Below are 55,551 nucleotides of genomic sequence, written 5' to 3' on the forward strand. Positions count from 1 at the left end.
GGGCGGCTACAGCGCAGCGGGCTACGGCGCGAACAAGCGCTCCGACGTGGGCTACGGCACGGGTGGTTTCGGCGGTGGCCGTTACTGAGCCCCGCCGCACTCCGCGAAAAGCCGGCCCTCCTGGGCCGGTTTTTTTTCGCCCGGCCGCCCGGCATGCCGCCCCCTCTGCACGCGCCGCAGCGCGAGGGGGCACCCAATCTGGCAAAGGGCGTGAGGCCATTGCGGGTGCCGCCCGCGTGACGGCCTACACTGCCCGCATGCCCTTCCCCCTCTCCGGCCCCCACCACGCCACCCTCGCCGCACTGCCCCGCGCAGCGGCCGGCGCGCACGCGGCCGCCAAGAGAGCGCATCGGCCGGTGCCCCCCGCACCTTTCTGAGCCCGGCGGTCCGCTACCCTCCCTTCTTCTTTCAGCGCAACCCTCCGCCGCCGGGCCCCCGCCTCGCGCGGCCGCGGGCGCCCCCTCTTTCGGGCGGTGCCCGCATGGATTCGATGGAGTGTGTCGATGCATGCAACGATTCACGGCGAGCGCACGCTCACCGAACTGGATTTCGCCCGCCTGAGCAAACTGCCCGGGCGCGAGCTTCCCCCCGCCCTGGCCGCGCTGCTGGCCAGCGCCGAGGTGACCGGCTCGCGCGCCGTGCCTGGCGATGTCGTGACGATGTACTCGCGCGTGGAACTGGTCGATGTGCAGACCGCCCGGCGCCAGACGCTCACGGTCTGCTATCCGCGGGATGCCGAGCCCACGGCCGGCTTCATCTCCGTGCTCTCGCCGGTGGGCAGCAGCCTGCTGGGCCTGAAGGTCGGGGACGTCGCGAAGTGGCTCACGCCGAACGGCGACGCCTGCGCGGCGCAGGTGGTCGCCATCCTCTTTCAGCCCGAGGCCAGCGGCGACTACCAGACGTAGCGCGGGCGGTGGCCTGCCGCACCGTATGCTCCTGCCATGGGTGAATTCGATCTGATCCGCCGTTTCTTCCAGCGCCCCGTGCGCCGTGCCGCGCTGGGCGTGGGCGACGACTGCGCGCTGCTCGCGCCCGCGCCGGGCATGCACCTGGCCGTCTCCAGCGACATGCTGGTGGAGGGCCGCCATTTCTTCGCCGACGTCGACCCCGAGGCGCTCGGCCACAAGGCGCTGGCGGTCAACCTGAGCGATCTGGCCGCGTGCGGCGCCCGGCCGCTGGCCTTCACGCTCGCCCTGTCGCTGCCGCGGGCCGACAGCGACTGGCTGGAGCGCTTTTCGCGCGGGCTGCTGGCGCTGGCCGATGCGCACGGTTGCGAGCTGGTGGGCGGCGACACCACGGGCGGGCCGCTCAACATCTGCATCACCGTGTTCGGCGAAGTGCCCGCCGGCCAGGCCCTGCTGCGCAGCGGCGCACGCGCGGGCGACGACCTGTGGGTGAGCGGCACGCTCGGGGACGCGCGGCTGGCGCTGGAGGCGCTGCGCGGCGAGCGCACCCTGCCCGCGCCCTGGCTGGCCCAGGCCCGCGAGCGGCTGGAGCGCCCCACGCCGCGTGTGGCATTGGGGCAGGCCCTGCGCGGGCTGGCCCGCAGCGCCATCGACGTGAGCGACGGGCTGGTGGGCGACCTGGGCCACATCCTGCAGGCCTCGGGCGTGGGGGCACGCATCGACACCCAGAACGCTATTGAATTAATAGCAACAGGAGCAATTAGTACTAAGGCATCAGGGGCTTTTGACCACGAAACCCTGCTGCGCTGCGCCCTGGCCGGCGGCGACGACTACGAACTGCTGTTCACCGCCGCGCCCGAGCACCGCGCCGAGGTCCAGGCCGCCGGGCAGGCCACGGCCACGCCCGTGGCCCGCATCGGCACCATCGAGGCCGCGCCCGGCCTGCGGCTGGTGGATGCACAGGGCCAGTCCCTCCACCAGCAATACTCGTCATACGACCACTTTCGCTGATCGGCAGCGCAATCACTTACGGGACATCACCGTCCCTGCAAAGCGGCAGTTGTCGTACCACTTTGTGACGAAATGCCACCGAAACCACGCTTGCGGCCATCCCGACGTTGGCAAACGATACCGACTGCGCAATCGTTTTCGCCTAAGTAGGTACTAACTCGAAGCGCCTTACCAAAGACTTACGCACCCTCTGGAGCGTGGCAGACCGGGTAAACACGCATCGCCTCCTCTCCCCTGCCTCCCACAATCGCCGCCAAGTTGTACGACATCCTTCAAGATGATCTGCACACCAAGACAGCCGGGATCCCCAGGCTGCGATCGCCGCGCCGACGGCGCGTGCATTCCTTGCATCGAAGACGAGAGGAGACATTCCATGAAACGCAGAGATTTCGCGCTGACGGCGCTCGCGCCGCTGTGGCTCACCGCCTGTGGCGGCGGTTCGGGCGGCGCATCCGGCCCGCAGGGCGAGGCGGCCACCGCGCTGCGGCGCGCCGCCGACTACATGGACGAGGTGGTCTCGTACCGCGGCGGCTACGTGTGGTCGTATTCGCCCGACCTGAAGCAGACCTTCGGCGAGATGGAGGCCTACCGCACCATGTGCTGGATCCAGCCGCCGGGCACGCCCTCGGTCGGCCACGTGTACCTGGACGCCTACCACGCCACCGGCGACGAACGCTTCCTGCAGGCCGCCGAGCGCACCACGCTGGCCATCGTCGCGGCGCAGCACGCCTCTGGCGGCTGGAACTACATCCACGACTTCGCGGGCGAGGCGTCGCTGCGCCAGTGGTACGACACCATCGGCAAGAACGGCTGGCGGCTCGAGGAATTTCAGCACTACTACGGCAACGCCACGTTCGACGACGCGGGCACGGCCGTGGCCTCGCAACTGCTGCTGCGCATGTATGTGGAAAAGCGCGACGTGCGCTTTCTCGCGCCGCTGCAAAAGGCCATCGACTTCGTGCTGAACGCGCAGTTCGGCCCCGAATACGGCGTGGCGAACGGCGGCTGGCCGCAGCGGTTCCCGCACTTTCCCGGCGCGGTCGGCGCCATGCCCTCGCCCCACCCCGAGCAGGTGCCCGCGGGCGCCCATTCGGGCATGGAGGACGGCGACTACACGCTGCACGTGACCTTCAACGACGACGTGATGGGCGAGAACATCAAGTTCCTCACGATGTGCGTGATGGCGCTGGGCGAGACGCGCCTGCTGGGGCCCATCGCGCGCGCCATGGAGTGCATGCGCCTCATGCAGCAAAGCGGCCCGCAGGCCGGTTGGAGCCTGCAGCACCTGTCGCGCCCGATGGCCGGCCGCCCGGCCGGCGCCCCGGCCGGCGCGCGCAGCTACGAGCCCCGCTCGCTGGCCACGCACACCACGCAGACCAACATCCGCCAGCTGTTCAACTACTTCCAGCTCACGGGCGAGCGCCGCTATCTCGCGCGCATCCCCGAGGCCATCGCCTGGCTCAAGACCTGCCCGCTGCCGGCGGCGGCCATCGCGGGCAGCCCGCTGCTGGGCGGCGGCCGCACCCACCCCACGTTCGTGGAGCTGGACACCAATGCACCGCTGTACGTGCACCGCTACGGCTCCAACATCCACAACGGCGGCTACTACGCCGACAAGGACTGGGCCAACACCGTCAGCCACTACTCGGCGGGCCGCGCCATCGACATCGCGGGGCTGGAGTCCACCTACCGGCAGCTCGATGGCATGAGCGATGCGGCCGTGGCCGCCATGGCGGCGCGCTCGCCCCTCAAGGCCGGCACGGCCACGCGCGCGCTGCCCCGGTATTTCTCGATCCGAGAAGTGGACTTCCCCGACCTGTTCGCGGGCGCCACCATGGCCACGCCCAAGGTGCCCGACAGCGAGGCGCGGACGCTGGTGGACGAGCTGGGCGCCAAGGGCTACTGGACCTCGCCCGTGCCCGAGGTCGTCAATCCCTACCAGGGCGACGGGCCCTCGGCCGCCTACACCGGCACCGCCTACCGCAGCAAGCACGTGGGCGATGCCTGGGACACGTCGCCCTATCCGGCCGACAACCCGCCGGAGGTCCCGCCCTACGTGAAGCGCGACAAGCCGCAGTTCATCGTCACCTCGGAGTGGATCCGCCGCATGGGGCGGCTCATCGCCTACGTCGCACCGCAGGCGTGATGCAGCGCGGGCATTGACGTTTTCGCGCCCCGGCGTCCCACGCCGTGGCCACCTGCCGCAGCCTGCCGGCCCGGGAGCGGACACCGGGCCGGCAGGCTGCCGGTCATTGGGCCGCACCCCATGGGTTGGCGCACGAAATATCATATTTATCAAATAGAAAAAACGGGCAAGAAGGTCCCAAAACGACGCAGCTCTCTTTCCAAGGGTCGAAATTTCCAGAATTCAGATATTTTTTGATATACATTTTTTGGTTTCAAATATATCATTTTTGCGAAATATTGCATTTCCATCTTCCCAGCCAGACCAGAGAGGAATGACATGACCCCGCGCAGCACCCTGACCGTTTCCCGGCGACTTTTGATCGCTTTCGGTACCGTCATCGGTATCTTCCTGGCGGTCGCCGCCACCTCCCTGTACAGCAGCGCCAAGCTGGCCGAGGCGGAGAAATGGGACATTCACACCTACCAGGTGCTGAACCGCTCCAACACGCTGCTCAACAGCATGGTCAACATGGAAACCGGCACGCGCGGCTTTCTGCTCAGCGGCGAAGACCGGTTCCTGGAGCCCTGGAAAGCCGGCACCCAGGCGTTCGACCAGGCCTGGACGGAGGTCAAGAAGCTGACCGCGGACAACCCCGCGCAGCAGCAGCGCCTGGACGGAATGAAGGCCCGCAACACCGAATTCACCGCCGTGGTGATCGCCTTGATGCAGGCACGGCGCGACGTGGCGGCAGGCACCAGGACCATGCAGGACTTCCTCGCGCAGTTCGGCCAGGGCAAGGACAAGGCGGCCATGGACGGCTTTCGCGCGCTGCAGGGCGAACTCGACAAGGCCGAGAGCGACCTGCTGGCCCGCCGCTCCGCGCAGGCCGAGCAGCTGCGCGCCTTCAATGTCAACGCCGTCGTGGCCGGCTCCCTGCTCGCCATCGGGCTGGCCTGTGCGCTGGGCGTGTGGGTGACGCGGTCCATCACGCGGCAGCTCGGCGGCGAGCCGGACTACGCCTCCGAGGTGGTGCGCCAGATCGCCGCGGGCAACCTCGCCGTGGACGTGAGCACCCGCGCAGGCGACCAGGCCAGCCTGCTGGTGGGCATGAAGGCCATGCGCGACAGCCTGGCGCAGGTGGTGGGCCAGGTCCGCCAGAGCAGCGACTCGATCGCCACCGGCAGCACGCAGATCGCCACCGGCAACGCCGACCTGAGCCAGCGCACGGAAGAGCAGGCCTCCAACCTGCAGCAGACCGCCGCCTCGATGGAAGAGATCACGGCCACCGTCAAGAACAACGGCGATACCGCCCGCCAGGCCACGCAGCTGGCCGACTCCGCCAGCGCCGTGGCGCAGCGCGGCGGCGTGGTGGTGGGCCAGGTCGTGGACACCATGGAGGCCATCACCGCCTCCAGCAAGAAGATCGTGGACATCATCGGCGTGATCGACGGCATCGCCTTCCAGACCAACATCCTGGCGCTCAACGCCGCCGTGGAGGCCGCCCGCGCCGGCGAGCAGGGCCGGGGCTTCGCCGTGGTGGCCAGCGAAGTGCGCAGCCTCGCGCAGCGCAGCGCCGACGCCGCCAAGGAGATCAAGGGCCTCATCACCGACAGCGTGCAGAAGGTGGACGCGGGCAGCCAGCAGGTGGAGGAGGCCGGCCGCACCATGGCCGACATCGTGGCGCAGGTCAAGCGCGTGAACGACCTCATCAGCGAGATCAGCGCCGCCACGCAGGAGCAGACGCTGGGCATCGGCCAGGTGAGCGACGCCGTGAGCCAGCTCGACCAGGTGACGCAGCAGAACGCCGCGCTCGTCGAGGAAAGCGCTGCGGCGGCGGACAGCCTGCGGGCCCAGGCGAGCAGGCTGGTGCAGGCGGTGAGCGTGTTCCGGCTGGACCACGAAGCCCCCAGCCTGCACGCGGTGGCGGCCCCCGCACCGGCCCGCGCCGCAGCGACCAAACCCGCCCCGCTGCGCGCGGCCATGGCACCGCACGCGCCGGCCCGCATGGCAGCTGCGCCCAAGAAGGCCGCCGCGCCCCGCCCGAGCCAGCCGTCGCTGGCCCTGGCCGGCGGCGGCAGCGAAGACGACTGGCAGAACTTCTGACACGCCCCCGCGCCCCGTCGTCCATGGCCCATCGTCCCGCCCCGGTACGATGGGCCACCGGACGCCGCCGGGACCCCTTTTCTTCCTCCATTGCCTGCAAGAGATCCGCCATGGCCCTTTCTTCACTGCCCACCGACCCCAACAACGCCACCGCCGCCAATGCCGTCAGCAAGGGCGGCGAATTCCTCTCGTTCCGCCTGGGCGACGAGGAATACGGCATCGGCATCCTCCAGGTGCAGGAAATCCGCTCCTACGAGCCGCCGACGCGGCTGGCCGGCGCGCCCGACTTCATCAAGGGGGTGGTCAATCTGCGCGGCATCATCATTCCCATCGTGGACCTGCGCCTTCGGCTGCATTGCGCCAGCGCCGAATACAACCACTCCACCGTGGTGATCGTGCTCAATGTCGGCCAGTACACCGTGGGCGCGGTGGTGGACGCCGTCTCCGACGTGGTGGAACTCAAGGCCGAGATGATCCGCCCCGCGCCCCAGCTGTCCTCCAGCGTGGACGCCCAATTCATCCTGGGCCTGGGCAGCGTGAACGACCGCATGCTGATCCTCGTGGACATCGAAGGCCTGGTCGGCAGCGAGACGCTGGGCCGCATGCGGCCGACCCACATGAGGCCCGCCGCCGCAGCCGCGTCGGCCTTCGCCGACTGATCACCGAGCGCCTGCGGCCGCGGCTGCGGTGGGCAGGGGTGAATAATCGCCGGGCGCGGTATCCTGCCGCCCGCCCCACGATTGCATCCGCCAGCCCATCCAGGAGCCGCACTTGATCCATTCCCTGCCCTCCCTGCGGCCTGCGCCCGCCGCACGGCCGACCCCCTCCCTGGCCGCGCTGCTGGCCGCTCTGTCCAGCGCCACGGCACTGCTGGGCACCGGCGCCGCCCTGGCGCAGGACAGCGTGGCCTCGCGAATCACGCAGGTCACCGTCTCGCCCGGCAGCGCCACCGTGGAGCGCACCGCGCGCGTGGCAGCCGGTGCCCGCAGCGCCGTGTTCCGCTGCCTGCCCGCCTCCATCGACACCGCCAGCCTGCAGATCGCCGCCGGCACCGGGGTGCGCGTGGGCGAATTCAAGATCACCACCGAAGACCGCGACGTGGCCGCCGGCTGCGCCAGCCCGCTGGACGGCCGCATCCAGGACCTGGAAGACCAGCTGGCCGCCGTGCGTGCCGAGACCGCCTCGCTGCAGTTGGTGAACCGTTACCTGCAGGGCGTGGCCGGCAACGCCGGTAGCGCGGCCGACACGCCGCAGCCCGACCGCCGCCCGGCCGCGGGCCCCGCCGCCGCGGTAAGCCCGGGCCAGATCGGCGCCACGGCCGATGCGCTGCGCAAGACCTCGCTCGACGCCCTCACCCGCTCGAACACACTCAAGCGCCGGCAAGAAGCACTGGAACTGGCCCTCAAACCCCTGGTGGCCGAGCGCAACCGCAATGCGGGCGGGCCCCGGGCGCGCGCCGTGTCGGTCGCCGTCAATCTGGCGGCCGAGCGCGAGGGCGAACTGCGTCTGACCTACCAGGTGCGCGGCCCCGGCTGGCAGCCCACCTACCGCGCGGTGCTCAACAGCGACACCGGCGCCGTGGTGCTGGAGCGCCTGGCGCTCGTCGCGCAAAACAGCGGCGAGGACTGGACCGACGTGCGGCTCACCCTATCCACGCAAGCCGCCACCCGCGCCACGCGCGGCCCGGCGCCCGGCGCATGGACCCTCGATGTGGCGCCGCCCCCGCAGCCGCAGATGGCCATGGCCCGGCTGCCCGCCCCGGCGGCACCCGCCGCGATGGCCGCGCCCGCCAGCCTGGCCGAGGAAGCCGAGCCGCCCAGCTTCGACGTCACCGCGTTCGCCGGCACCTACGCCACGCAGTTCGCGGTGCCCCAGCGCATCACCGTGCCCTCCAACGGCCAGCGCACCACGCTGGCCCCGGGCACGCACAACGCGGCTGCCACGCTGCTCACGCGCGCCGTGCCCGCCCGGCAGGAGACGGCCTACCTCGTGGCCGAGATCGCGCCGCCGCTGGGCGCCTGGCCCGCGGGGCCCGTGGGGCTGTACCGCGACGGCGCCTTCATCGGCAACGACACGCTGAATTTCGCGCAGGACTCCACGGCCGGCGGCAGGGCCACCCTGTGGTTCGGAGCCGACGACCAGGTGATCGTGAAGGCCGAGCCGCCGCAGGAGACCACCGGCAGCGCCGGCTTCACGGGCGGGCGCACCGAGCGCCGCACCGAGCGCGCCTTCCGCATCGAGAACCGCCACGCCCGGGCCATCGCGCTGCAGGTGCTGGATGCGGCGCCGGTCTCGCGCAACGAGAAGATCGAGGTCGAATCCCGCTACACGCCCGCGCCGCAGGACACGGCCTGGAACCGCACGCCCGGCACCATCGCCTGGCAGCAGCCGCTGGCCGCCGGCGCCACCGCGCGCTTCACGGCCACGCACACCGTGCGCTACCCGAAAGAGATCGCGCTGAGGGAGCGGGAATGAACGCCGCCCCCTTCGGCCCTGCCACGCCCGCCGCCGCACCGCGCCGCGCGACCGCCGCCTTCATGCGGTCGCACCCGGCGCACTGGATCGCCCTGGGCTTCGGCGCGGGCCTGTCACCCAAGGCACCCGGCACCGTCGGCACGCTGTGGGCGTGGCTGGCCTACCTGGTACTGCAGCAGTGGCTCGCACCCCTGCATTTCGGCGTGCTGATCCTGGCCGGCACGCTCGTCGGCTGGTGGGCCTGCACCACCACCGCGCGCCACATGGGCGTGGCCGACCCCGGCAGCATCGTGTGGGACGAGGTCATCGCCTTCTGGCTCGTGCTGTGGCTGTCCATGCCCATGGGCTTTTGGGGGCAGTGCGCGGCGTTCGCGCTGTTCCGCTTTTTCGACGCCGCCAAGCCCGGCCCCGTGGCCTGGGCCGACAGTTTGTTCAAGGGCTTCGGCTGGCGCGGCGGCTGGGGCATCGTGTTCGACGACCTGGTGGCGGCCTTCTGCACGCTGGTGGTGATCGCGCTCTGGAGGCATCTGTGGTGACACCGGACGATTCGCTATCAAAATCAGAGCATGATGCCCTAGGAAATATTGCACTGGAGGCCCATTTGGCCTACATCGCCGAGGCGCTCGTGGCGCGCGGCGCGATGCTGGCCACCGCCGAAAGCTGCACGGGCGGGCTGATCGCCGCAGCCTGCACCGACCTGGCCGGGTCGAGCCGCTGGTTCGAGCGCGGCTTCGTCACTTACTCCAACGCAGCCAAGACCGACCTGCTGGGCGTGCCCGCCGCCCTCATCGAAGCGCACGGCGCCGTGAGCGAACCCGTGGCGCGCGCCATGGCCGAGGGCGCCGTGGCGCGCTCCCTGGCGCAGGTGAGCGTGGCCGTCACGGGCGTGGCCGGGCCCGGGGGCGGGAGCGCGGACAAGCCGGTGGGGACGGTGTGGTTCGGCTGGTCGGTCGCGGGGCAAATCCACAGCGAAGTGATGCGCTTCGCGGGCGACCGGGCGGCCGTGCGTGCGGCCACCGTGCGGCATGCGCTGGCGCGGCTGGCCGATCTTCTGCACTGAACACCCACGCCTCGCGGCCGTCGGCCTCATGCGCGTGGAGTGGCGGTCTCCCTCGGTCCGGCGGATTCGATGCGGGCGGCATCCCAGCGCTTCAGTTCAACGGACTTCGCGAGCATGCCCAAGGTGATGGGCACCTTCCTCTGTCGATCCCGATAGCGGCGCAAAGGCATCCAAAACAACTGCAATGGATTGAACCCTTCGTTGTGGAAATACCGTCCGAAATCGAACCCGCTGGAATCGACGCCGAACTCCGCGAAGAAGGTCTCCATGAACTCCACCGCATCGTCGCCCGTGATGCTGAGATCGTCCTCGATCGTTGTCTCTGAGTGAAGATTTCGGCTTGGCAGAACACCAGACTCCTTTCTGGCGAATGCCTCGACCGCTGCAATGAAGCTCATGACCGGATGCTCTCGATCTTTCCGCCGGGTAGTTTGACGGCTAGATTCTGCTAGCGTCGTTGATCTTTTGGCACTCATACGGATCGAGCGTGCCACGCCGATATTTACAATACTCCATAAATCTAGCCTTATCCTCTGCCCTCAGCAGGTCATAGCGTTCGTATTCAAGGCCATCCTGCGATGGATCTTGAAAAAAAATAATCCAAGATGGCTGAGCCTTAATGAAAGGACTCCAACTCACCCCCATCTCATGGTCCCCGGTGTATTTATCCAGACCCAGAAATAGCCAGGCCAACAAAATCATTAAAAAACACAATACGAAATAACGAAAATTCTGTTTTTTAAACATATTAAGGCTCCGACAACCCCAATTTTTTCCTGAGCTGATCGGCAATGATCATTCCATAGATCCCTGGACATGCGCGACTGGTTTGAACAGTTTTTGCAAAATCCCTGTGTCCGCCCAATCGACGGATTGGGAAAAAATCCTTCAGTGCACCTACCAACGCCTCCGTTCTAGATATCTGCTGCTCCGTACCTTCGTCGTGCAACACCTTTAATCGATCAGCTTGCACACTCAGAAACTCATTGATAGCAGCCTGGGCACCCTTGGCCTTGGCGACATTCATGACGCCGGGTCCGTATTTAGCGCCCTCCCCTCTTACGCTCAGATCTGCCAATAACACAATCCCAATGACTCCCGTATTCATCGCCTCCACATGAGCCCCTTTGTGACGGATATCAAGTGCCTCGTAGATGGTACCGTCGCAGGCTACCGCATAGTGATAGCTAACTCTCCCGAATTTCTTGATGTCTATCTTCTCTACTTGACGAATGGACTCCATGCCAGGGGCCGCACAACCGAATGTGTTTCCTGCGTGATGAATGGCAATCGAGTGATAGTTCCAATCGTTGGGCGGAATCATCGCTGGATTTTGAGCCTTCCAACTGAGGCGATCAACTATCGATAACCTATCAATCAGGGCTTGACGTATTTTTTCCTGATTTGCAATCCAGCAGGCGGCGGTGGGATTTAAGATTCTGATGCTAGGTTTATCAAGGGCTTGATGGGTCGGTCCTCCTGGGAAAACAGTCGAATCCACAGGAAGAATTCCAACCATTTCCTGAAATGCTCGAATCGCGTCTAATGTTCTGGCATTGATATAACCATCTTCTTTGACAGGCAAATAACCCATTTTGCACTTCATGTGACGGTTGAGCGATGCCTGAACCGCCAAAACATCATTTCTTTTATTCCCTGAAGTCTTACCCACGGGTGAAGTTATTTTCATAGAAGATACTTCTTAAAAAATTCTTAACCCATGAATTTACCCTTAAATAGACAACTCACTAAATAATGAAATTTATAGTTATCTGAACAAAATCTAATGCAGGATATTTCCCTCACAGCGATGGCCGACCTATGCATTACATAGCGGAGTCCGCGCCGCCCCCCAGCCGCCCCACCAGCCCCGCACTGGCCTCGTTCAGCCCCACCACCTCCACCACCGCCCCGTGGTGCCGCAGCCGCTGCACCACCGTCTCCAGCGCGGCCACGGCCGTCACGTCCCAGAAATGCGCGCGGGACACGTCGATGCGCACGGGGCGCCCTTCGGCCGCGAGGATGTCGAACGCCTCGATGAACGCGTCGGCCGAGGCGAAGAACACCTGGCCCGACACGTGCCAGGTGCGCAGGCCGGTGGCGGCATCGTCCTCGGCCCGCACGCCGAGCAGACGCGCGACCTTGAACGCGAAGAACACGCCGCTCAGCACCACCCCCACGCCCACCCCGGCCGCGAGGTTGTGCGTGGCGAGCGTCACGGCCACGGTGGCGAGCATCACGGCGCTGGACAGGCGCGGGTGGCGCACCACGGCGCCCAGCGACTTCCAGTCGAACGTCGAGGCCGACACCATCACCATGATGGCCACCAGCGCGATCACCGGCACGCGCGACACCCAGTCCTTCAGCGCCACCATCAGGATGAGCAGGAACACGCCGGCGAACAGCGTGGACAGGCGCCCGCGCCCGCCGTATTTCACGTTGCCCACGGCCTGGCCGATCATTCCGCAGCCGGCGATGCCGCCGAAGCAGCTGGCCGCGATGTTGGCCAGGCCCAGGCCCGCGCACTCGCGGTTCTTGTCGCTGGGTGTGTCGGTCATTTCGTCCACCACGGCGGCGGTGAGCACCGATTCGAGCAGCCCCACCATGGCGATGGCCAGCGCCGGCAGCGCGATGGCGCGCAGCGTCTCCAGCGACACCGGCACCGCGGGCAGGCCGAACAGCGGCAGCGCATCGGGCAACCGGCCCAGGTCCGCCACGGTGGGCAGGTGCAGCCCCGTGGCGGAGGCAATGAGCGTGAGCGCCACCACGCAGATCAGCGGCGACGGAATGGCGGTGAGCGCCCGCACCCGCAGCCGCTGGCCCAGCCACGGCAGGCCGTAGATGAGGGCCAGCCCCAGCGCCAGCATGCCCCAGGTGGCGGCGCCCGCGCCGCGCAGGTGCGGCAGCTGCGCCGAGAAGATCAGCACCGCCAGCGCGTTGACGAAGCCCGTGCGCACCGAGCTGGAGACGAAGCGCACCAGCACGCCCATGCGCAGCAGCCCAAACGCCACCTGCACCACGCCCGCCAGCAGCCCCGCCGCCAGAAGGTGGCCCAGCCCGTGCGACTGCACCAGCGGCGCCGCCACGAGCGCCACCGAACCGGCGGCTGCCGACACCATGGCCGGGCGCCCGCCCGCGAAGGCGATCACGATGCTGATGACGAACGAGGCGAACAGCCCCACGGAGGGATCGACACCCGCCACGAACGAAAACGCGATCACCTCGGGAATCAGCGCGAACGTGGCGACGGCACCCGCGAGCAGTTCGCGCGGAATGCTGGGCGCCCATTCGGCACGCAGGCGGGCCAGGAAAGCAGGGGTCATGGAACGGCAACGCGCGCCGGAGCGCGCGTAAAAGCAAAAGGAAAGGGGAAGAAGAAGCGCCCGGTCAGGCCGCGCCGGCGTCCGTCAGGCGCCGCAGCACTTCTTGTATTTCTTGCCGCTGCCGCAGCTGCACGGGTCGTTGCGGCCGGGGGTGTCGGCGCGGCGCACGGCCTCCACGCGCGGGCCGATGCTCTTCCAGAGCTGGCGCAGGTCGTACACGGCCCAGACGGCTTCGCTGAACGACTCCAGGCGGGCCTCGCTCACGCTGGCCGGGCCGTCCTCGGCATACAGGTTGTGCTCGGGCTTGCCGGTGTCGTCCTCGGTCAGCACCACGATGTTTTCCAGCGCGCCGTCCAGCCACTGCGCGGCGTCCTTGTCGCGCGGGGCGGCCCATTCCTCGGGCCAGTTCTCCACCGCGAACATGAAGCCGAGCGCCCACACCTGGCCGAACGAGGGAATGTCCTGGCCGGCCATCTCGGCGCGTTCTTCCTCGGGCAGGCAGGCCACGGCGCCGCGCATGTCCATCACCTCGGGCTGGAAGGCGCGGTCGTCCTCCAGCGATTCCACCTCGGTCGCCAGCTGGCGGCTGACCTCGTCGAACCGCAGCGTCCACAGCTCCATGAACCGCGCCTGCTGGGCTTCGTCCTTGAAGGCCGGCAGCAGCGGCAGCGGGGCGCCCGCACCCTCGGTCACATCGATGGGGCCACCGTCGTCCAGCAGCATGGGCAGGTATTCGGCGGCGGGAATGGCGCGGCGCGTGCAGGCCAGCGCGGTCAGGAAACCGTCGCAGAACTCCCACTGCGGGATTTCTTCGGCACGGCTGCGCAGGTCGTCCAGCAGCGTGTCCAGCTCGTCGAGCGCATCGTTGTCGAGGGCGGGTTCGGTGCCGGCGGCAGCGGCGGTGTCGTGGGAGGATTCGGTCATGGGGCGGCTCCAGGGCGCGGCGGGGGGAGAAAAAGGCTTCGTTATGATGCCGCAGCCCGCGCAAAGCGGCGAACCGGGGCGGGCGCAGGCATGGCGCTGGAGGCAGGTGCAGACAGCCCCGCCCAGGGCCACGGCCGGGCCGCAGGCGGCGATTTTATCCGCCCGGCCCCGGCCGGCCCCTGCCGGCCTCGGTTCGCACCCTGTTCGCAGCCCCGGGCCCGGCCCGTTCCCCTCTTTCGCACCGACCCCATGCCGACCCACGCCGATCCTGCAGCGCCCGCCGCCGCCGTCCCCACCGACCCCGCGGCCTTCCTGCGCGAGCATGCGGCCACCCAGGCGCCCAACGTGCAGAGCTACCGCCTGCCCGGCGAGCAGTGGTGGCTCAAGCGCGCGGGCGCCAGCCACGGCGCCGGGCGCTACCGCGCCATGGCGGTGCTGGCACGCCTGCTGGGCCTGGCGGTGCTGCGCCCGGTGCCGACACCAGGCGGGCCCGCGGCCATCGCCATCGAGGTGCGGCGCCTGCAGGACTTCGCCGCGCGCGGCCTGCGCGCGCCCGAGGTGCTGGCGGTGCAGCACGATGCCTTCCTGATGCGGCACTTGGGCGCCCCCGACGAGGAAACCCATTCCCTGGGCAACGAGATCGACCACGCCGTGGCCGAAGGCCCAGAGGCCGTGCTGGCCCTGTGGCGCCAGGGCCTGGACGCCATCGCCCGGGTGCACGCCAGCGGCACCTGCCTGAGCCAGGCGTTCGCCCGCAATCTCGTGCGCTGCCCCGACGGCGTGGTGGGCTACGTGGATTTCGAGGACGACCCCGCCACCGCGCTGCCGCTGGCCGTGTGCCACGCGCGCGATGCGCTGTGCTACGCCCAGTCCACCGCGCTCTACCTGCGCCAGGCGGGCGCGCTGGACGCGGCCCGCACGCTGTGGGCGGCCTGGCTGGGCGCCCAGGGCCCGGACATGCGCGCGGTGCTGGCCACCACGGTGCGCCGCCTGCGCTGGCTGCGCCACCTGCCGCCGAGCCGGCGCCTGGGCCGCGACCTGCAGCGCGTGCGCGCCGCCTACGACCTGCTGGCGCCCTGACCGCCCCCACCCAGGCGCAGAGGGCGCCTGGGCGCGGTCACTCCTCGCTCGTCCACTCCACCTGCACGCCCAGGCTGCGCAGGTTCTCCACGAAGCGCGGGTGTGCGCGCCGGATGGGCGTGGCGTTGCGGATCTCCGAGCGCCCGTCGATGCTGGCGGCCACCATGAACAGGGCGATGGCCACGCGGATGATGTAGGGGCTCTCCACCACGGCGGGCGTGAGCGCATTGCCGCCGAAGGTCACGATGCGGTGCGGATCGGACGAGAACACGTGCGCGCCGAACTTGGACAGTTCGCCCGTCCAGCCCAGCGCCCCGTCGTACACCTTGTTCCAGAACATCGCGTTGCCCTGCGCCCGCACGCCCAGCGCGATGAAGATGGGCAGCAGGTCCACGGGAAAGTAGGGCCAGGGCGCGGCCTCCACCTTGGTCAGCACGTTGCTGGTGAAGGGCGTCTGCACGGTGAGTGGCCCCTCGCGGTGCGCGCGCGACCAGCCGTCCGCATGCTCGATGCGCACGCCGAACTTGGCGAAGGTGCGGTCGATCAGCGGGAAGTTCTCCGGCGCGCTGTTGCGCACCACCACGTCGCCGCCCGTGATGGCCCCGAGGGCCAGGAAGGTGGTGATCTCGTGGAAGTCCTCGTCGAAGCGGAACTCGCCACCGCCCAGCGCCGCGCCGCCGTGCACCGTGAGGCGCGACGTGCCGATGCCGTCGATGCGCACGCCCAGCATGGTCATGAAGCGGCAGAACTCCTGCACGTGCGGCTCCGACGCGGCGTTGTTGAGCGTGGACACGCCGCTGGCCGAGGCCGCGCACAGCACGAAGTTCTCGGTCGTGGTGACCGAGGCGTAGTCGAGCCAGTGGTGGGTGGCGTGCAGCGGCCCGGCGCAGCGCACGAGCAGCGAGCCCTGCGCGCGCTCCACCGCGCCGCCGAAGCTGCGGAACACCTCCACGTGCGGATCGATCTCGCGCACGCCGAGCGTGCAGCCCTTCACGTTGTCTTCGAGCCGCGCCACGCCGAAGCGCGCCAGCAGCGGCGGCACCAGCATGATGGACGATCGCATCTCCTCGGGCAGGCGGTGGGCGGCGGCGTCGAACGCGGTGTCCTTGTGGTGCAGTTCCAGCGTGCCGCTGGCGTGGTCCATGCGCACGTCGCTGCCCAGGGTGCGGAAGATGTCCAGGATCTTGCGCACGTCGGTGATGTCGGGCACGCCGTGCAAGGTGAGCGGCGCCTGGGTCAGCAGCGTGGCGCACAGCACGGGCAGCACGGCGTTCTTGTTGGCGGAGGGCGTGATGCGGCCACGCAGCGGCGTGCCTCCGTGCACGATGAGATTGGACATGGGCGGGATGCGGGGGAAACCCGAAAAGAAAACAGCCGGCACTGTAACCCCCTCCCCCCTGTGGCGCCCGAGCGGCCGCGCTCCCCCGGGTCGCGTGCGTTTCCGTAGCCGGCCGTGGGCCGCGTCCGACAGGCCCCCGCCTGCGCGCAGCCTATCTTCGCCGCAGCGCTCCCGCCTTTCCTTTCCTACCGCCTGCATGTCTTCCTCTGCTTCTGCCGCTGCGCACCCCGCGGCAGCCACCGCGGCACCCGCCCCCGCCGCCCCCCTCGCCGCTTCCCGGCGCGCTCCCACTTTTTCCGCGGCCGCCTGGCGCCAGTTCATGAGCGTGGCCAAGCCGTACTGGCTCGGCGACAAGAAGGTCGCGGCCTGGTCCCTGCTCGGCCTGCTGGTGCTGCTGATGCTGTGCGAGACGCAGCTGGCCGTGATGCTGATCGACCGCACCGGCGAGATGACCTCGGCCCTGGCCGCCAAGGACCGCGACCGCTTCTGGGACGCGGTGCGCACCTGCCTGCTGGTGCTGGGCTTCGCCGTGCCGGTGTACGCCTTCTACTACTACATGCGCGATGCGTTCTCCAACCACTGGCGGCGCTGGCTCACGCACCGCTTCCTGGACGGCTACCTGGGCGGCCGGCGCTACTACGAGCTGAACACGCAGGGCGGCATCGACAACCCCGACCAGCGCATCAGCGAGGACATCAACACCTTCACCGGCCGCTCCACGCACTTCCTGCTGATCTTCGTCGGCGCGGGCATGCAGCTGGTGGCCTTCAGCACCGTGCTGTGGTCGATCTCCAAGGTGCTCGTGGCCTTTCTGGCGGTGTACGCCCTGCTGGGCACGGTGGTGGCGCTGTGGGTGTTCGGCGCGCCGCTCATCCGCCTGAACTTCTGGCAGCTGCGGCGCGAGGCGGACTTCCGCTTCGGGCTGATGCGGCTGCGCGAGAACGCCGAGTCGATCGCGTTCTACCGCGGCGAGTCGCAGGAGCGCGCGCAACTGGACCACAGCTTCCAGGCGGTGTTCACCAACTACGCGCGGCTCATCAAGCGCCAGCGCTCGCTCAACCTGTTCCAGCGCGCGTTCAGCCAGCTCACGGTGGTGATTCCCGCCATCATCCTGGCCGATGCGGTGCTCTCCGGCGACATGGAGGTGGGCCGCGCCATCCAGGCGGCCGGCGCGTTCGCGGCGGTGCTGGCCGCCGTCTCGCTGATCGTTGACAACTTCGAGAGCCTGAGCCGCTTCGTGGCCGGCATCGGCCGGCTGGACACGCTGGCCCAGGCCCTGCTGGGTGCGCCGGCCCGGCGCGAGGAGCCGGCGGCGCCCGAGGCCGTGTCCGCCGCACGCAAGCTGCGCCGCCAGCAAAAGCGCGAGTCGCGCCGCCAGCGCGGCACCCCGTCGGCCGCCCCGGCAGCCCAGGCCACGCCCCCCGCGCCCGCCGCCAAGGCACCGGCCCCGGACACCTCCCGCGAGATCCAGGCGCGGGAAGGCGAACGCCTGGCCATCGACGGGCTCACGCTCTACACCCCGAAATTCGGCCGCCTGCTGGTGAAGGACCTCACGCTGGAGCTGCAGCCGGGCGATGCGCTGCTCATCACCGGGGCCAGCGGCTGCGGCAAGAGCTCGCTGCTGCGCGCCATCGCCGGACTGTGGCGCACGGGCGACGGCGTGGTGCAGCACCCGCCGCTGGACGAGGTGTTCTTCCTGCCCCAGCGCCCCTACATGCAGCCCGGCACGCTGCGCAGCCAGATGATCTACCCGGCGCGCACGACCGCGCTGGACGATGCGCAGTTGCTTCAGATCCTGAACGACGTGCACCTTCCCGAACTGGCCGACCGCGTGGGCGGGCTCGACGCCACGCGCGACTGGGAAAAGCAGCTGTCGGTCGGCGAGCAGCAGCGCCTGGCCTTCGCCCGCGTGCTGGTGCGCCAGCCGCGCACCGTGATCCTGGACGAAGCCACCAGCGCGCTGGACGGCGCCAACGAAGCGGCCCTCTACGAGCGGCTGCGCGCCAGCGGCGCCTCCATCATCAGCATCGCCCACCGGCCGGCGGTGCTGGCGCACCACACGCACGTGCTGCAGTTGCTGGGCGAAGGCCGCTGGGCCCTGCACCCGGCCGAGGGCTTTCAGTTCGAGGCGTGAGGAGGGTTGGAGGCGCCGCGTGCGCGGCGGGTGGCGTGGGCGGGCCGGGTCAAGCGGCGCACGCCGCGGGTTCCAGCACCAGCACGGTCGCCACGTGCGCGTCCTGCGCCAGCAGGCGCTTGCGCATGCAGACCACGGCCTTGTCCTTGGACAGCAGGATGGCGCGGTGCGCCACGGCCAGATCGATGAACTTCTGGTCGTCCGCATCCTTGCACACCGAGGGCACGCGCGCCGCCTCGGGCACCACGCGCACCCGGGCGTCGAAGGCGCCCAGCACGGCCGCGGCATCCAGGCCGTAGAACGCCAGGCGCGGCACGATCTGCGGGTAGGCCAGCACACGCTCCAGTTCGTCGCGCATGGCCTGCGTGGCCACCCACTGCAGCCGCCCCTGGGCGAGCAGCTCGCGCAGCGGCGCCACGGCGGGGTCGGCGAACACCAGCAGGTCCAGCACGATGTTGGTGTCCACCACCACCGCGCGGGGGACCTCGCCGGCCGCGGCCTGCGCCGGCAGGCGCAGCTCAACCCGCATCGGGCGGGCTTTCCACGGGCCGGGGGGGACGCTCGCGCGCCGAGCCGCGCACCATGTCGAAGCGGAACAGGCGGCACTCGATGGGGCCGTTCCACATGGGCACGCGGCGCGACTCCTTCAGGCGCATCTTGCCGGGCAGCTTGAGGTCGGGCGTGAGCATCCAGCCCTGCCAGCCGGAGAAGTTCTTCTTCCAGTGCGTGGCGAGCTGGCTGAAGAACTCGCCGCCGTCCTCGGTCTGCGCCGTCTCGCGGCCCGCGCGCTCCACGTGGCCGGCGCGCTCGGACGCACTGCGCCCGGCCGTGCCCGCGGCGACGATGCGCTCGCCGTAGGGCGGGTTCAGCAGCATCACGCCGGGCTGGGCGGTGGGCGGCATGCGCTGCAGCGCGTCGCCGCCGCGCAGCTCGATGGCCTGGGCCACGCCCGCGCGCTCGGCGTTGCGCTGGGCGAAGTCCACCATGCGGTGCGACACGTCCGAGCCGAAGATGCCCACTGCCGGCGGTTTGATTGCCTGTTCTGCTTCATTTTTGATAGCAGACCAGACATGGGCCTGGAACGGCAGCAGCTTCTCGAAGGCGAACCGCCGCTGCATGCCGGCGGGGATGTGGCAGGCCATCTGCGCCGCCTCGATCAGCACGGTGCCGCTGCCGCAGCAGGGGTCGTACAGCGGCACGTCGCCCTGCGGGTCCCAGCCGGTGGCCGCGATCATGGCGGCGGCCAGGGTTTCCTTGAGCGGGGCGTCGCCCTTGTCCTCGCGCCAGCCGCGCTTGAACAGCGGCTCGCCCGAGGTGTCGATGTACACCGTGGCCTCGTCGGTGGTCAGGTGCAGGTGGATGCGCACGTCGGGCCACTGGGTGTCCACGTCCGGGCGCACGCCGGTCTTGGCGCGGAAGCGGTCGGCCACCGCGTCCTTCACGCGCAGCGCGGCGAAGTTCAGGCTGGTGAGCGGGCTGTGCTGGGCGGTGACGTCGATCTTGAAGCTCTGGCGCGGGGTGAACCAGATCTCCCAGGCGACCTCGCTCGCGGCGGCGTACAGGTCGTTCTCGGAGCGGTACGGCCGGTGGCCGAGCTGCACCAGCACGCGCTGCGCGAGGCGGCTGTGCAGGTTGAGCATCAGCGCGTCGCGCCAGGAGGCCCGCAGCAGCACGCCGCCCCGGCCGGTGAGCAGGTCCTGGCCGGTCAGGCCGGTGATGCCGTGCACCTCGTCGGCCAGAAAGCCCTCGACGCCAGCGGCGCAGGGCAGGAAAAGTTGCAGTTGGTTCATAGACGGCCCCGAGGATACGCGCTGGCAGCCCCGCTGCGCGGCCGAGGGGCCGTACGCACCTGCCCGCGGGGGTGCAGGCGTGCCGAAGACCGAGCCATCCGAGGCATTCGGGTTTCCACCTAGCAGAACCCCAGAGTTGTCATTTGCCCTGGGTCAACCAATTGTCAGAATGAACCCTTGTGTGTATCCATTTGCAAAGGTACTTCATGTTCAAAAGCCTGCGTGCACGCCTCATCGGCATCTGCGTCGCCATCACCGTGCTGTCGCTGCTGGCCCTGGCGCTGGTCACTTTCTTCGTGGTGCGCAAGGACACGCTGGCGCAGCTGGACGAGAACGTGGGCGGGCTCACCCGCCTGCATGCCGACGAAGTGGCTGAATGGGTGCGCGAAAAGCAACGGATCACCTCGTCCCTGAAGGTCGCCACCGAGCAGCCGGACCCGCTGCCCATGCTGCGCGCCATCAAGCAGGCCGGCGCGTTCGACCTGGTGTATTTCACCTATGCGGACAAGCGCCACATGGCGCTCACCAAGGTCCCGGAGGGGTACGACGGCACCTCGCGCCCCTGGTACAAGCAGGCAGCGCAGGCGGGCGGCCCCGTCATCACCCCCGCCTACGTGGGCGCGAGCAGCGGCAAGCTGACCATCACCTTCGCAGAGCCCGCCGGCCCGGCCGGCCAGCCCACGGCCGTGGTGGCCACCGACATCTACCTCGATTCCGTAACCGCCAAGGTCAACGCCATCCACCCGATCGCCAGGAGCTTCGCCTTCCTGCTGGACGGCGACAGCAAGATCCTGGCGTATGCCAAGCCGGGCATGGCGCTCAAACCCGTCTCCGAGATCGCGGGCAGTCTGGACGCCGCGCTCATCAAACGCCTGGCCGAACGCAACGAGCGCACCGACGTGCAGATCGACGGCGCCGACCAGATGCTCTACGCCGCCAAGGTGCAGGGCACGCCCTGGACGCTGGCCATCGCCATCGACCGCGCCGAGGCCACGCAATCGGTGCGCGCGCTGCTGCAGGTGGCCATCGTCATCACGCTGCTGAGCGTGCTGGCCGCCGTCGCACTGGTCACCGTGGCGGTGAGCCACCAGCTGCGCCGCCTGGGCGTGGTGCGCGATGCGCTGGAAGACATCGCCTCGGGCGACGGCGACCTGACGCGCCGCCTGTCCACCCATGGCAGCGACGAACTCACCCAGATCGCCAGCGCCTTCAACCACTTCGTGGACAAGATCGCGGCGGTGCTGGTGCAGATCCGCGCCTCGTCCGAATCCGTGCGCCTGGCCACCAGCGAGATCGCCAGCGGCAACCAGGACCTGTCCTCGCGCACCGAACAGCAGGCCAGCTCCCTGGAGGAGACGGCCGCCGCCATGGAGCAGCTCACCGCCACCGTCCAGCAGAACGCCGAGAACGCGCGCCAGGCCAACACGCTGGCCTCGGGCGCCTCGGAGATCGCCACGCACGGCGGCAGCGTGGTGGGCCAGGTCGTGAAGACCATGGGCGGCATCGACGCCTCGGCCCGCAAGATCGTGGACATCATCGGCGTGATCGACGGCATCGCCTTCCAGACCAACATCCTGGCGCTCAACGCCGCGGTGGAAGCCGCCCGCGCCGGCGAGCAGGGCCGCGGCTTCGCGGTGGTGGCCAGCGAGGTGCGCACGCTGGCCCAGCGCAGCGCGACGGCCGCCAAGGAGATCAAGGCGCTGATCGACGATTCGGTCACCCAGGTGGATGCCGGCAGCAAGCTGGTGCAGGACGCCGGGGCCACCATGGAAAAGGTGGTGGACAGCGTGCGCCGCGTGACCGCCATCGTGGCCGAGATCAGCAACGCCAGCCAGGAGCAGAGCACCGGCATCGCCGAGATCGGCAGCGCCGTGAGCCAGATGGACCAGTCCACCCAGCAGAACGCCGCGCTGGTGGAAGAGGCCACCGCCGCCGCGCAGTCGCTGCAGCAGCAGGCGGCGCAACTGGCCGACGCGGTGGCCGGCTTCAAGCTCGACGCCCACGGGGCCGCAGCGCCATCGCGGGGTGGCCCCGCGGGCAGCGCGAACCGCGCCCTGACCATGCGATAAGAAACCGTCTCCAGCGCAATAACTACTAGGGCATGCAGCTACTAATTTAATAGCAAATGCTTTTTGCGACATCGCCCGGCCGAGGGGCCACGGGCGCAGGCCCGGGCGTTGCGGCGCCGGCCCATGGTGAAGCACAAGGGCGCCGGGTGGCGATCCAAGCCCGCGCGCGACCTTCTTTCGGCCTTCGCTGACGGCGCCAAGCCCCCCTCGCGGCCATGATGGCGCGATGACCCCCACCCCGCCCTCGCGCGCCCCTTCGGCGCCGGCCCGCCCCGGCCGAGCCCCCCTCACGCCACGCACCTGGCTCGCCCTGGCCGGCTGGCTCGCGATCGCCTTCGTGGCCGCCGCGATCGGCAGCATCGCTTCGGTCCAGGCGCCGCAGTTCTACGCCCAGCTCACCCAGCCGGCCTGGGCGCCGCCGGCCTGGCTGTTCGGGCCGGTGTGGAGCGCGCTGTACGCCATGATGGGCATCGCCGCCTGGCTGGTGTGGCGCGAGCCCGCGGGGGCCCTGCGCCGGCGCGCGCTGTGGCTGTTCGCCGTGCAGTTGGCGCTCAATGCGCTGTGGAGCTGGCTGTTCTTCCAATGGCACCAGGGCGCCTGGGCGCTGGCCGACATCGGCCTGCTGTGGTGCTGCGTGGCCGCCACTCTGGTGGCGTTCTGGCGGCTGCGGCCGCTGGCCGGGGCGCTGCTGGTGCCCTACCTGGCCTGGATCACCTTCGCCGCCGCGCTGAACTTCACGGTCTGGCGGCTGAATCCGCAACTGCTGGGCTGAGGGGCCGGCGTCTTTCGCGGCGCGGGCGCTACAGCGCCTTGCGCAGGTTGGCCGGCGCGATCTTGAGCGCCTCGCGGTACTTGGCCACGGTGCGGCGCGCGCACTCGATGCCCTGCTCCTTCAGCATCTCAGCGATCTGGCTGTCAGACAGCGGCTTGGCCGGGCTCTCGGCCGAGACGAACTGCTTGATGAGCGCCCGCACCGCCGTGCTGGAGGCGTTGCCCCCGGTCTCGGTGCCCAGGCCCGAGCCGAAGAAATACTTGAGCTCGTACGTGCCCTGCGGCGTGGCCATGTACTTGGCCGTGGTCACGCGGCTGATGGTGGACTCGTGCAGGCCCAGCTCGTCGGCGATGTCGCGCAGCACCAGCGGCCGCATGGCCAGCTCGCCGTGCACGAAGAAGTTCTTCTGCCGGTCCACGATGGCGCGCGACACGCGCAGGATGGTGTCGAAGCGCTGCTGGATGTTCTTGATGAACCAGCGCGCCTCCTGCAGCCGCTGCTGCAGACCCTGGTGGCCCTCGCCGCCGCGGTTGCCGCGCAGCGCGCCGGCGTAGATGTCGTGCACACGCAGGCGCGGCATCACGTCGGGATTGAGCTGCACGCTGAAGTTCTGCTGGGTGCCGCGCCCGGTCTTCTTCACGATGACGTCGGGGACGATGATGTTGCGCTCCACCTCGGCGAAGGCGCGGCCGGGCCGGGGCTCCAGGCGGGCGATCAGCGCCATGGCCGCGCGCGTGCGCTCCTCGCCGCCGCCGCAGGCCTGCGCCAGGCGGCGCACGTCGCGCCGCGCGAGCATCTCCAGCGGCTGCTGGCAGATGCGCAGCGCGGTCTGCACCACGTCGGGGTCGCCCTCGCCGTCCTCGCGCAGCGCCTTGAGCTGCAGGGTCAGGCACTCGGCCAGTCCGCGCGCGCCCACGCCTACCGGGTCCAGGCTCTGCAGCAGGCCCAGCGCCACGGTGAAGCGGTGCACCAGCTCCTCGACCTGCTCGGTGTCGTCCTCGCCCGCCAGGCTCACGGCGAGCGACGGCAGCGACTCGTCCAGGTAGCCATCGTCGTTGAGCGACTCGATGAGACAGCGCAACGCGGCGGTGTCGACCTCGGACAGGCGCAGGCCCAGCGCTTGCCGGTGCAGGTAGGCGGTGAGCGACTCGTGGCTGCGGGCCAGTTCGGTGGCGTCGGCTTCGTCGCCCTCGCCGGCCGTGCGCGTGCGGGCCGGAGCGTCGCCGCCCCATTCGCCGTCGTCCGGCGCCATCTCGACGGTGCCGTCGCCTTCCCAGTCGGGGGCGTCGGCGCTGCCCGGAGCCTCGGCGGCGCTCGCGGCATCGCCCTCCGAAGAGGGCTCCACCGCCGCGCTGGACTCGCCGGGCGCGCCGGAATAGATGGCTTCTTCGGTGTAGCGGTCGTCCTCGCTCACGGGCGCATCGGCCTGCGGCAGACCGAATTCTTCGCGCGCGGCCTCTTCGGCGGTGCGTTCGAGGAAGGGGTTTTCGTCGAGCATCTGCTCGACCTCTTGCGACAGTTCCAGGGTGGACAACTGCAGCAGCCGGATGGACTGCTGCAACTGCGGCGTGAGTGCCAGATGCTGCGAGACGCGCAGCGACAGCCCCGGCTTCATCACACCGGTGCCGCCGGGCCGCCCCGAGGCGCGAGAGCCCCCGCGGGGAGCAGCGCAGTCAACACGATGACCAGCGTGGACGCCATGCTCACATCCTGAAATGCTCGCCGAGGTACACGCGCCGCACCTCGGCGTTGTCCACGATCTCGGAGGGCGTGCCCCGCGCCAGCACGCGCCCATCGCTGATGATGAACGCGTGGTCGCAGATGCCCAGGGTCTCGCGCACGTTGTGGTCGGTGATGAGCACGCCGATGCCCCGCGCCTTGAGGAACCCGATGATGCGCTGGATCTCGATCACGGCGATGGGGTCGATGCCCGCGAACGGCTCGTCGAGCAGGATGAAGCGCGGCTGCGTGGCCAGGGCCCGCGCGATCTCCACGCGGCGGCGCTCGCCGCCCGAGAGCGCCAGGGCCGGGGAGGCCCGCAGATGCTCCACGCGCAGCTCCTGCAGCAGGGCGGTGAGGCGCGACTCGATCTCGTCGCGGCTCAGGGCCTTGTCGTTCTCGTCGCGCTGCAACTCCAGCACGGCACGCACGTTCTCCTCGACCGTCAGCTTGCGGAAGATCGACGCTTCCTGCGGCAGGTAGGACAGGCCCAGCCGCGAGCGGCGGTGGATGGGCATGTCGGCCACCGAATGGCCGTCGATGCGGATGTCGCCGCCGTCGCTGCGCACCAGCCCCACGATCATGTAGAACGAGGTGGTCTTGCCCGCGCCGTTGGGGCCGAGCAGGCCGACGACCTCGCCCTTTTGCACGACCATCGACACGTCCTTGACCACCTTGCGGCTGCCATAGGACTTCTCCAGGTGCTCGACCTCCAGCCGGCTCGTGTTGCCGGCCGCCGAGGCGTCGGAAGGGTGTGCCGCCGCCATCACTTCGCGCCGCCGCCCAGTTCGCCGCTGGGCCGCAGGGCGGGGGCCGGCGAGGTGGGGGCCGCAGCGGGCGCCCCGGCCTTGGCCGGAGTCTCCTTGGGCGAGAGCACCGCGCGCACGCGGCCTCCGGGCGTGGCCGCGGTGTTGCTGCCGGCGGGGGCGGCCTTCTGGCCATCGACGGTGAACACGTCGGTCAGGTTGTTGTAGACGATGAGGGCACCGGCCATCTCGTCAGTGAGGGTGGATTCGCGGTAGCGGCGCAGTTCCGAGCGGCGGATGAGCCGCACCAGATCGGCCCGGCCGTCGTACTCGATGACTTCGCCCTCGCCCTCGACGAACTCGTCGGGCATGCCGGGCGCCGTGTCGCGCTTTTGCCGGAAGAAGGCCCGCTTGCCGGCCTCGGCCGTCATGGTGCCGTACTGGAAACCATCGGGGTCCTGCCGCACGTCCAGCCGCGCGCCGCGCAGCAGGATGGTGCCCTTGGTGACCACCACGCGGCCGGTGAAGACGCTGGTTTGCTTGAGCTCATCGTGGCGCAGTGCATCGGCCTCGATGTTCATGGGCTTGTTGCGGTCGGCCTTTTCGGCGCGGGCGCCCCCCATGGCGAAAGCCAGGGCGGCAAGCAGGAGGATCGGTAGGAGGCGTTTTCTCATAGGGCACGAATCTTGCAAAGATTGTAGCCACCCCTTGGCGCGATCCGGGAGCAGCAAAGAAAAAGCCCGCAAACGCGGGCTTGCATCGCACGGAAGCAGGGGACTCAACCGCCCTTGGCGGCGGTGGAAGCGAGGTACTCCACCACTTGCAGCACGCCCTGCATGTTGCCGGCCATGGTGCCATCGGTGTAGTAGCGGCCGGCCACGCCCATCGAGGGCACGCCTTCCACGCCGTAGGCTTCCTGCAGCTGGGCGGCCTTGCGCACCTGGTTGGACACGGAGAAGGAGTTGTACGCCTCCTTGAACTTGGCCACGTCCACGCCCTGCTTGCCGATCCATTCGAAGATCAGGTCGTCCTTGTTGAGGGCCTGCTTTTCCACGTGCACGGCGCGAAACACCTTGGCGTGCAGATCGCCGACCTTGCCCATGCTTTCCAGGGCGAAGTACAGCTTTTGCTGCGGTGCGAAGCTGGAGTTGAACGCCACGGGCATGCGGCGGATGACGAGGTCCTTGGGCGCCGCCTTGATCCAGGCTTCCAGCGTGGGCTCGAAGGCGTTGCAGTGCGGGCAGCTGTACCAGAAGAACTCGATGACCTCGACCTTGCCGGCGGGCACGTCGCTGGCCACGGGCTTGGCGAGCTTGACGTAGTCCTTGCCTTCCTTGAATTGGCGGGCCTGGGCCATGGCGGGCGTCGCCAGGGGCAGCGTCAGGGCGGAAGCGGCCACGGCCGTGGCGGTGGACAGGGAAAACTCGCGGCGTTTCATGAAAAAGACACTCCTTGTTCGGTCAGAGGGTTGTGAGCGGCAGCCTGCGGGAAAAGTTCAGCGCTGCACGCGCACCAGCGCGGATTCGACGCCCGCGCCATCGAGCTTGTCCTTGAGCATTTCGGCATCGTCGCGCTTGGTGAAGGGGCCGACGCGCACGCGAAAGACGGTGCGGCCGCTCTGCTCGCGCTCGCTCACCCGGGCCTCCCAGCCCAGCATGGCCAGCTTGGCGCGCTGCGCATCCGCATCGCCCTGGGTGCGGAAGGCACCGGCCTGCACGAAGTAGTCGAACGGCTCGGCGCCGCCGGGCGCGCTGGCGGCCCGGGCCTTGGCCAGGTCGCCCAGCGGATCGGACGAAGCGGCCGACTTGCTGGCGGCACCCCGGGGCGCCGAAGCGGCGGCCACGGCGGCCGGCACCGAAGCGGTGCTCGCGGGGGCCGGTGCGACACCGGCCACTGCGGGCGTCGAGCTGGCGGGCACGGGCGGGCGCGCCGGGTTCTTGCCGTACAGCGGCGAATTCGGGTCCCAGTTCTTGTTCTTCTGGGATTCGGCGGCGTCCTGGTCGGCATTGCGCGCACCGCCCTTGTTGAGGAAGGGCACCGGCACCTTGGTCACATACACGGCCACGCCCAACGCCGCCCCCAGGCCCACGACCACCCCGAGGATGAAGCCGATGGCGGTGCCCCCACGTTGCTGTTTTGTCATATCCGTAAACACTCACATTCTGGCTGGCGCCGATACGCCCAGCACGGCCAGGCCATTGTGCAATACCTGTGCGGTGGCGGCGACGAGCGCCAGGCGCGCGCGCTTGACGGCTTCGTCGTCCACCAGGATCCGCTCGGCGTCGTAGTAGCTGTGGTAGCTGGCGGCCAGGTCGCGCAGGTAGAAGGTGACGTCGTGCGGCGCCTCGCCTTCGGTCGCGGCGGTGAGCATCTCGGGGTACTTGGCCAATTGCATCAACAACTGCAAGGCCGCTGGATGCGTAAGAGAAGACAAATTAGCTGAATCTAAGATCGGAAGACCAAATTCAGTCAGAATTTTTGGAATTAGCTCTCCGCGAACTTCGAACTGGGCTATGTAAGCGCTCAAATTTTCAACACAAATGAGGGGAAACCCCTTCGGCGTCCTACCACGCAATGCGTCTAACAGTTTTTTTGCGTGCTTTCCAACATGCCAAACACCTACGTCCAAGTCATTTATTACGCGGCCAATAGCGTGCACATCTTTTTTCTCAAACCATGTTTGAACCTGTTCAACTTTCGCTGAAAACGAACCCGCCAAAACAGTCGCTTCGGAGTTCGCAAGAAGCGTGGACATCTCATGGACCACCTTGCGTGGTACATCGACATGAGTTGTTATCGCAACCACCAAATCAAGCAGAACCCCCTTAAATGCGTTTTCCGCATTTTTCGGAATTGCAGGCCAACCTAGTGTTTCTACGACCCACTGCTCAAGCACCGAACAGATGCGCGCATGCGCGTACTGCACGTAGTACACCGGGTTGTCGTTGTTCTGCGCCACGGCCAGATCGACGTCGAACGTGTATTCGGTATCGGGCTTGCGGCTCAGGAGGAAAAAGCGCACGGCGTCCTTGCTGGTCCACTCGATCAGGTCGCGCAGGGTCACGTAGCTGCCGGCGCGCTTGCTGATCTTGACCTCTTCGCCGCCCTTGACCACGCGCACCATGGTGTGCAGCACGTAGTCGGGGTAGCCCTGCGGAATGCCCACGTCGGCGGCCTGCAGGCCGGCGCGCACGCGGGCGATGGTGCCGTGGTGGTCTGTGCCCTGGATGTTGACGACCTTGGTGTAGCCGCGCTCCCATTTGGAGATGTGGTAGGCCACATCGGGCACGAAGTAGGTGTAGCTGCCGTCCTGCTTGCGCATGACGCGGTCCTTGTCGTCACCGTAGTCGGTGGACTTGAGCCACAGCGCGCCGTCCTGCTCGTAGGTCTGGCCATTGGCGACCAGCCGGTTCACCGTGGCCTCGACGCGGCCGCTGGTGTACAGGCTCGACTCCAGGTAGTACTCGTCGAACTTCAGGTTGAAGGCCTGCAGGTCCTTGTCCTGCTCGTAGCGCAGGTAGGCCACCGCGAAGTTGCGGATGGACTCCACATCCTCCACATCGCCGCTGGCCGTGAAGGCGCGGTCGGTGGCCTGCACCGTCTTCTTCGCGAGGAAGTCGTTGGCGATGTCCTGGATGTAGTCGCCGTTGTAGAACCCCTTGCTGGCGGGATTCTCGGGATCGGTGGGCCAGCAGTCGTCGCCGGGCTTGAAGCCCTTGGCGCGCAACTGCGTGCTGTGCGTGAGCGTATGGATCTGCACGCCCGCATCGTTGTAGTAGTACTCGCGGTGCACCTTCCAGCCCTGCGTGGCGAAGAGGTTGCAGATCGCATCGCCCAGGGCCGCCTGGCGGCCGTGGCCCACGTGCAGCGGGCCCGTGGGGTTGGCCGAGACGAACTCGACCAGCACCTTCCGGCCGTTGTCCGGCTGTTGCCCGAAGCGCTCGCCGGCGGCCAGCACTTCGCGCACCACTTCCTGCTTGGCGGCGGGCTTCAGGCGGATGTTGATGAAGCCGGGGCCCGCGATCTCCAGCGCCTCGACCCAGCGGCCGAAGGCCGGCGTGGCCAGCAGGGCCTCGCGCAGCGTTTCGGCCAGTTGCCGGGGGTTCTGCCTGGCGGCCTTGGCCAGCTGCATGGCGGCGGTGCAGGCGAAATCGCCGTGCGCGGCCACCTTGGGGGATTCAAAAGCAGCACGCCCGGCAGCGCCGGGCGACAATTTTTCCAGCTCGCCGGCGAGCGCCGCGAGCAATTCCTGTTTGACGGAGAGCATGCGGCGATTCTACGGGCCGCCCGTCATCCAAACTTTCGGCCATGACGTTATGCTGAACAGCCTCGCGGGGTGCGCGTCGACGGGGGGCTTCCTATCCACTTTTTGCAGGAATACGACATGAAGAATCTGCTCTCCGTGGTGGCCGCCGCCGGCCTCGCCCTCTCCTTCGCCACGGCGCATGCCGCCGATGCCCCCGCAGCCGCCGCCTCCGCGCCGGCCAAGGCCCCCACCGCTCAACAGAGCAAGATGGCCACCTGCAACGCCGATGCCAAGACCAAGGCGCTCAAGGGCGACGAACGCAAGGCCTTCATGAAGGACTGCCTGAGCGCCGACAAGCAGGCCGCCCAGCAGGGCAAGATGACCACCTGCAATGCCGACGCCAAGACCAAGGCGCTCAAGGGCGACGAGCGCAAGGCCTTCATGAAGCAGTGCCTGAGCAACAAGCCCGCCGCCTGATCCGGCCACCGGCCCGCCTTTCGTCAAAAAGCCCCGCATTGCGGGGCTTTTTTGCTGGGCGCGGGGCGTTCAGCGGGTGCCGACGCCCCGCGCGAGGAACGTGGCCGCCAGCGGAATCAGCACCAGCAGGTGCGCCTCGATCATGACCAGGCGCCGGGTGCTGCGGATCGCCGCCTCGTCCGGCAGCGCGCCCGTGGCGCGCAGGGCCTTGCGCCAGCGCAGGAACCGCAGGGTGGGCGCGATGGAGATCAGCCCGACCACCACGAAGAGCCCCACCTTCACATGCAGCAGCGGCTGCATTCCATACCACTGCGCACCCTTGATGCCCCAGCCGACGCGGGCCAGCCCCGTGGCCAGCACGGCCAGGGCCGCGATGCCATAGAACCGGTCCAGTTGCGCCAGCCGCTCCACCGCGGCCGCGTTCAGCCAGGCCGGGCGGCACAGCGCGGCTTCGCTGGCCAGGAAGGTGACCATGGTGAGAATGGCTAGGAAATGGGCATAGGCCAGCAGGGCTTCGGTGGTCATGTGGCGTTCCTTGGAGTGGGGGCGGCGCGATGGTAGCGCGCCTACGGCAGCCTGCGCCGCGTTTCGTTCGCCGGTGCAGCGCTTCGGGTGCGCGTGCGCAATCCCTGGGACTCGCGCAACAGTGAAAGCCTCTCCATTGTTGCGAGGCATGTCCATGCCGATCCAGTCCATCTCCCACACGCAGCCCAACGCCTGGCTCCCGGGCGGCCAGAGCACCACCCTTCAGCAGGATCTCATCAAAAAGGTCCTGGAAATGCTGCTCGTCAGCCTGCTGGAGAAGCTGGGCAAGAAAGACGACGCGCCGTCCAGCCAGCCCGGCGGCACCCCGGCTTCCAGCCCCGCGAGCGTACCCCCCAGCGCGCCCCCCAGCGCGTCACCCAGTCCATCACCTGGCCCGGCACCCAGCCCGTCCGCCGGTCCGGCCAGCCCCCCCTCGGGCGCTCCGGCTCCCACGCCAACGCACGGCGGCACCGCCGACACGGTCCCGGCACCAGCGCCCTCTACCAGCCCGGCCATTCCCGGCAGCGGCACGGCAGGCAACGACTTCGGCACGCAGAGCGTGGCGGAAGGCGCGGGCAAGGTCCACCCGAAATTCGAGCCGGTGCTGCGCGGCGACGAGTCGCAAAAGGACGCGCAGATCCAGACCCAGGCGGACTTCGGCAAGGCGGCCGATGCCACGGCCAGGGAATACGGCCTCGACCCCAACGTGTTCCGCGCCCAGCTGGAGGTGGAATCCAACGCCTTCTCCAAGGGCTTCCAGGGCGCCATGAAGCTGGAAGGCGACCTGGGCCGCGCCGGCGAGAACAACACCTCCATCGGCCTGGGGCAGATTTCCCGCAAGTTCCTGGACGGCCGCGAATGGGCGGATGGCGGCCCCGGCAACGAACGGGTCGGCGGCCAGAAGGTGTCCACCGAGCAATACCAGGGCAGCGTGACGACGCAGTTGCGCATGGCCGCGTCCAACCTGGCCCAGCGCGTGGCCGACCATGGCGGCCTGCAGCAGGGGCTGGCGTACTACGTGTCGGGCAACCCTGACCCGGGCAATGCCAACGCCAGCGCCTACATCGACCGGATCAACACGGCATTGAAGGACCCGGCGGTCGTCGGGCCCGGCCGCTGACCCGCGCAGGCAGCGCAACGGGGCACCGCCCGCGCCGCATCACTGCGGCGCCGGCGCCCCGATGTCCTGGCGCACCCAGTCGTCGAGCAGCGCCTTTTCATACCGCATCGGATCGCTGCCGCCCCGCCCCGCGCGGGACAGGAACGACGGATCGCGCAGCTCGCGGCGACCGGACTGCAGCACGCGGCCATCGGCCGCCGTCCGCTGGAACTCCAGGTCGATGCGCGGCGGATACACGTCGCGCACGATGCGCACCTGCGCCAGTTGCGCGCCGCGCCCGGGCTCGAACCCGCCCGCGCGCTGCACGTCGGTGATGCGCACCGCCAGCCGCTCGCCATCGGGCAGCGCGGCGGCCGCGCGTTCGGACAGGTGCTGACACAAGGCATCGACCCACGCCCGGCGCGCACGGTCGGACTCGTGCGGGCCCATGCGGGCATCGCTGAAACGGGACGGCTCGTCGTACTCCACGCTGACGATGCCCGGAGGAATCGCCTGCGCGCCGCGTGCCGCGGCGGGCCCGGGGCCGGGAGCGGCCGGCCGTGCGGACTCCGGGGCCGGGCTTCGCCCCGCCACGGGCGCCTGGGGCGCAGCGGGAGCCGTTGGCGGCCCGCCCGCGCAGCCGGCCATTAAGGCCGCGGCGGCCAGCAGGACCAGCGCCGCACCCGCGCGGCCGCGTTCCGGCCTGGCCATGCCCGCGGCGCACGCCGCGGTGGGGCGCCGCCTCGGTGGGGAATGGTGGGTCATGGCAAGGCTCCTTCTTGGGTGAATGGGGCGGCGGCAGGGCCCGCCGTGCGGCGCCAGAACTCGGGCTGGCCGTAATGGTGCTTGAGGTAGTCGATCCACAGCCGCACGCGCAGCGGCATGTGCTTGCGCTGGGGAAAGACCACGTAGATGCCGTTGGGCGGCGCGGCGAAGTCCTCCAGCACCGCGGCCAGGCGGCCCGCGGCGATCTCGGCCTCGACCTCCCAGGTGCTGCGCCAGGCGATGCCCCAGCCGCCCAGGCACCAGTCGTGCAGCACCTGCCCGTCCGAGCAGTCCAGCGGACCGCCGGGTTTGAAGTGCACGACCTCGGTGCCGCCGCCCTCGGCCGCGGGCATGCGAAAGGCCCAGCCGCGCGTTTGCGAGGCGTCGCTGGAGAGCGTGAGGCAGGCGTGCTGCGCCAGGTCGCCCGGATGGCGCGGCGTGCCGTGGCGCGCCAGGTACGCCGGCGTGGCCACGCACAGGCGCCGGTTGTCGGCGATGCGCACGCTCACCAGGGAAGAATCGGGCAGGTCGCCCACGCGCACCGCGCAGTCGAACCCCTCGCCGGCCAGATCGACCACGCGGTCGCTCAGGTTGAGCGAGATGGTCACCTCGGCATGCAGGTCGCGAAAGCGCGGCACCAGCGGCGCCACGTGGCGCCGGCCGAAACCCGCCGGCGCGGTGATGCGAAGGTGCCCGGTGGCCTTGACGCCGCCGGCGGACACGCTGGCCTCGGCATTCGCCACGTCGGACAGCAGGCGCTGGCAATCTTCGAGGAAGGCGCTGCCCTCGTGCGTGAGGTGGATGCGCCGCGTGGTGCGCACCATGAGCTTGACCCCCAGGTGCTCTTCCAGCGCATCGAGCCGGCGCCCCATGATGGCCGGGGCCACGCCTTCGGCCTTGGCGGCGGCGGTGAGGCTGCCGCGCGTTGCCACCGACACGAATGACTCGAAGGCCTTGAGCTTGTCCATGGGCGCCGATTATGCGGATGGATGTCACGGATGCATGCGGGTTCCGCGCTGATTGCTGACGTAGGACTTCAAGCGAAATCGGGCACCAGTGCAATCAATTCTAGGGCATATAGCTATCAAAACAATAGCAAACTCTGCCCCATGAATTGCACGGGGCCGCCCCGCCCCGCTCCGATCGCTCCCGCAGCCGCGCCTAGACGGCCGCGCGGGTGAGCTGCATCGACAGCGTGTAGCGGCTGGCCGGGTGCAGCGTCACGCTCACGTCCATCAGCTCGCCGCCGGTGTCCACGTAGCGGCGAACGATCTTCAGCGCCGCGGAACCGGCGGGCGCCTGCAGCTCTTCGGCCAGCGACTCCGGCACCAGCGCCCCCACGATGTCCTGCCGCACCTTGGCGATGCGCAGGCCGTATTGCGCCTCCAGCAGGCTGCTGACCAGCACGTCGGGCGCGACGCGCACGTGTTCGGCCAGTTCCCGCGCGTCGAAGCGGGCCGCATCCACATAGACCACCGTCCAGGCGATGGGCAGGTGCGGCGCGGCACCGTCCCGGCGCAGGCTGGCGATGGCAAGGCAGCGGCTGCCGGCGGCGCAGCCCAGCTCGGCGGCCAGTTCGCGGTCGAGCACCACCTCTTCGATGCGGCGCACCTCGCGCACGTGGGTGGCGCCGAACTGCACCAAGTCGTCCAGCGAGGCCAGCGTCTGCTGGTAATGCGCATTGGGCGTGGCCGCCTCCACGCGCGTGCCCACCTTCTTGCGGCGCGACACCAGGCCGGACTGCTGCAGCTCCGAGATCGCGGCGCGCACCGTGTGGCGGCTCACGCCGTAGCGGTCGCACAGCTCCAGCTCGGTCGGCAGCAGTGCGCCCACCACGTATTCGCCCGCGGCGATGCGTTCCGACAGATGGCGCGCCACCAGCGCGTAGCGCGGCTCAGCCATGGGCGCAGCCTTCCATCCGGGGTAAACCCGGATTTTCTTTATGTACGTACATAAACACAATAATTCATATGTCCGAACTTAATCACCTGCGGACGCCGACGCAACCCACCGACACCATGACCACCCCTGCCTTCGCCTCCAGCACCGCCATCGACTCGCTGCTCTTTCGCGACGCGTTCGGCACGCCCGCCATGCGCGCGATCTTCGCCGACCGCACGCTCGTCGCCCGCTACATCGAAGTGGAGGTGGCGCTGGCCGCCGCGCAAGGCCGCTGCGGCGTGATTCCGGCCGAAGCGGCCCGCGAGATCGCCGCGCGCTGCGACCTGAACGCGCTCGACTTCGAGCTGCTGCGCCAGGAGACCGACATTGTCGGCTACCCCATCCTGCCGCTGGTGCACCAGCTGGTGAAGCAATGCGGCGACGCCGGCCGCTACGTGCACTGGGGCGCCACCACCCAGGACATCATGGACACGGCCACGGTGCTGCAGGTGCGCGACGCGCTGGCGCTGGTGGAGGCCGACATCGCGGCCCTGCGCGGCATCCTGGCCGGCCTGGCCGAGCGCTACCGCGACACGCCCATGGCCGGGCGCACCCATCTGCAGCACGCGCTGCCCATCACCTTCGGCTACAAGGCCGCCATCTGGCTGGCGATGTTCGACCGCCATGCCGAGCGGCTGCAGGAGCTGAAAAAGCGCGTGCTCGTCGGCCAGTTCGCCGGCGCAGCGGGCACGCTGGCCTCGCTGGGCGAGCGCGGGCTGGAGGTGCAGGGCCTGCTGATGGAGGAGCTGCAGCTGGGCGTGCCCGCCACCACCTGGCACGTGGCACGCGACGGCCTGGCCGAGGCGGTGAACTTCCTGGCCCTGGTGACCGGCTCGCTGGGCAAGATCGCCTACGACGTGATGCTGCTGTCGGCCACGGAGTTCGGCGAGGTGTTCGAGCCTTTCGTGCCTGGCCGCGGCGCCAGCAGCACCATGCCGCAAAAGCGCAATGCGATCTCCAGCGAGCTGATGCTGGCGGCCTCCAAGTCCGTGCGCCAGCATGCCGGCCTGATGCTGGACGCCATGGTGCAGGACCTGGAGCGCGCCACCGGCCCGTGGCACGCCGAATGGATCGCCATTCCCGAGAGCTTCGTGCTCACCGCCGGGGCCCTGAACCAGGCGCGCTTCATGCTCGACGGCCTGATCGTCAACGAAGACCGCATGGCCAGGAACCTGGACATGACGGACGGCCTGATCGTGGCCGAGGCCGTGATGATGGGCCTGGCCCCGTTCACCGGCCGCCAGCAGGCGCACGACATCGTCTACGGCGCCTGCCGCACCGTGAACACGCAGGGCGGCACGCTGGCCGAAGCGCTGGCGCGGCTGCCCGAGGTGTCGGCCCACTTCGACCGCGCGGCGATCGACCGCCTCACCGATCCCCGCAACTACCTGGGCGCCGCGCCCGGGATGGTGGACCGCGCCCTGGCCCTGTCGCGCGCGCAGAAAAAAAGCTGATTCCCAAGAACGTCAACCGGAGACACGCATGCAACCTTCGACCTTCCGCCGCGCCGCCATGGCGCTGGCCGCCGCCACCCTGGCCTTCGCCGCCCAGGCGCAGGGCTACCCCGCCAAGCCGCTCACCTGGATCGTGCCCTTCGCCGCCGGCGGCCCCACCGATGCCATGGCGCGCGACATCGCGCAGCGCACGAGCACGCAGCTGGGCCAGCAGATCATCATCGAGAACACGCCGGGCGCCGGCGGCACCATCGGCAGCGCCAAGGCGGCGCGCGCGCCGGCGGACGGCTACACCTTCCTCGTCGGCCACATGGGGTACATGGGCGCCGCGCCCTCGCTGTACAAGAAGCTGGCCTACGACCCGGTGAAGGACTTCGACGCCGTCTTCCGCTTCCCCGACACGCCCCTGGTGCTGCTGGTGGGCAAGAACTCGCCATACAAGACGGCCGAGGACCTGATCGCCCACGGCCAGCAGAACCCGGGCAAGCTCAACTTCGGCAACGCCGGCGTGGGCTCCACCTCGCACCTGGTGGCGGCGCTGTTCGCCAGCCGCGCGAAGGTCGAGATCACCTCCGTGTCGTACAAGGGCGCGGCCCCGGCCATGACCGACCTGGTGGCCGGCCAGGTCGATGCGATGTTCGACCAGACCAACACCGCCCTGCCCCAGTTGGCCGGGGAGCGCGTGCGCGCCGTGGCGCTCACCTCCGACAAGGCCATGCCGCAGTTCCCGGGCGTGCCCCCGCTGGGCCAGAAGGTGATTCCCGGCTTCGAGACCGCCACCTGGTACGGCATCTACGCCCCCAAGGGCACGCCGCGCGAGGCCATCCAGAAGGTCTACCAGGCCTACACCAAGGCCCTGGCCGACAAGGCCTGGACCGACAGGATGGCGGCGCAGGGCATCCGCATGCTGCCGGACGACCAGTACACGCCGGACGCCTTGGCCAGACACACCGCCACCGAGGTGGAGCGCTGGCGCAAGGTGGCGGCCGAGGCCAGGATCTCGCTGGACTGACCGCATGGGCGCCGCCACCCGCACCGAGCACGACGCCTTCGGGCCGGTCGAGATTCCCGCCGACCGCCTGTGGGGCGCGCAGACCCAGCGCGCGCTCGCGGTCTTCGACATCGGCGAGGAGCGTTTCCCGGCCTGCCTGCTGCACACCTTCGGCCTGCAAAAGCAGGCGGCGGCCCGCGCCAACCGCCGCCTGGGCGTGCTGGACGCCCTGCGCGCCGATGCCATCGAGGCCGCCGCCGAGGAGTTGCGCACCGGCCTGCTGGACGCGCACTTTCCGCTCACCATCTGGCAGACGGGCTCGGGAACGCAGACCAACATGAACGCCAACGAGGTGCTGGCCAACCGCGCCAACCAGCGCCTGGGCCAGCCGCCGGGCACGCGCAGCCCGGTGCACCCGAACGACCACGTGAACGCCTCGCAGTCGTCCAACGACAGCTTTCCGACCGTGATGCACCTGGCGACGGCGCTGGAGCTGCGCGACCGACTGGTGCCCGCGCTCGCGCTGCTGCAGTCGCGCCTGCAGGAGCGGGCCACCGCCTTCGCCGGCGTGCTGAAGATCGCGCGCACCCACCTGATGGACGCCGTGCCCATGACGCTGGGCCAGGGCTTCGACGCCTTCGCCCACCAGGTGGGCCATGGCATCGACCGGCTGCACGCCACCCTGCCCCGCCTGTGCCTGCTGGCGCAGGGCGGCACCGCGGCCGGCACGGGGCTGAATGCGCCGCCCGGCTTCGATGTGGCGTTCTGCGAGGAGGCCAGCGCGCTGGCCGGCCTGGCGTTCACGCCCAACCCGAGCAAATTCGAGGGCATGGGCGCGCACGATGCGCTGGTGGAGGTGTCCGGCGCGCTGAACGTGGTCGCCGCGTCGCTGGCCAAGATCGCCAACGACCTGCGGCTCCTGGGTTCGGGCCCGCGCTGCGGCCTGGGCGAGCTGCGCATCCCGGACGACGGGCTCACCTCGTCGATCATGCCGGGCAAGCGCAACCCGACCATCGCCGAGGTGGTGGCGCAGGCCGCCTGGCAGGTGATGGGCAACCACACCACCATCACGCTGGCCGGCGCATCGGGCCACTTCGAGCTGAACGTGGCCAAGCCGGTGCTCATCCACAACCTGCTGCAGTCCATCCGCGTGCTGGCCGACAGCGCCCGCGTGTTCGCCGAGCGGCTGGTGCAGGGCATCGAGGCCGACACCGACCGCCTGGCCGCCAACGTGGACAACGCCCTGCTGCTGGCCACCGCCCTGAACCCGGTGCTGGGCTACGACCGCGTGGCCCGCATCACGCGCGAGGCCATGGAACGCGGCATCACGCCGAAGGCCGCCGCCGTGACGCTGGGGTTTCTCACGGGCGACGAATACGACCGAAGGGTGGACGCGCGGGCCATGGCCGGGCGCGGCTGACGGGCGCCGAAGGCGCTCCGGGCGGCGGCGCAACCCCGCCCGGACCCCGCCGCCGCTTTCTTCATTTGTGCGTAAAAGTCACTGGTTCTGAGATTTTCAGGCGGTTTATGTCTGGAAAGATTTGCAATACAGTGGGTCGACATCGTGGTGACGGTCCCTGGCGGCCGTTGCCGGTTCGCATCCACCCTTTCCCAGACCCAAGAGACCTCCATGACCGACCGCACCACCGTTCACGGCCTGCAAGTGGCCACCTCCCTGCACCGCTTCGTCGAAGACCGGGTCCTGCCCGGCACGGGCGTGGACAGCGAGGCGTTCTGGAAGGGCTTCAGCGCGCTGGTGTCCGACCTGGCCCCGCGCAACATCGCCCTGCTGGCCGAGCGCGACCGCCTGCAGTCCGAACTCGACACCTGGCACCGCACCAACCCGGGCCCGGTGCAGACCATGGCGGCATACCGAGCCTTCCTCGAACAGATCGGCTACCTGGTGCCCCAGCCGGCCGATGTGCAGGCCACCACCGCCAACGTGGACGAAGAACTCGCCACGCAGGCCGGCCCGCAGCTGGTGGTGCCGATCCTGAACGCACGCTATGCGCTCAACGCGGCCAACGCGCGCTGGGGCTCGCTGTACGACGCGCTCTATGGCACCGACGCCATCCCCGAGACCGACGGCGCCGAGAAGGGCCAGGGCTACAACCCCGTGCGGGGCGCCCGCGTGATCGCGTTCGCCCGCGAGGTGCTCGACCAGGCCGCGCCGCTGGCCCAGGGCACGCACAAGAACGCCGCCGGCTACCGCGTGGAAGGCGGCCAGCTGGTCGTCGCGCTGGAGGGCGGCGGCACCACCGGCCTGCAGGAGCCGGCCCAGTTCGTGGGCTACCAGGGCGAGGCGTCGGCGCCTTCGTCCGTGCTGCTGCGCCACCACGGCCTGCACCTGGACCTGCAGATCGACCGCAGCACGCCCATCGGCAAGACCGATCCCGCCGGCGTGAGCGACCTGGTGGTGGAAGCCGCGCTCTCGACCATCCTGGACCTGGAAGACTCCGTGGCCGCCGTCGATGCCGAGGACAAGGTCAACGGCTACGCCAACTGGCTGGGCATCCTGAAGGCCGACCTCACCGAGCAGGTGAGCAAGGGCGGCAAGACCTTCACGCGCGGCCTGAACCCCGACCGCCTGTACACCGCCCCGGACGGCGGCGGCGAGGTGCGCCTGCACGGCCGCTCGCTCATGTTCCTGCGCAACGTGGGCCACCTCATGACCAACCCGGCCGTGCTGTGGACCGATGCGCAGGGCACGCAGCGCGAGATTCCCGAAGGCATCCTGGACGCCGTGGTCACCACCACCATCGCGCTGCACGACCTGCAGGGCAAGGGGCAGGGCGGCATCCGCAACTCGCGCAAGGGCAGCGTCTACATCGTCAAGCCCAAGATGCACGGCCCGGCCGAGGTGGCCTTCGCCAGCGACCTGTTCGGCCGCGTGGAGCAGCTGCTGGGCCTGGCCGAGAACACCGTCAAGCTGGGCATCATGGACGAGGAGCGCCGCACCAGCGTCAACCTCAAGGCCTGCATCGCCGCGGCCTCGGCGCGCGTGGCGTTCATCAACACCGGCTTTCTGGACCGCACGGGCGACGAGATGCACACCGCCATGCAGGCCGGCCCCATGGTGCGCAAGGGCGACATGAAGGCCAGCGCCTGGATCCAGTCGTACGAGAAGAACAACGTGCTCGTGGGCCTGTCGTGCGGCCTGCGGGGCAAGGCGCAGATCGGCAAGGGCATGTGGGCCATGCCCGACCTGATGGCCGAGATGCTCAAACAGAAGATCGCCCACCCCAAGGCCGGCGCCAACACCGCCTGGGTTCCGAGCCCCACGGGCGCCACGCTGCACGCGCTGCACTACCACCAGGTCAACGTGGCCGAGGTGCAGAAGGCATTGGAAAAGACCGACGCCAACGCCGAGCGCGACAACCTGCTGACCGGCCTGCTCACGGTGCCGGTCACCGCCACGCCGCAGTGGAGCGATGCCGAAAAGCAACAGGAGCTGGACAACAACGCCCAGGGCATCCTGGGCTACGTGGTGCGCTGGATCGACCAGGGCGTGGGCTGCTCCAAGGTGCCCGACATCCACAACGTGGGCCTGATGGAGGACCGCGCCACGCTGCGCATCAGCAGCCAGCACATGGCCAACTGGCTGCTGCACGGCGTGGTGACCGAAGCGCAGGTGCGCGAAACCTTCGAGCGCATGGCCGCCGTGGTGGACCAGCAGAACGCCGGCGATCCGCTTTACCAGAAGATGGCCGGGCGCTTCGCCGAATCGGCCGCCTACCAGGCCGCGTGCGATCTGGTCTTCAAGGGCGTGGAGCAGCCCAGCGGCTACACCGAACCCCTGCTGCACGCCTGGCGGCTGAAGGTGAAGGCCGGCACCGCCGTGCGCTGAGCCGGCGCGGCACGTTCCGCCCGGCCGGCGCCCCGAGTGCCGGCCACCCCCCCTTCTACGGGGCACCCATCCGGGTGCCCCGTTTTCGTTGGGCGCCCGAAAAACACGGCTTAACAGGGGTATTCGGGTAAATCCATATGTTCCGGCAATGCGTAAGGGTTTGTAGTTGCGCTAGAGCAATGCGGAGAGAATCGCCCACCAACCAAGGGTTTTCCCTAGCCTCACCATGAATCTCCAAAACATCTCCATCGGAAAACGCCTGGGCCTGGCCTTCGGCGTGCTCATCCTCTTCATCGTCACCATGCTGGGCGTGGGCACCTGGAAATTGCAGTCGGTGGCGCAGGAGACGGCTTCGATGATGGCGCTGCCCCTGACCAAGGAACGGCTCATCTCCGACTGGTACCGCACCATCTTCAGCAACGTGCGCCGCCACAGCGTGGTGGCCCGCAGCACCGATTCCACCCTGGCGCAGCAATTCGCGGCGGACAACGCGACGGCCTCCAAGATGTCGTCCGAGCAGCAGAGCCAGCTGTCCAAGCTCATCAGCAGCCCGCAGGAGCAGGCCCTGTTCGACAAGGCCGGCGAAGAGCGCAAGCGCTTCGTCGTCGCCCGCGACGCCATCTACAAGGCCAAGGCCGAAGGCCGTTCGGAAGACGCCGAGCGCATCCTGAACACCGACTTCACTCCCGCGGGCGAGCAATACCTGCAGGCGCTGCAGGCCCTGCTGGACTTCCAGCGTGCCGAGATCAACGCATCCTCCCAGGACGTGCAGGCCAACTACCAGAGCGGCCGGCTGCAACTGATCATCCTGGGCGCGATGGCCACCCTGATCGCCCTGGCCCTGGCCGTGGGAATCACCCGCAGCATCACCCACCCGCTGCACGATGCCGTGTCCATGGCCAAGACCGTGGCCACGGGCGACCTCACCGTGTCGTCCGACAGCACCGCGCAGGACGAGACCGGCCAGCTGCTGCGCACGCTGAACGCCATGGGCGAGCAGCTGCGCACCGCCGTGGGCCAGGTGCGCCACGGGGCCGAGGGCATCGCCGTGGCCTCCAGCGAGATCGCGCGCGGCAACCTGGACCTGTCCAGCCGCACCGAAGAGCAGGCCAGCGCGCTGCAGCAGACGGCCGCGTCGATGGAGCAGATGACCGCCACCGTGCGCCAGAACGCCGACAACGCGCGCACCGCCAACCAGCTCGCGCAGGCCACCTCGGACAAGGCCGTGCGCGGCGGCGAGGTGGTGGGCAACGTGGTCTCCACGATGGGCGAGATCCACGCGGCCTCGCGCAAGATCGTGGACATCATCGGCGTGATCGACGGCATCGCCTTCCAGACCAATATCCTGGCGCTGAACGCCGCGGTCGAGGCCGCCCGCGCCGGCGAGCAGGGCCGCGGCTTCGCCGTGGTGGCGGGCGAGGTGCGCACGCTGGCGCAACGCAGCGCGGCGGCGGCCAAGGAGATCAAGGGCCTGATCGACGACTCGGTGCAGCGCGTGGACTCGGGCAACCGGCTGGTGGAGCAGGCCGGCGAAGCCATGCGCGAGGTGGTGGACGGCGTGCGCCGCGTGACCGACCTCGTGGGCGAGATCAGCGTGGCCAGCCAGGAGCAGACCACCGGGCTGGAGCAGGTCAACCAGGCCATCTCGCAGATGGACACCGTGACGCAGCAGAACGCGGCGCTGGTCGAAGAGGCGGCAGCGGCCACCGGCTCGCTGGAATCGCAGACGGCGCAACTGGTGCGTGCGGTGGCGGTCTTCCGCGTCGGCAAAGCCGACGGCCCGGCGCTCGCGTCAGCGCGCCACGCGCCGGCCCTCGCGGGCTGACGCGAACGGGCGGTGGCCCGTGCCCGACGCGGGGACCGGCGGGCAATCGATTGCTATTTAATTGATAGCATCATGCCTTAGAAGAATATGTGCTGGAAGGCATTTTCACCCATTCCCCTGTGCGGCACCCCGCCGCGCTGGCGCGGTCTACACTGGCGCCTTGCCCCGACGCCATGACCGCCGCACCGCCCTCCCCTGCCCCGCTGGACCCCTCCCGCTGCCCCCTGTGCGGCGGGCGCAACCAGTGCGCCATAGAGGCCGGCGCCCCCGCCGCGGATTGCTGGTGCATGGTGGCCGCAGTGTCCGCGCAAGCCCTGGCGCAGTTGGCCCCCGGCCAGCGCGGCACCGCCTGCCTGTGCCCCCGGTGCGCGGCCGGAACGGGCTCCGCGCCACAGGGCGCAGCAACCGGCGCGCCGATATGATGGCCGCTCCCTTTTTTGAACTCCCCTGAAGGATCGACATGCCGACGTACCACATCGAAATGATGGAAGGCCGCACCATCGAACAGAAGAAGAAGCTGGTGGAAGAGATCACCCGCGTGTCGGTGGAAATCCTCGGCGGCTCGCCCGACTCGGTGGACATCCTCATCACCGACGTCAAGCGCGAGAACTGGGCCACCGGCGGAAAGCTCTGGTCCGAGCGAACCTGATCCCGCCGGTCCCTTCTTGATCCCTGCCCGATGACCGGTCCCGGCTCCACCGCCCTGCTGCGCGAACGGTACGGCGAGCGCTACCGCTGGCTGCTCCTGCTGTCCGTGATGGTCGGCACGATGGCCTCCATCATGTCGTCGACCATCGTGAACGTGGCCATTCCCGACATGAGCCACTACTTCACGCTCGGCCAGGAACGCGCGCAATGGGTGTCGTCGGGTTTCATGGTGGCCACCACGGTCGCCATGCTCACGACGCCGTGGCTGCTGGCCCGCTTCGGCTACCGCGCGACCTACGTGGGCGCCATGGTGCTGCTGCTGGTGGGCGGCATCGGCGGCGGCGTGGCCAGCCACTACGGGCTGGTGCTGGCCGCCCGGGTGCTGGAAGGGCTGGCCGCGGGCGTGGTGCAGCCGATTCCGGCAGTCATCATCCTCTACGCCTTCCAGCCGCACGAGCAGGGCCGCGCGAGCGGCATCTTCGGCATGGGTGTGGTCCTGGCCCCGGCCATCGGGCCGAGCATCGGCGGGCTGCTGGTGGACTGGTTCGGCTGGCGCTCGATCTTCTTCATGGTGGTGCCGTTCTGCATCGCCTCCATCGCGCTGGCCTACCGGTTCGTGCCGGTCAGCAGCCCCGGCGGCGCCGTGGCCGGCCAGTCCGGCAACGCGCTGGACTGGCGCGGGCTGGTGCTGGGCGCGGTCGGCACGCTGTGCCTGCTCAACGGCCTGGTGGCGCTGCACGGCGGGCCGGGCCTGCAGGCCGGCGCGCTGCTGCTGGCGGCCTTCGCGGCCCTGGCCGTCTTCATCGCGTGGCAGCGCCGGCAACTGGCGCGCGGCGCCACGCCGCTCATGGACCTGCGCCTGTTCGAATACCGGCAGTTCGCCATGGGCAGCATCGTGGCCTTCATCTACGGCACGGCGCTCTTCGGCTCCACCTACCTGCTGCCGGTGTTCATGCAGCTGGGACTGCAGCTGTCGGCCTCGCACGTGGGCACCATCATGCTGCCGGCGGGCATCGTGCTGGCCATCACCATTCCCATCGTGGGCCGGCTGGCCGACCGCCACCCCACGCACTGGCTGGTGGGCACGGGCCTGGCGCTGCTGGCGATCTCGTTCGCGCTCATGGTGCTGGTCGATCTGACCAGCGGGCTGTGGATGCTGGTGGTGTTCGCGGTGCTGGGGCGTATCGGGCTCGGGTTCATCCTGCCCTCGCTCAACCTGGGGGCCATGCGGCCGCTGGCCAAGCCGCTCATCGCGCAGGGCTCCAGCGCCATCAGCTTCGTGCGCATGCTGGGCGGCGCAGCCGGCGTGAGCCTGTGCGGGATCGTGCTCGAATGGCGCATCGCCGCGCATGGCGACTCGCTGCAGAACGCGGTCAGCAGCCCGGCGCGCATCGCCGCCTTCGGCGAAACCTTCCTGCTGCTCACCGGCCTGTGCCTGCTGGCCCTGGTGGCCGCGTGGCAGCTGCGCGCGCCCAAGACCGCGGCACCAGGCCGCTGAGCCCGATCCCGTCCCTGGCCTTCCGCCCTTCGTCCTTTTCCTTTCTTTTCTCCCAAAGCCCATGTGCCAGTTGCTCGGAATGAATGCCAACACGCCGACCGACGTGACGTTCAGCTTCACGGGGTTCGCGCAGCGTGCCGGCAACACGGCGGACCATTCCGACGGCTGGGGCATCGCGTTCTTCGAAGACAAGGGCCTGCGCCATTTCGTGGACCACCAACGCGCGGTGGACTCGCCCGTGGCCGAGCTGATCCGCCGCTACCCCATCCAGAGCCGCAACGTCATCGCCCACATCCGCAAGGCCACGCAGGGCAGCGTCTCGCTGCAGAACTGCCATCCGTTCGTGCGCGAGCTGTGGGGCCGGTACTGGGTGTTCGCGCACAACGGCGACCTCAAGGACTTCCGCCCACGGCTGCATTCGCACTTCCACCCCGTGGGCACGACGGACAGCGAGCATGCCTTCTGCTGGATCATGCAGGAGCTGGCTAAGTCCCACGCGGGCGTGCCCAGCATTCCTGAGCTGACCATCACCCTGCGCGAACTGGCCGCGCGCATCGCCCCGCACGGCACGTTCAACTTCCTGCTGTCGAACGGCCAGGCGCTGTGGGCGCATGCCTCCACGCAGCTCTACTACATCGAGCGGCGCCACCCTTTCTCGCAGGCGCGCCTGTGCGATGAAGACCTGCGCATCGATTTTTCCGCCCACACCACGCCGCAGGACCGCGTGGCCGTCGTCGTAACCGCGCCGCTCACCAGCGACGAGCAGTGGACCGCGTTCCAGAGCGGCGAGTTGCGGGTGTTCGTGGACGGGGCCTGCGCCACGCCGTAGCGCGCCGGCACGGCGGGCGTGGCATCAGCCCAGCGGTTTCCACACGGGCGGTTCGGGGTCGGGATAGAACGGCACGCCGCCCCGCCCCGCCGGCTTGAACATCGCCTCCCGCTGGCGCTGGCGCTTGATCTCCCGGGGCTTGGCTTTATCGGAACACTGGCGGTGCGAACGGGACATGCACGGACCTCGCAAAGGTTCTGGGAATGACCGGATTACCGCACCGCCTGCGGCAACCACCGTGTGGGACGGCGCCCTCGCCCGGCATCGGACGGGCTCCCCGTGGAGAGTGAACGGGGCCGGCGAAGGGCGCTTCCGGCCCCCTCCTACAGCCTGCGGCAATGCGATTGGTTACACCAGAGGCCTGACCCCGGAACCGCAATGAACGCCTCGACCCTTTTTCGACTCGCCAAGAAATCCTGCCAGGCTTGGCTCGACGACTACGCCCCCAGCATGGGGGCCGCCATCTCTTACTACACCGCGTTCTCCATTGCGCCGCTGCTCGTCATCGTGATCTCCATCGCCGGTGCCGTGTTCGGACAGGACGCGGTGCGCGGCACCATCGAAGGACAGATCTCCGGCCTGGTGGGGCGCGACGGCGCGCTCGCCATCCAGGGCCTCATCAAGAGCGCCCGCGAGCCCACAGAAGGCATCATCGCCAGCACCATCAGCCTGGTGCTGCTGGGCATCGGCGCGACCACGGTGTTCGGCGAGATCCAGAGCGCGCTCGACCGCATCTGGCACGTGCCGGAGCCCGCCAAGCCGAGCGGCATCTGGGGCCTGCTGCGCGCGCGCTTCCTGTCGTTCGGGCTGATCCTCGGCCTGGCCTTCCTGCTCATGGCCTCGCTCACCGTCAGCGCCGCGGTGGCGGCGGCGGGCACGTGGCTCGGCGCCCTGATGCCGGGCTGGGAGCTGATGCTGATGGGCATCAACACCTTGCTGTCGATGAGCATCAGCTGCGTGCTGTTCGCGATGATCTTCAAGTTCATGCCCTCGGTGCCGATCGCCTGGCGCGACGTGTGGGTGGGCGCCGCGGTGACCGCCGTGCTGTTCGAGGTGGGCAAGGTGCTGATCGGCCTGTATGTGGGCAAGGCGGGCCTGAGCTCGACCTATGCCGCCGCCGGCGCCATCGCGGTGGTGCTGATCTGGGTGTATTACGCCGCGCAGATCTTCCTGCTGGGCGCGGAATTCACCAAGGTGTACGCGGCCGAGCACGGCTCGCATGCCGCCGCCCCCGAGGCCTTGCTCGACCCGGTCGAGCCCCGCAAGGGCGGGGCCGACGCCAACTCGGCGCTCACGCCCGTCACGCCTTTGCCCGCGCCCGCCATGCAAGCGGCTCCGGCAGCGCCCTTGTCCACCGGCGCCCTGGCCACCACCGTGGCCCTGCTGGCCGCGCGCGTGGCGCTGTCGCTGTGGCTGGAGCGGCGTGAAAAGCGCGATGCGTTGCGCAGGCGCCGCTGATGCGGCGATAACGCCGGACGCGAATCGGAAGGAATGAAAAAAGAGGGAGAACCCAGTGCGTTGTCCGGCACTGCGGCGATCATCGATGGTGCGGCTGGCGGGGATCGAACCCACGACCCTTGGCTTCGGAGGCCAATACTCTATCCACTGAGCTACAGCCGCACAGCGGGCCATTGCGGCCCGATCAGTCGGCGATTATGGCACGGCCCTCGCGGCGTGCGGGCACACGTCCCGCAAAGAGCAATCCTGCAGCCAGTCCGGCAGCGGGGGCAGCTCCAGGCCCAGCCCGCGCAGGTAGGCGTCCACCGAGGCACGGCCGGTCGCCGGGAGGTCGAAATTGGCGCGGTTCAGGATCCAGCCCTGCAGCAGCCCTTCGAAGATCGCTTGCAGGGCGATGGCCGCGATCTGCGGCGGCATGGGTAGCTGCACTTTCTGGCTTTCGGCGGCCAGGCGCAGGTCGTTGGCGAGCTGCTCGCGGAAGGCGCCGCAGGCGGCGATGTGCCGGTCGCGCACGCCCGCCAGTTCCTCGACGTATTCCACCCGGAAGAAAGCGATCTCGAAGACACGCTGCATGCGCTGGTCCTGCGCCAGGTTGCGCAGCACCAGGTCGATCACGCCGCGCATGCGCTGCAGCGGCGCCATGTCTTCGTTGCTCTCGCATTCGCCGTTGGCGCGCTCCAAAGGCAGGGTGACGCGCTCCATCATCGCGTTGAACAGATCGACCTTGTCCTTGAAATGCCAGTAGATGGCGCCCCTCGTGGCGCCGGCGGCCTGCGCGATCTCGTTGAGCGACGCGTGCGACACACCCTTCTGGTAAAAGACCTGCTCGGCCGCATCCAGCAAACTATTGCGTGTCGCAACGGCGTCTTCTTTGGTGCGTCGGGCCATGGGGCATGTCTCCTTTTGTGTTCGATGTCCGCGTTTTTCTGGCATTGCCCACCCCGTGGAAAGGACGGCGCCAGCGCTCCGCAGCAATTATACATTCATGTTTGTATGTATAATCGCGCACCGAATTCAAGGGCCATCTGCGTGGTTGATGCCGATCAAAGACATCTCCGTGCCTGCATGGCCTTTTCAATCAGCGCATTTCCGGAAGGACTTTCATGCTTCGCCTCAGTGACGATCTTGGCGTTTCCGCTGCCGCCCTCCACCCCGCACGCCGGGTCGTGGCCCTTTGCCTCAGCCTGGTCGCCGCCACCGTCCTGGTGGCCTGCGGCAAGAGCGAAGCCCCGGCCCAGGCCGGTGGCGGCGCCCCTCCCCCGCCCCAGGTGGGCGTGGTCACCGTGGCGCCCGGCGACGTGGGCCTCGTGACCGAACTGCCCGGCCGGCTGGAGGCCTCCCGCGTCGCCGAAGTGCGTGCACGGGCCGCGGGCATCCTGCAAAAACGCCTGTTCACCGAAGGCAGCGACGTGAAGGCCGGGCAAAAGCTCTTCGCCATCGACGACGCGCCCTACCGGGCTTCGCTGGAAAGCGCCCGGGCGAGCGTGGCGCAGGCCGATGCCAACGTGGCACAGACCCGCGCGCTGGCCGAGCGCTACAAGCCGCTCGTGGCCGTCAACGCGATCAGCAAGCAGGAATACGACAACGCCGTCGCCTCGCAAAAGACTGCCGAGGCCAACCTCGCCGCCGCCCGCGCCTCCGTGACCACGGCACAGATCAACGTGGGCTACGCGGCCGTGACCGCCCCCATTTCCGGCCGCATCGGCCGCGCGCTGGTGACCGAAGGCGCGCTGGTGGGCCAGGGCTCGGCCACCGAGCTGGCGGTCATCCAGCAGATCGACCCGCTGTACGTGAACTTCACGCAGTCCGCCTCAGAAGCGCTCAAGCTCAAGGCGGGCCTGGCCAGCGGCAAGTACAAGCAGGCCGGCAAGGGCTCGGCCAGCGTGAGCGTCGTGCTGGAAGACGGCAGCCTCTATCCCCAGACCGGCAAGCTGCTCTTCACCGACCTGACGGTGGACCCGACCAGCGGCCAGGTCACGCTGCGCGCCGAGATCCCCAACACCGATCGCCAGCTGCTCCCCGGGCTCTACGTGCGCGTGCGCCTTGAGCAGGCCCAGGTGGCCGGCGGCGTGCTGCTGCCGCAGCAGGCCGTGACCCGCTCCGCCAAGGGCGACACCGTGATGGTGGTGGGCGCGGACAACCACCTCACGCCGCGCCCCATCAAGCTCGGGCCGGGCCAGGGCACGAACTGGGTGGTGCTCGAAGGCCTGCAGACGGGCGAGAAGGTCATGGTGGACGGCTTCCAGAAGCTGCCGCGCGGCAAGCCCGGCGATCCGATCGTGGTGCAGCCCGTGGCCTGGCAGGCCGGCGGCGCTGGCGCCGCGGCGCCCGGCGCGCCCGCCTCTGCGGCGGCTCCCGCTGCGTCCGCCGCTTCCGCTCCGGCCAAGCCATAAGAAGGAGCGCGGCACATGGCCAAGTTCTTCATCGAGCGCCCCATCTTCGCGTGGGTGATCACCATTTTCATCATCGTGATGGGGGCCATCTCCATCACGCGGCTGCCGATTGCGCAGTACCCCGCCGTCGCGCCGCCGACCATCCAGGTGTCGGTGGCCTACCCTGGCGCCAACGCCCAGACGCTGGAGGACAGCGTGCTGGCCGTCATCGAGCGCGAGATGAACGGTGCGAGCGGCCTGGCCTACGTCGAGACGACCAGCCAGGCCAACGGCACCGGCAGCATCGTGCTGAGCTTCGAGCCCGGCACCAATGCCGACCTCGCGCAGGTGGACGTGCAGAACCGGCTCTCTCGCGCAACGCCTCGGCTGCCGAGCGCCGTGACCCAGCAGGGCGTGCGCGTGGAGCAGTCGCGCTCCAACTTCCTGATGTTCGCCATGCTCACCACGGAAAACCCCGACGTGAGCATCGAGGCGCTGAACGACTACGCGGCGCGCAACGTGGTTCCCGAACTGCAGCGCGTGGCCGGCGTGGGCTCGCTCACGCAGTTCGGCTCGGAACGCGCCATGCGGATCTGGGTGGACCCGGCCAAGCTCAAGGGCTTCAACCTGTCGCTCGACCAGGTCAACGCGGCGATCCGCGCGCAGAACGCGCAGGTGTCCGCCGGCAACCTGGGCGATCTGCCCGCCGAAACCGGCCAGCCCGTGGCGGCCACCATCGTGGTGCAGGGACAACTGTCGTCGGCCGAGGAGTTCGGCCGCATCGTGCTGCGCGCCAACACGGATGGCTCGGCCGTCCGCCTCAAGGACGTGGCACGCATCGAACTGGGCTCGCAAAGCTACAACACCAGCGCGCGGCTGAACGGCAAGGACGCCGTGGGCCTGGGCGTGCAGCCCACGCCGTCCGCCAATGCCCTGGCCACGGCCAAGGCGGTGAAGGCCAAGCTGGAGGAACTCAAGAAGTTCTTTCCCCAGGGCGTGAACTACGTCGTGCCGTACGACACCTCCAAGTTCGTGTCGGTCTCGATCGAGAAGGTGCTTCACACGCTGATCGAAGCGGTGGTGCTGGTGTTCATCGTGATGTTCCTGTTCCTGCAGAACTTCCGCTACACCATCATCCCGACCATCGTGGTGCCGGTGGCGCTGCTGGGCACCTTCGGCGTGCTGATGGCCATGGGCTTTTCGATCAACGTGCTGACCATGTTCGGCATGGTGCTGGTGATCGGGATCGTGGTGGACGATGCCATCGTGGTGGTGGAGAACGTCGAGCGGATCATGGCCGAGGAAGGCCTGCCGCCGCTGCAGGCCACCCGCAAGGCCATGGGCCAGATCTCGGGCGCCGTGATCGGCGTGACCGTGGTGCTGATCTCGGTGTTCGTGCCGCTGGCGTTCTTCGCCGGCTCCACCGGCAACATCTACCGCCAGTTCGCGGCCACGATGGCCACGTCGATCGCCTTCTCGGCGTTCCTCGCTCTGTCGCTCACGCCGGCCCTGTGCGCCACGCTGCTCAAGCCGATCGATCCCGAGCACCATGCCGAGAAGAAAGGCTTCTTCGGCTGGTTCAACCGTTCGTTCAAGAACGCCACGCACGGCTATGAAAGCGGCCTGAGCAAGATGCTGCGCCGCGGCGGCCGCATGATGATCGTGTACCTCGCGCTGATCGGCGCGGTGGCGGTGGTGTTCATGCGCCTGCCGACCTCGTTCCTGCCCAACGAAGACCAGGGCTACATCATCACCAACGTGCAGCTGCCGCCCGGCGCCGCACAGTCGCGGACCAGCGAGGTGCTCAAGCAGGTTGAGGGCTACATGCTCAAGCAGCCCGAGGTCGAGAACATCGTGACCGTGGCGGGCTTCTCGTTCTCCGGCCAGGGCCAGAACGCGGGCCTGGCCTTCGTGATCCTGAAGGACTGGAGCGAGCGCTCCGGCGCCGAACACGCGGCCTCTGCCGTGGCTGGCCGCGCCTTCGGCGCCCTCTCCAGCATCCGCGATGCCTTCATCTTCGCGCTGAGCCCGCCGCCCATTCCCGAACTGGGAACGGGCACCGGCTTCAACTTCCGGCTGCAGGACCGCGCGGGCCAGGGGCACGAAGCGCTGCTGGGGGCACGCAACCAGCTGCTCGGCATGGCCGGGCAGAGCAAAGTCCTCGCGGGCGTGCGCCCCGACGGCATGGAAGATGCGCCGCAGATGCAGATCGACATCGACCGCGACAAGGCCAACGCACTGGGCATCGGCTTCGACAGCATCAGCTCGGCGCTCTCGACCGCGCTGGGTTCGAGCTACATCAACGACTTCCCGAACAAGGGCCGCCTGCAGCGCGTGGTGGTGCAAGCCGACGCCGCGGCGCGGATGCGCCCGGAATCGGTGCTGGACCTGCCGGTCGTGAACAGCCAGGGCCAGACGGTGCCGCTGTCGACCTTCGCCACCACGCGCTGGATCACGGGCGCGATGCAGACGGTGCGTTACAACGGCTACCCGTCCATCAAGATCGCGGGCGATGCCGGTCCCGGCTTCACCACCGGCGATGCGATGAACGAGATGGAGCGCCTGGCCGGCCAACTGCCGCCCGGCTTCGGCTTCGAGTGGACGGGCCAGTCCCGCGAGGAAAAGCTCGCCGGCTCCCAGGCCATGATCCTCTACGCCTTCTCGCTGCTGGCGGTGTTCCTGTGCCTGGCCGCGCTGTATGAGAGCTGGACGATTCCCGTGTCGGTGCTGCTGGTGGTGCCGCTGGGCGTGCTCGGCGTGCTGCTGGCCACGCTGATGCGCGGGCTGTCGAACGACGTGTACTTCCAGATCGGCCTGGTGACCATCATCGGCCTGTCGGCGAAGAACGCGATCCTGATCGTGGAGTTCGCCAAGGACCTGCAGGCCGAGGGCAAGAGCGCACTGGAGGCCGCCCTCGAAGCCGCCCACCTGCGTTTCCGGCCGATCATCATGACCTCGCTGGCATTCACGCTGGGCGTGGTGCCGCTGTTCATCGCCTCGGGCGCCAGCTCGGCCAGCCAGCGTGCCATCGGTACCGGCGTGATCGGCGGGATGATCACCGGCACCGTGCTGGCCGTGGTCTTCGTGCCCGTGTTCTTCGTGCTGGTGCGCACCTTCTTCAAGGGCAGCAAGCGCCAGCAGGAGCACGACGCCAAGCAGGTCCAGCACCGCCATGCCACGGAAAACCTTGAATGACGACCGATCCGCTGGAGACCCCCATGCCCCATCCCTCGTCCCTGCGCGCTAGTGCGCGCATCGCACGCCCCCTGCTGAGCGTGGTGGCTGCCGCTGCCGTGCTGGCGGGCTGCAGCTTCATCCCGACCTACGAGCGGCCCGCCGCTCCGGTGCCGCAGGCGTTCCCCAACGACGCGGCCGCCGGCGGCGCCGAAACGGCCAAGGCCGCCGCGGACATCGACTGGAAGGAATACTTCGCCGATGCACGCCTGCAGACGCTGATCGCCATCGCGCTGGAAAACAACCGCGACCTGCGCGTGGCCGCGCTCAACATCGAGCAGGCCCGCGCGCAGTTCCAGATCCAGCGCGCCGGCCAGTTCCCCACGGTGAACGCCGCCGTCAACGCGACGCGCCAGCCCGACACGACTACGCGCTCGTATGCCAACAGCTACCAGGTCGGCCTGGCGGTTTCGGCCTGGGAAATCGACTTCTTCGGGCGCATCGCCGCCTTGAAGGAGCAGGCCCTGGCGCAGTATTTCGCCACCGAGGAGGCCCGCCGGTCCACCCAGCTGAGCCTGGTGTCGTCCGTCGCCACCGCCTGGTTCAACCTGCTGGCCGACGAGGAGCTGCTCGACATTTCCCGCCGCACGCTGGGCACGCGCGAAGAGTCGGTCAAGCTGACGCGCCTGCGCCTGGAAAACGGCGTGAGTTCCGAGCTGGACAACAGCCAGGCGGAAGGCCTGGCACAGGCCGCCCGCGCCACCTATGCGCAGCAGCGGCGCCAGCGCATGCAGGACGAGAACGCCCTGGCCCTGCTGCTGGGCCAGCCCCTGCCGCAGGACATCCGCGACAGCCTGGGCACCACGGTGTCGCGCTTGGCCGATGCGCCCGCCATGCCGGCGCTTCCCGCGGGCCTGCCGTCCGACCTGCTCACGCGGCGCCCCGACATCCGCCAGGCCGAGCAGCAGCTCATCGCCGCCAACGCGAACATCGGCGCGGCGCGCGCGGCGTTCTTCCCGCGCATCTCGCTGACCGCGAGCGTGGGCACGGCGAGCAACGAGCTGTCGGGCCTGTTCAAGAGCGGCTCCTGGGCCTTCTCGCTGGCACCGCAGTTAGCGCTGCCGATCTTCGATGCCGGGCGCAACCAGGCCACGCTCGAATCGGCGCGGGCCGCACGCTCCATCTCGGTGGCGCAGTACGAGAAGTCGATCCAGACCGCCTTCCGCGAAGTGTCCGACGCCCTCGCGGGCCAGGCCACCCTCGGAGAGCAGTTGGCGGCGCAGCGCGCCCAGGCGGATGCGGACGCCAAGCGCCTGCAGCTGTCGGACCTGCGCTACCGCAACGGCGTGTCCAGCTACCTCGATCTGCTGGATGCGCAGCGCTCGCTGTTCACCTCCGAGCAACTCGTGGTGCAGACGCGGCTCATCCAGCTGCAAAACCAGATCACCCTGTACAAGGTGCTGGGTGGCGGCTGGACGCCGCAGGACGAGCGCGCCTCGGGCTCCTGATCCCCCCGCAAAGCGGCTTCGGGCGCGCACTGAGGTGCGACTCGATCCGACAGACCGGGCCCCGCGCCCTGCAAGGAAAACCGTCCTTGCAGGGCGTTTGTGCTTTCAGGGCCGCGGCAATGCGCCGGCGTGGTGCCTCCCGCCCGCAAGGGCGATCCGCACAGCCGCCACCCCCATGCCGACCGCCGGTTCTTGACGCAGCGCAAACGCCAGGAAAAGCCGGCCGTTTTCCCTAACGGCCGGCCCCGGGGAGCCTTCCTATAATCAGCGGCTGGTTTCATCAAGCCCCCGATACATAGAGGACGTCATGAGCGACACCCCCCACGAAGAAGCGCACACCGGCCCCATCAAGAATCCCAAGCAACTGCTGTTGACGGTCTTCTTTTCGTTTGTGGTCCCGATCTTCGCCATCATCGGGCTCGTGATGTACGTGACCTCGGGCACCAAGCCGGCCGATGGCGCCGCGAACCCCGAACGGGCGCTGGCGGAACGCATCCAGAAGGTGGGCATGGTGGAAGTGCGCGATGCCAACCGCCCCCTGCGCCCCGGCGAGGAAGTCTTCAAGGGCCAGTGCGCCGCCTGCCATGCCACGGGCGCAGCAGGCGCCCCCAAGCTGGGTGACGCAGCGGCCTGGGGCCCGCGCATCAAGACCGGGTTCGAGGCGCTGGTGCATTCCGCCCTCGCCGGCAAGGGCGCGATGGCCCCGCAAAGCGGCGGCGACTTCAACGACACCGAGATCGCGCGCGGCGTGGCTTACATGGCCAACGCGGCGGGCGCCAAGTTCGAAGAGCCTGCCGCCCCCGCAGCCGCAGGGGCCTCCGGTGCCGCCGCCGGGGCTTCCGACGCCGCTGCGGCCCCCACGGCGGCTGTAGCGCCCGCTTCCGCTGCACAGGCCACTGCGGCCGCGGCACCGGCTACGGCCGCGGCGCCTGCCGCCGCCCCCACGGCAACGGCCGCTGCCGGCGCTGGCGAAGCCCTGTACAAGCAGGCGTGCCAGGTCTGCCATGCCGCCGGCATCGCCGGTGCGCCCAAGTTCGGCGACAAGGCCGCCTGGGCCGAGCGCCTGAAGGACGGCATCGACGGCATGACGCGCATCGCCATCGCCGGCAAGGGTGCCATGCCCCCCCGCGGCGGCACGCAGGCGTCGGACGCGGACATCCATGCGGCGGTCGAGTTCATGGCCAACGCGGCCAAGTAAGACGAGGCACCCGACCTCCCACAAAAGGCGGGTCATTCAACTCCATGCCCGTTTGGTAAGCCCTGAGAATTACTCAGGGCACTTCACAAAAGAAAAGGGACAGCGATTGCTTGTCCCT

Annotated in this window: 49 protein-coding genes and 1 tRNA gene (1 of these 50 only partly in view); 29 read left to right on the top strand and 21 right to left on the bottom strand. The window is 69.0% G+C overall.

What is annotated here, in order from left to right; genetic code table 11:
• From rbp to AVKW3434_RS15955, 9 genes are all read left to right on the top strand, one after another.
• Window positions 1-88 carry the 3' portion of an RNA-binding regulator gene (gene rbp, locus AVKW3434_RS15915; RefSeq protein ID WP_284406630.1) on the top strand. Its footprint begins 263 nt before the window's first position, so the window shows 88 of its 351 coding nt (coding positions 264-351); its start codon lies off the left edge, out of view; the stop codon is at window positions 86-88.
• 415 nt (window positions 89-503) lie between these two features.
• Window positions 504-905, top strand: coding sequence for a GreA/GreB family elongation factor (locus tag AVKW3434_RS15920; RefSeq protein WP_284406631.1), 402 nt, complete (start codon window positions 504-506; stop codon window positions 903-905).
• Window positions 906-941: 36 nt separating this feature from the next.
• Entirely contained in the window at window positions 942-1,916 is a 975-nt protein-coding gene (thiL, locus tag AVKW3434_RS15925) for a thiamine-phosphate kinase (protein ID WP_284406632.1), read from the top strand.
• Window positions 1,917-2,289: 373 nt separating this feature from the next.
• Window positions 2,290-4,062 (top strand): pectate lyase, encoded by a 1,773-nt coding sequence (locus AVKW3434_RS15930; protein ID WP_284406633.1) that lies wholly within the window; start codon window positions 2,290-2,292, stop codon window positions 4,060-4,062.
• Between the two features lie 318 nt (window positions 4,063-4,380).
• Window positions 4,381-6,147, top strand: coding sequence for a methyl-accepting chemotaxis protein (locus AVKW3434_RS15935; protein ID WP_284406634.1), 1,767 nt, complete (start codon window positions 4,381-4,383; stop codon window positions 6,145-6,147).
• Window positions 6,148-6,257: 110 nt separating this feature from the next.
• Window positions 6,258-6,806, top strand: coding sequence for a chemotaxis protein CheW (locus tag AVKW3434_RS15940; protein WP_284406635.1), 549 nt, complete (start codon window positions 6,258-6,260; stop codon window positions 6,804-6,806).
• 112 nt (window positions 6,807-6,918) lie between these two features.
• The gene (locus AVKW3434_RS15945; protein ID WP_284406636.1) at window positions 6,919-8,622 is read left to right on the top strand and encodes a DUF4139 domain-containing protein; all 1,704 of its coding nucleotides are present in this window, start codon (window positions 6,919-6,921) and stop codon (window positions 8,620-8,622) included.
• Window positions 8,619-9,158, top strand: coding sequence for a phosphatidylglycerophosphatase A family protein (locus tag AVKW3434_RS15950; RefSeq protein WP_284406637.1), 540 nt, complete (start codon window positions 8,619-8,621; stop codon window positions 9,156-9,158). Before AVKW3434_RS15945 ends, AVKW3434_RS15950 begins: the two co-directional genes overlap by 4 nt.
• Window positions 9,159-9,262: 104 nt before the next feature.
• A complete protein-coding gene (locus AVKW3434_RS15955; protein WP_284406721.1) occupies window positions 9,263-9,682 on the top strand; it encodes a CinA family protein in 420 nt (139 codons plus the stop codon).
• Between the two features lie 26 nt (window positions 9,683-9,708).
• Here AVKW3434_RS15955 and AVKW3434_RS15960 read toward each other — a convergent pair whose 3' ends face one another.
• The 5 genes from AVKW3434_RS15960 to AVKW3434_RS15980 all read right to left on the bottom strand — a co-directional run bounded on the left by AVKW3434_RS15960 (window position 9,709) and on the right by AVKW3434_RS15980 (window position 13,929).
• A complete protein-coding gene (locus tag AVKW3434_RS15960) occupies window positions 9,709-10,080 on the bottom strand; it encodes a DUF1493 family protein (RefSeq protein ID WP_284406638.1) in 372 nt (123 codons plus the stop codon).
• 40 nt (window positions 10,081-10,120) lie between these two features.
• The gene (locus AVKW3434_RS15965; protein ID WP_284406639.1) at window positions 10,121-10,429 is read right to left on the bottom strand and encodes a hypothetical protein; all 309 of its coding nucleotides are present in this window, start codon (window positions 10,427-10,429) and stop codon (window positions 10,121-10,123) included.
• Between the two features lies 1 nt (window position 10,430).
• On the bottom strand, window positions 10,431-11,372 hold the full coding sequence (locus tag AVKW3434_RS15970) for a peptidoglycan recognition protein family protein (protein WP_284406640.1): 942 nt from the start codon (window positions 11,370-11,372) through the stop codon (window positions 10,431-10,433).
• A gap of 136 nt (window positions 11,373-11,508) precedes the next feature.
• The gene (locus tag AVKW3434_RS15975) at window positions 11,509-13,005 is read right to left on the bottom strand and encodes a SulP family inorganic anion transporter (RefSeq protein ID WP_284406641.1); all 1,497 of its coding nucleotides are present in this window, start codon (window positions 13,003-13,005) and stop codon (window positions 11,509-11,511) included.
• Window positions 13,006-13,089: 84 nt separating this feature from the next.
• On the bottom strand, window positions 13,090-13,929 hold the full coding sequence (locus AVKW3434_RS15980; protein WP_272565705.1) for a UPF0149 family protein: 840 nt from the start codon (window positions 13,927-13,929) through the stop codon (window positions 13,090-13,092).
• Between the two features lie 249 nt (window positions 13,930-14,178).
• Here AVKW3434_RS15980 and AVKW3434_RS15985 point away from each other — a divergent pair, with 249 nt between their 5' ends.
• Window positions 14,179-15,009, top strand: a complete 831-nt coding sequence (locus AVKW3434_RS15985) for a BUD32 family EKC/KEOPS complex subunit (RefSeq protein WP_284406642.1) — start codon at window positions 14,179-14,181, stop codon at window positions 15,007-15,009.
• A 37-nt stretch (window positions 15,010-15,046) separates the two neighbouring features.
• Here AVKW3434_RS15985 and AVKW3434_RS15990 read toward each other — a convergent pair whose 3' ends face one another.
• Window positions 15,047-16,348, bottom strand: coding sequence for a UDP-N-acetylglucosamine 1-carboxyvinyltransferase (locus tag AVKW3434_RS15990; protein ID WP_284406643.1), 1,302 nt, complete (start codon window positions 16,346-16,348; stop codon window positions 15,047-15,049).
• Between the two features lie 319 nt (window positions 16,349-16,667).
• Here AVKW3434_RS15990 and AVKW3434_RS15995 point away from each other — a divergent pair, with 319 nt between their 5' ends.
• Entirely contained in the window at window positions 16,668-18,482 is a 1,815-nt protein-coding gene (locus AVKW3434_RS15995) for an ABC transporter ATP-binding protein/permease (RefSeq protein WP_284406644.1), read from the top strand.
• A 49-nt stretch (window positions 18,483-18,531) separates the two neighbouring features.
• On the opposite strand, the gene AVKW3434_RS16000 is transcribed toward AVKW3434_RS15995, so the two are convergent.
• Together AVKW3434_RS16000 and AVKW3434_RS16005 are read right to left on the bottom strand one after the other, a co-directional pair.
• Window positions 18,532-19,011, bottom strand: a complete 480-nt coding sequence (locus AVKW3434_RS16000) for a putative toxin-antitoxin system toxin component, PIN family (RefSeq protein ID WP_284406645.1) — start codon at window positions 19,009-19,011, stop codon at window positions 18,532-18,534.
• The gene (locus AVKW3434_RS16005; protein WP_284406646.1) at window positions 19,001-20,272 is read right to left on the bottom strand and encodes a THUMP domain-containing class I SAM-dependent RNA methyltransferase; all 1,272 of its coding nucleotides are present in this window, start codon (window positions 20,270-20,272) and stop codon (window positions 19,001-19,003) included. The genes AVKW3434_RS16000 and AVKW3434_RS16005 overlap by 11 nt, the downstream gene beginning before the upstream one ends.
• Before the next feature lie 206 nt (window positions 20,273-20,478).
• Here AVKW3434_RS16005 and AVKW3434_RS16010 point away from each other — a divergent pair, with 206 nt between their 5' ends.
• Together AVKW3434_RS16010 and AVKW3434_RS16015 are read left to right on the top strand one after the other, a co-directional pair.
• The gene (locus tag AVKW3434_RS16010) at window positions 20,479-22,341 is read left to right on the top strand and encodes a methyl-accepting chemotaxis protein (protein WP_284406647.1); all 1,863 of its coding nucleotides are present in this window, start codon (window positions 20,479-20,481) and stop codon (window positions 22,339-22,341) included.
• Between the two features lie 226 nt (window positions 22,342-22,567).
• Window positions 22,568-23,113, top strand: a complete 546-nt coding sequence (locus tag AVKW3434_RS16015; protein WP_284406648.1) for a TspO/MBR family protein — start codon at window positions 22,568-22,570, stop codon at window positions 23,111-23,113.
• 28 nt (window positions 23,114-23,141) lie between these two features.
• Here the strand turns inward: AVKW3434_RS16015 and AVKW3434_RS16020 are convergent, their stop codons facing one another.
• The 6 genes from AVKW3434_RS16020 to argS all read right to left on the bottom strand — a co-directional run bounded on the left by AVKW3434_RS16020 (window position 23,142) and on the right by argS (window position 29,845).
• The gene (locus AVKW3434_RS16020; RefSeq protein WP_284406649.1) at window positions 23,142-24,728 is read right to left on the bottom strand and encodes an RNA polymerase factor sigma-54; all 1,587 of its coding nucleotides are present in this window, start codon (window positions 24,726-24,728) and stop codon (window positions 23,142-23,144) included.
• A gap of 88 nt (window positions 24,729-24,816) precedes the next feature.
• Complete coding sequence (gene lptB / locus AVKW3434_RS16025; protein ID WP_284394373.1) at window positions 24,817-25,599, bottom strand: LPS export ABC transporter ATP-binding protein; 783 nt, start codon at window positions 25,597-25,599, stop codon at window positions 24,817-24,819.
• Window positions 25,599-26,252 carry a lipopolysaccharide transport periplasmic protein LptA gene (gene lptA, locus AVKW3434_RS16030; RefSeq protein ID WP_272565719.1) on the bottom strand — a complete coding sequence of 218 codons (654 nt, stop codon included), beginning with the start codon at window positions 26,250-26,252 and terminating at the stop codon, window positions 25,599-25,601. Before lptA ends, lptB begins: the two co-directional genes overlap by 1 nt.
• A 104-nt stretch (window positions 26,253-26,356) precedes the next feature.
• The gene (locus AVKW3434_RS16035; protein WP_284406650.1) at window positions 26,357-27,016 is read right to left on the bottom strand and encodes a thiol:disulfide interchange protein DsbA/DsbL; all 660 of its coding nucleotides are present in this window, start codon (window positions 27,014-27,016) and stop codon (window positions 26,357-26,359) included.
• Between the two features lie 57 nt (window positions 27,017-27,073).
• Window positions 27,074-27,721 (bottom strand): SPOR domain-containing protein, encoded by a 648-nt coding sequence (locus AVKW3434_RS16040; protein ID WP_284406651.1) that lies wholly within the window; start codon window positions 27,719-27,721, stop codon window positions 27,074-27,076.
• A gap of 12 nt (window positions 27,722-27,733) precedes the next feature.
• Entirely contained in the window at window positions 27,734-29,845 is a 2,112-nt protein-coding gene (gene argS, locus AVKW3434_RS16045; RefSeq protein WP_284406652.1) for an arginine--tRNA ligase, read from the bottom strand.
• 117 nt (window positions 29,846-29,962) lie between these two features.
• On the opposite strand from argS, the gene AVKW3434_RS16050 reads away from it, so the two are divergent.
• Complete coding sequence (locus tag AVKW3434_RS16050; RefSeq protein WP_284406653.1) at window positions 29,963-30,301, top strand: PsiF family protein; 339 nt, start codon at window positions 29,963-29,965, stop codon at window positions 30,299-30,301.
• 69 nt (window positions 30,302-30,370) lie between these two features.
• Here AVKW3434_RS16050 and AVKW3434_RS16055 read toward each other — a convergent pair whose 3' ends face one another.
• Complete coding sequence (locus tag AVKW3434_RS16055; protein ID WP_284394754.1) at window positions 30,371-30,826, bottom strand: DUF2214 family protein; 456 nt, start codon at window positions 30,824-30,826, stop codon at window positions 30,371-30,373.
• Window positions 30,827-30,980: 154 nt separating this feature from the next.
• On the opposite strand from AVKW3434_RS16055, the gene AVKW3434_RS16060 reads away from it, so the two are divergent.
• Window positions 30,981-31,946: an FmdB family transcriptional regulator gene (locus AVKW3434_RS16060; protein ID WP_284406654.1), complete on the top strand. Its 966-nt coding sequence runs from the start codon at window positions 30,981-30,983 to the stop codon at window positions 31,944-31,946.
• Window positions 31,947-31,985: 39 nt separating this feature from the next.
• Here AVKW3434_RS16060 and AVKW3434_RS16065 read toward each other — a convergent pair whose 3' ends face one another.
• From AVKW3434_RS16065 to AVKW3434_RS16075, 3 genes are all read right to left on the bottom strand, one after another.
• Window positions 31,986-32,690, bottom strand: a complete 705-nt coding sequence (locus AVKW3434_RS16065) for a DUF3016 domain-containing protein (protein WP_284406655.1) — start codon at window positions 32,688-32,690, stop codon at window positions 31,986-31,988.
• Window positions 32,687-33,658 carry a LysR family transcriptional regulator gene (locus AVKW3434_RS16070; protein ID WP_284406656.1) on the bottom strand — a complete coding sequence of 324 codons (972 nt, stop codon included), beginning with the start codon at window positions 33,656-33,658 and terminating at the stop codon, window positions 32,687-32,689. Before AVKW3434_RS16070 ends, AVKW3434_RS16065 begins: the two co-directional genes overlap by 4 nt.
• 193 nt (window positions 33,659-33,851) lie before the next feature.
• The gene (locus tag AVKW3434_RS16075; RefSeq protein ID WP_284406657.1) at window positions 33,852-34,592 is read right to left on the bottom strand and encodes a GntR family transcriptional regulator; all 741 of its coding nucleotides are present in this window, start codon (window positions 34,590-34,592) and stop codon (window positions 33,852-33,854) included.
• A 116-nt stretch (window positions 34,593-34,708) separates the two neighbouring features.
• Here AVKW3434_RS16075 and AVKW3434_RS16080 point away from each other — a divergent pair, with 116 nt between their 5' ends.
• From AVKW3434_RS16080 to AVKW3434_RS16120, 9 genes are all read left to right on the top strand, one after another.
• Window positions 34,709-36,085: a class-II fumarase/aspartase family protein gene (locus AVKW3434_RS16080; RefSeq protein WP_284406658.1), complete on the top strand. Its 1,377-nt coding sequence runs from the start codon at window positions 34,709-34,711 to the stop codon at window positions 36,083-36,085.
• A gap of 28 nt (window positions 36,086-36,113) precedes the next feature.
• The gene (locus tag AVKW3434_RS16085) at window positions 36,114-37,097 is read left to right on the top strand and encodes a tripartite tricarboxylate transporter substrate-binding protein (protein ID WP_284406659.1); all 984 of its coding nucleotides are present in this window, start codon (window positions 36,114-36,116) and stop codon (window positions 37,095-37,097) included.
• Window positions 37,098-37,101: 4 nt separating this feature from the next.
• Window positions 37,102-38,496, top strand: coding sequence for a class II fumarate hydratase (locus tag AVKW3434_RS16090; protein ID WP_284406660.1), 1,395 nt, complete (start codon window positions 37,102-37,104; stop codon window positions 38,494-38,496).
• Between the two features lie 210 nt (window positions 38,497-38,706).
• Window positions 38,707-40,923 carry a malate synthase G gene (locus tag AVKW3434_RS16095; RefSeq protein WP_284406661.1) on the top strand — a complete coding sequence of 739 codons (2,217 nt, stop codon included), beginning with the start codon at window positions 38,707-38,709 and terminating at the stop codon, window positions 40,921-40,923.
• A 226-nt stretch (window positions 40,924-41,149) separates the two neighbouring features.
• On the top strand, window positions 41,150-42,748 hold the full coding sequence (locus tag AVKW3434_RS16100) for a methyl-accepting chemotaxis protein (protein WP_284406662.1): 1,599 nt from the start codon (window positions 41,150-41,152) through the stop codon (window positions 42,746-42,748).
• 173 nt (window positions 42,749-42,921) lie between these two features.
• Window positions 42,922-43,170, top strand: a complete 249-nt coding sequence (locus tag AVKW3434_RS16105) for a cysteine-rich CWC family protein (protein WP_284406663.1) — start codon at window positions 42,922-42,924, stop codon at window positions 43,168-43,170.
• A 38-nt stretch (window positions 43,171-43,208) separates the two neighbouring features.
• On the top strand, window positions 43,209-43,397 hold the full coding sequence (locus tag AVKW3434_RS16110) for a 4-oxalocrotonate tautomerase (protein ID WP_272549570.1): 189 nt from the start codon (window positions 43,209-43,211) through the stop codon (window positions 43,395-43,397).
• Window positions 43,398-43,427: 30 nt separating this feature from the next.
• Window positions 43,428-44,894 carry a DHA2 family efflux MFS transporter permease subunit gene (locus tag AVKW3434_RS16115; protein ID WP_284406664.1) on the top strand — a complete coding sequence of 489 codons (1,467 nt, stop codon included), beginning with the start codon at window positions 43,428-43,430 and terminating at the stop codon, window positions 44,892-44,894.
• Window positions 44,895-44,955: 61 nt separating this feature from the next.
• Window positions 44,956-45,723: a class II glutamine amidotransferase gene (locus tag AVKW3434_RS16120; RefSeq protein ID WP_284406665.1), complete on the top strand. Its 768-nt coding sequence runs from the start codon at window positions 44,956-44,958 to the stop codon at window positions 45,721-45,723.
• Window positions 45,724-45,747: 24 nt separating this feature from the next.
• Here AVKW3434_RS16120 and AVKW3434_RS16125 read toward each other — a convergent pair whose 3' ends face one another.
• Window positions 45,748-45,900, bottom strand: coding sequence for a hypothetical protein (locus AVKW3434_RS16125; protein WP_272565744.1), 153 nt, complete (start codon window positions 45,898-45,900; stop codon window positions 45,748-45,750).
• A 201-nt stretch (window positions 45,901-46,101) separates the two neighbouring features.
• On the opposite strand from AVKW3434_RS16125, the gene AVKW3434_RS16130 reads away from it, so the two are divergent.
• On the top strand, window positions 46,102-47,181 hold the full coding sequence (locus AVKW3434_RS16130) for a YihY/virulence factor BrkB family protein (protein ID WP_284406666.1): 1,080 nt from the start codon (window positions 46,102-46,104) through the stop codon (window positions 47,179-47,181).
• An 86-nt stretch (window positions 47,182-47,267) separates the two neighbouring features.
• Here the strand turns inward: AVKW3434_RS16130 and AVKW3434_RS16135 are convergent.
• Together AVKW3434_RS16135 and AVKW3434_RS16140 are read right to left on the bottom strand one after the other, a co-directional pair.
• Window positions 47,268-47,343, bottom strand: a tRNA-Arg gene (locus AVKW3434_RS16135).
• A 33-nt stretch (window positions 47,344-47,376) separates the two neighbouring features.
• The gene (locus tag AVKW3434_RS16140; RefSeq protein ID WP_284394426.1) at window positions 47,377-48,069 is read right to left on the bottom strand and encodes a TetR family transcriptional regulator; all 693 of its coding nucleotides are present in this window, start codon (window positions 48,067-48,069) and stop codon (window positions 47,377-47,379) included.
• A gap of 215 nt (window positions 48,070-48,284) precedes the next feature.
• Here AVKW3434_RS16140 and AVKW3434_RS16145 point away from each other — a divergent pair, with 215 nt between their 5' ends.
• The 4 genes from AVKW3434_RS16145 to AVKW3434_RS16160 all read left to right on the top strand — a co-directional run bounded on the left by AVKW3434_RS16145 (window position 48,285) and on the right by AVKW3434_RS16160 (window position 55,433).
• Window positions 48,285-49,574 carry an efflux RND transporter periplasmic adaptor subunit gene (locus AVKW3434_RS16145; protein ID WP_284406667.1) on the top strand — a complete coding sequence of 430 codons (1,290 nt, stop codon included), beginning with the start codon at window positions 48,285-48,287 and terminating at the stop codon, window positions 49,572-49,574.
• Window positions 49,575-49,589: 15 nt separating this feature from the next.
• The gene (locus AVKW3434_RS16150; protein WP_284406668.1) at window positions 49,590-52,748 is read left to right on the top strand and encodes an efflux RND transporter permease subunit; all 3,159 of its coding nucleotides are present in this window, start codon (window positions 49,590-49,592) and stop codon (window positions 52,746-52,748) included.
• A gap of 23 nt (window positions 52,749-52,771) precedes the next feature.
• Window positions 52,772-54,235 (top strand): efflux transporter outer membrane subunit, encoded by a 1,464-nt coding sequence (locus AVKW3434_RS16155; protein WP_284406722.1) that lies wholly within the window; start codon window positions 52,772-52,774, stop codon window positions 54,233-54,235.
• 307 nt (window positions 54,236-54,542) lie between these two features.
• Window positions 54,543-55,433: a c-type cytochrome gene (locus AVKW3434_RS16160; RefSeq protein ID WP_284406669.1), complete on the top strand. Its 891-nt coding sequence runs from the start codon at window positions 54,543-54,545 to the stop codon at window positions 55,431-55,433.
• Window positions 55,434-55,551 lie beyond the last annotated feature (118 nt).

It is taken from the genome of Acidovorax sp. SUPP3434, from assembly GCF_030159015.1.
In the GTDB taxonomy this organism is placed as follows: domain Bacteria; phylum Pseudomonadota; class Gammaproteobacteria; order Burkholderiales; family Burkholderiaceae_C; genus Paracidovorax.

Excerpts from the sequence above, each read along its gene's own strand:
- AVKW3434_RS16105 (WP_284406663.1), top strand. The coding sequence starts at position 42,922 with ATGACCGCCGCACCGCCCTCCCCTGCCCCGCTGGACCCCTCCCGCTGC.
- AVKW3434_RS15940 (WP_284406635.1), top strand. The coding sequence starts at position 6,258 with ATGGCCCTTTCTTCACTGCCCACCGACCCCAACAACGCCACCGCCGCC.
- AVKW3434_RS16040 (WP_284406651.1), bottom strand. The coding sequence starts at position 27,721 with ATGACAAAACAGCAACGTGGGGGCACCGCCATCGGCTTCATCCTCGGG.
- AVKW3434_RS16150 (WP_284406668.1), top strand. The coding sequence starts at position 49,590 with ATGGCCAAGTTCTTCATCGAGCGCCCCATCTTCGCGTGGGTGATCACC.
- AVKW3434_RS16100 (WP_284406662.1), top strand. The coding sequence starts at position 41,150 with ATGAATCTCCAAAACATCTCCATCGGAAAACGCCTGGGCCTGGCCTTC.
- AVKW3434_RS15970 (WP_284406640.1), bottom strand. The coding sequence starts at position 11,372 with ATGAAAATAACTTCACCCGTGGGTAAGACTTCAGGGAATAAAAGAAAT.
- AVKW3434_RS15990 (WP_284406643.1), bottom strand. The coding sequence starts at position 16,348 with ATGTCCAATCTCATCGTGCACGGAGGCACGCCGCTGCGTGGCCGCATC.
- AVKW3434_RS15935 (WP_284406634.1), top strand. The coding sequence starts at position 4,381 with ATGACCCCGCGCAGCACCCTGACCGTTTCCCGGCGACTTTTGATCGCT.
- AVKW3434_RS16000 (WP_284406645.1), bottom strand. The coding sequence starts at position 19,011 with ATGCGGGTTGAGCTGCGCCTGCCGGCGCAGGCCGCGGCCGGCGAGGTC.
- AVKW3434_RS16095 (WP_284406661.1), top strand. The coding sequence starts at position 38,707 with ATGACCGACCGCACCACCGTTCACGGCCTGCAAGTGGCCACCTCCCTG.
- AVKW3434_RS15930 (WP_284406633.1), top strand. The coding sequence starts at position 2,290 with ATGAAACGCAGAGATTTCGCGCTGACGGCGCTCGCGCCGCTGTGGCTC.
- AVKW3434_RS15980 (WP_272565705.1), bottom strand. The coding sequence starts at position 13,929 with ATGACCGAATCCTCCCACGACACCGCCGCTGCCGCCGGCACCGAACCC.
- lptB (WP_284394373.1), bottom strand. The coding sequence starts at position 25,599 with ATGGCGGCGGCACACCCTTCCGACGCCTCGGCGGCCGGCAACACGAGC.
- AVKW3434_RS16080 (WP_284406658.1), top strand. The coding sequence starts at position 34,709 with ATGACCACCCCTGCCTTCGCCTCCAGCACCGCCATCGACTCGCTGCTC.
- AVKW3434_RS15920 (WP_284406631.1), top strand. The coding sequence starts at position 504 with ATGCATGCAACGATTCACGGCGAGCGCACGCTCACCGAACTGGATTTC.
- AVKW3434_RS15985 (WP_284406642.1), top strand. The coding sequence starts at position 14,179 with ATGCCGACCCACGCCGATCCTGCAGCGCCCGCCGCCGCCGTCCCCACC.
- AVKW3434_RS15965 (WP_284406639.1), bottom strand. The coding sequence starts at position 10,429 with ATGTTTAAAAAACAGAATTTTCGTTATTTCGTATTGTGTTTTTTAATG.
- AVKW3434_RS15960 (WP_284406638.1), bottom strand. The coding sequence starts at position 10,080 with ATGAGCTTCATTGCAGCGGTCGAGGCATTCGCCAGAAAGGAGTCTGGT.
- thiL (WP_284406632.1), top strand. The coding sequence starts at position 942 with ATGGGTGAATTCGATCTGATCCGCCGTTTCTTCCAGCGCCCCGTGCGC.
- AVKW3434_RS16020 (WP_284406649.1), bottom strand. The coding sequence starts at position 24,728 with ATGAAGCCGGGGCTGTCGCTGCGCGTCTCGCAGCATCTGGCACTCACG.
- AVKW3434_RS16145 (WP_284406667.1), top strand. The coding sequence starts at position 48,285 with ATGCTTCGCCTCAGTGACGATCTTGGCGTTTCCGCTGCCGCCCTCCAC.
- AVKW3434_RS16060 (WP_284406654.1), top strand. The coding sequence starts at position 30,981 with ATGCCGATCCAGTCCATCTCCCACACGCAGCCCAACGCCTGGCTCCCG.
- AVKW3434_RS16050 (WP_284406653.1), top strand. The coding sequence starts at position 29,963 with ATGAAGAATCTGCTCTCCGTGGTGGCCGCCGCCGGCCTCGCCCTCTCC.
- AVKW3434_RS16035 (WP_284406650.1), bottom strand. The coding sequence starts at position 27,016 with ATGAAACGCCGCGAGTTTTCCCTGTCCACCGCCACGGCCGTGGCCGCT.
- AVKW3434_RS16090 (WP_284406660.1), top strand. The coding sequence starts at position 37,102 with ATGGGCGCCGCCACCCGCACCGAGCACGACGCCTTCGGGCCGGTCGAG.
- AVKW3434_RS16130 (WP_284406666.1), top strand. The coding sequence starts at position 46,102 with ATGAACGCCTCGACCCTTTTTCGACTCGCCAAGAAATCCTGCCAGGCT.
- AVKW3434_RS16120 (WP_284406665.1), top strand. The coding sequence starts at position 44,956 with ATGTGCCAGTTGCTCGGAATGAATGCCAACACGCCGACCGACGTGACG.
- AVKW3434_RS16140 (WP_284394426.1), bottom strand. The coding sequence starts at position 48,069 with ATGGCCCGACGCACCAAAGAAGACGCCGTTGCGACACGCAATAGTTTG.
- AVKW3434_RS16160 (WP_284406669.1), top strand. The coding sequence starts at position 54,543 with ATGAGCGACACCCCCCACGAAGAAGCGCACACCGGCCCCATCAAGAAT.
- AVKW3434_RS15955 (WP_284406721.1), top strand. The coding sequence starts at position 9,263 with ATGCTGGCCACCGCCGAAAGCTGCACGGGCGGGCTGATCGCCGCAGCC.
- AVKW3434_RS15950 (WP_284406637.1), top strand. The coding sequence starts at position 8,619 with ATGAACGCCGCCCCCTTCGGCCCTGCCACGCCCGCCGCCGCACCGCGC.
- AVKW3434_RS16005 (WP_284406646.1), bottom strand. The coding sequence starts at position 20,272 with ATGAACCAACTGCAACTTTTCCTGCCCTGCGCCGCTGGCGTCGAGGGC.
- argS (WP_284406652.1), bottom strand. The coding sequence starts at position 29,845 with ATGCTCTCCGTCAAACAGGAATTGCTCGCGGCGCTCGCCGGCGAGCTG.
- AVKW3434_RS16015 (WP_284406648.1), top strand. The coding sequence starts at position 22,568 with ATGACCCCCACCCCGCCCTCGCGCGCCCCTTCGGCGCCGGCCCGCCCC.
- AVKW3434_RS16115 (WP_284406664.1), top strand. The coding sequence starts at position 43,428 with ATGACCGGTCCCGGCTCCACCGCCCTGCTGCGCGAACGGTACGGCGAG.
- AVKW3434_RS16110 (WP_272549570.1), top strand. The coding sequence starts at position 43,209 with ATGCCGACGTACCACATCGAAATGATGGAAGGCCGCACCATCGAACAG.
- AVKW3434_RS15975 (WP_284406641.1), bottom strand. The coding sequence starts at position 13,005 with ATGACCCCTGCTTTCCTGGCCCGCCTGCGTGCCGAATGGGCGCCCAGC.
- lptA (WP_272565719.1), bottom strand. The coding sequence starts at position 26,252 with ATGAGAAAACGCCTCCTACCGATCCTCCTGCTTGCCGCCCTGGCTTTC.
- AVKW3434_RS15995 (WP_284406644.1), top strand. The coding sequence starts at position 16,668 with ATGAGCGTGGCCAAGCCGTACTGGCTCGGCGACAAGAAGGTCGCGGCC.
- AVKW3434_RS16065 (WP_284406655.1), bottom strand. The coding sequence starts at position 32,690 with ATGACCCACCATTCCCCACCGAGGCGGCGCCCCACCGCGGCGTGCGCC.
- AVKW3434_RS16125 (WP_272565744.1), bottom strand. The coding sequence starts at position 45,900 with ATGTCCCGTTCGCACCGCCAGTGTTCCGATAAAGCCAAGCCCCGGGAG.
- AVKW3434_RS16010 (WP_284406647.1), top strand. The coding sequence starts at position 20,479 with ATGTTCAAAAGCCTGCGTGCACGCCTCATCGGCATCTGCGTCGCCATC.
- AVKW3434_RS16055 (WP_284394754.1), bottom strand. The coding sequence starts at position 30,826 with ATGACCACCGAAGCCCTGCTGGCCTATGCCCATTTCCTAGCCATTCTC.
- AVKW3434_RS16085 (WP_284406659.1), top strand. The coding sequence starts at position 36,114 with ATGCAACCTTCGACCTTCCGCCGCGCCGCCATGGCGCTGGCCGCCGCC.
- AVKW3434_RS16155 (WP_284406722.1), top strand. The coding sequence starts at position 52,772 with ATGCCCCATCCCTCGTCCCTGCGCGCTAGTGCGCGCATCGCACGCCCC.
- AVKW3434_RS16075 (WP_284406657.1), bottom strand. The coding sequence starts at position 34,592 with ATGGCTGAGCCGCGCTACGCGCTGGTGGCGCGCCATCTGTCGGAACGC.
- AVKW3434_RS16070 (WP_284406656.1), bottom strand. The coding sequence starts at position 33,658 with ATGGACAAGCTCAAGGCCTTCGAGTCATTCGTGTCGGTGGCAACGCGC.